The 55,087-nt window shown below is 67.1% G+C and carries 55 protein-coding genes and 1 pseudogene (1 of these 56 running past the window's edge); 22 read left to right on the top strand and 34 right to left on the bottom strand.

The annotated features are described in order from the left end of the window. The 4 genes in view from resB to BLP88_RS03665 are tightly spaced (at most 13 nt apart) and all read right to left on the bottom strand, a layout consistent with a single transcriptional unit that may run on beyond the window. Positions 1 to 1,162, bottom strand: partial view of a cytochrome c biogenesis protein ResB gene (gene resB / locus BLP88_RS03680; RefSeq protein WP_074586986.1) — the 5' portion only. It extends 515 nt beyond the left edge of the window; only the first 1,162 of its 1,677 coding nucleotides appear in the window; the start codon lies at positions 1,160 to 1,162; the stop codon falls past the left edge of the window. Further along, on the bottom strand, positions 1,162 to 1,917 hold the full coding sequence (locus tag BLP88_RS03675) for a cytochrome c biogenesis CcdA family protein (protein WP_074586984.1): 756 nt from the start codon (positions 1,915 to 1,917) through the stop codon (positions 1,162 to 1,164). Before BLP88_RS03675 ends, resB begins: the two co-directional genes overlap by 1 nt. Before the next feature lie 13 nt (positions 1,918 to 1,930). Continuing rightward, complete coding sequence (locus BLP88_RS03670) at positions 1,931 to 2,551, bottom strand: TlpA family protein disulfide reductase (RefSeq protein WP_074586983.1); 621 nt, start codon at positions 2,549 to 2,551, stop codon at positions 1,931 to 1,933. Further along, a complete protein-coding gene (locus tag BLP88_RS03665; protein WP_074586981.1) occupies positions 2,548 to 3,213 on the bottom strand; it encodes a histidine phosphatase family protein in 666 nt (221 codons plus the stop codon). The genes BLP88_RS03670 and BLP88_RS03665 overlap by 4 nt, the downstream gene beginning before the upstream one ends. A 199-nt stretch (positions 3,214 to 3,412) precedes the next feature. Here BLP88_RS03665 and BLP88_RS03660 point away from each other — a divergent pair, with 199 nt between their 5' ends. The 3 genes from BLP88_RS03660 to BLP88_RS03650 all read left to right on the top strand — a co-directional run bounded on the left by BLP88_RS03660 (position 3,413) and on the right by BLP88_RS03650 (position 5,987). Next, entirely contained in the window at positions 3,413 to 3,961 is a 549-nt protein-coding gene (locus BLP88_RS03660; protein WP_074586980.1) for a YceI family protein, read from the top strand. A 236-nt stretch (positions 3,962 to 4,197) separates the two neighbouring features. Beyond that, the gene (locus tag BLP88_RS19210) at positions 4,198 to 4,920 is read left to right on the top strand and encodes a hypothetical protein (protein ID WP_281186784.1); all 723 of its coding nucleotides are present in this window, start codon (positions 4,198 to 4,200) and stop codon (positions 4,918 to 4,920) included. 191 nt (positions 4,921 to 5,111) lie between these two features. Further along, the gene (locus BLP88_RS03650) at positions 5,112 to 5,987 is read left to right on the top strand and encodes a COX15/CtaA family protein (protein ID WP_074586978.1); all 876 of its coding nucleotides are present in this window, start codon (positions 5,112 to 5,114) and stop codon (positions 5,985 to 5,987) included. A 64-nt stretch (positions 5,988 to 6,051) separates the two neighbouring features. On the opposite strand, the gene BLP88_RS03645 is transcribed toward BLP88_RS03650, so the two are convergent. Both BLP88_RS03645 and BLP88_RS03640 read right to left on the bottom strand, forming a co-directional pair. Next, positions 6,052 to 6,759: a redox-sensing transcriptional repressor Rex gene (locus BLP88_RS03645; RefSeq protein WP_074586977.1), complete on the bottom strand. Its 708-nt coding sequence runs from the start codon at positions 6,757 to 6,759 to the stop codon at positions 6,052 to 6,054. Positions 6,760 to 6,825: 66 nt separating this feature from the next. Then, positions 6,826 to 7,080: a glutaredoxin family protein gene (locus BLP88_RS03640; protein ID WP_074586976.1), complete on the bottom strand. Its 255-nt coding sequence runs from the start codon at positions 7,078 to 7,080 to the stop codon at positions 6,826 to 6,828. Positions 7,081 to 7,190: 110 nt separating this feature from the next. Here BLP88_RS03640 and BLP88_RS03635 point away from each other — a divergent pair, with 110 nt between their 5' ends. Then, positions 7,191 to 8,009 (top strand): HAD family hydrolase, encoded by an 819-nt coding sequence (locus BLP88_RS03635; RefSeq protein WP_074586974.1) that lies wholly within the window; start codon positions 7,191 to 7,193, stop codon positions 8,007 to 8,009. 132 nt (positions 8,010 to 8,141) lie between these two features. Here the strand turns inward: BLP88_RS03635 and BLP88_RS03630 are convergent, their stop codons facing one another. The 4 genes from BLP88_RS03630 to BLP88_RS03615 all read right to left on the bottom strand — a co-directional run bounded on the left by BLP88_RS03630 (position 8,142) and on the right by BLP88_RS03615 (position 11,154). Further along, positions 8,142 to 8,240 (bottom strand): 30S ribosomal protein bS22, encoded by a 99-nt coding sequence (locus tag BLP88_RS03630; RefSeq protein ID WP_003792170.1) that lies wholly within the window; start codon positions 8,238 to 8,240, stop codon positions 8,142 to 8,144. Between the two features lie 156 nt (positions 8,241 to 8,396). Further along, entirely contained in the window at positions 8,397 to 8,609 is a 213-nt protein-coding gene (locus BLP88_RS03625) for a helix-turn-helix domain-containing protein (RefSeq protein WP_074586973.1), read from the bottom strand. A 146-nt stretch (positions 8,610 to 8,755) separates the two neighbouring features. Beyond that, positions 8,756 to 9,898 carry a 3-deoxy-7-phosphoheptulonate synthase gene (locus BLP88_RS03620; protein WP_074586972.1) on the bottom strand — a complete coding sequence of 381 codons (1,143 nt, stop codon included), beginning with the start codon at positions 9,896 to 9,898 and terminating at the stop codon, positions 8,756 to 8,758. 224 nt (positions 9,899 to 10,122) lie between these two features. Beyond that, positions 10,123 to 11,154 carry an Ig-like domain-containing protein gene (locus tag BLP88_RS03615; protein WP_074586971.1) on the bottom strand — a complete coding sequence of 344 codons (1,032 nt, stop codon included), beginning with the start codon at positions 11,152 to 11,154 and terminating at the stop codon, positions 10,123 to 10,125. 263 nt (positions 11,155 to 11,417) lie between these two features. Here BLP88_RS03615 and BLP88_RS03610 point away from each other — a divergent pair, with 263 nt between their 5' ends. Next, entirely contained in the window at positions 11,418 to 12,431 is a 1,014-nt protein-coding gene (locus BLP88_RS03610) for a LacI family DNA-binding transcriptional regulator (protein WP_074586969.1), read from the top strand. Positions 12,432 to 12,469: 38 nt separating this feature from the next. Here BLP88_RS03610 and BLP88_RS03605 read toward each other — a convergent pair whose 3' ends face one another. Next, complete coding sequence (locus tag BLP88_RS03605; RefSeq protein ID WP_074586968.1) at positions 12,470 to 13,159, bottom strand: FadR/GntR family transcriptional regulator; 690 nt, start codon at positions 13,157 to 13,159, stop codon at positions 12,470 to 12,472. Positions 13,160 to 13,237: 78 nt separating this feature from the next. Here BLP88_RS03605 and BLP88_RS03600 point away from each other — a divergent pair, with 78 nt between their 5' ends. Continuing rightward, complete coding sequence (locus tag BLP88_RS03600; RefSeq protein WP_074586966.1) at positions 13,238 to 14,578, top strand: alpha-hydroxy acid oxidase; 1,341 nt, start codon at positions 13,238 to 13,240, stop codon at positions 14,576 to 14,578. A gap of 60 nt (positions 14,579 to 14,638) precedes the next feature. Here BLP88_RS03600 and BLP88_RS03595 read toward each other — a convergent pair whose 3' ends face one another. The 3 genes from BLP88_RS03595 to BLP88_RS18675 form a co-directional block, all read right to left on the bottom strand. Continuing rightward, positions 14,639 to 15,199 carry an ArsR/SmtB family transcription factor gene (locus BLP88_RS03595; protein WP_074586964.1) on the bottom strand — a complete coding sequence of 187 codons (561 nt, stop codon included), beginning with the start codon at positions 15,197 to 15,199 and terminating at the stop codon, positions 14,639 to 14,641. An 80-nt stretch (positions 15,200 to 15,279) separates the two neighbouring features. After that, entirely contained in the window at positions 15,280 to 15,603 is a 324-nt protein-coding gene (locus BLP88_RS03590) for a hypothetical protein (RefSeq protein ID WP_074586962.1), read from the bottom strand. A 251-nt stretch (positions 15,604 to 15,854) separates the two neighbouring features. Next, positions 15,855 to 16,328: a hypothetical protein gene (locus tag BLP88_RS18675; protein WP_139163288.1), complete on the bottom strand. Its 474-nt coding sequence runs from the start codon at positions 16,326 to 16,328 to the stop codon at positions 15,855 to 15,857. A gap of 363 nt (positions 16,329 to 16,691) precedes the next feature. Between BLP88_RS18675 and BLP88_RS03585 the strand changes: the two genes are divergently transcribed. Further along, positions 16,692 to 17,168 carry a hypothetical protein gene (locus BLP88_RS03585; RefSeq protein WP_074587211.1) on the top strand — a complete coding sequence of 159 codons (477 nt, stop codon included), beginning with the start codon at positions 16,692 to 16,694 and terminating at the stop codon, positions 17,166 to 17,168. 36 nt (positions 17,169 to 17,204) lie between these two features. Here BLP88_RS03585 and BLP88_RS03580 read toward each other — a convergent pair whose 3' ends face one another. Beyond that, positions 17,205 to 18,416: an acetoin utilization protein AcuC gene (locus BLP88_RS03580; RefSeq protein ID WP_074586960.1), complete on the bottom strand. Its 1,212-nt coding sequence runs from the start codon at positions 18,414 to 18,416 to the stop codon at positions 17,205 to 17,207. Between the two features lie 109 nt (positions 18,417 to 18,525). On the opposite strand from BLP88_RS03580, the gene BLP88_RS03575 reads away from it, so the two are divergent. Together BLP88_RS03575 and BLP88_RS03570 are read left to right on the top strand one after the other, a co-directional pair. Beyond that, positions 18,526 to 19,959, top strand: coding sequence for a TrkH family potassium uptake protein (locus BLP88_RS03575; protein ID WP_074586958.1), 1,434 nt, complete (start codon positions 18,526 to 18,528; stop codon positions 19,957 to 19,959). Between the two features lie 40 nt (positions 19,960 to 19,999). Further along, positions 20,000 to 20,638: a potassium channel family protein gene (locus tag BLP88_RS03570; RefSeq protein WP_373366905.1), complete on the top strand. Its 639-nt coding sequence runs from the start codon at positions 20,000 to 20,002 to the stop codon at positions 20,636 to 20,638. A gap of 14 nt (positions 20,639 to 20,652) precedes the next feature. On the opposite strand, the gene proC is transcribed toward BLP88_RS03570, so the two are convergent. From proC to BLP88_RS03535, 7 genes are all read right to left on the bottom strand, one after another. Then, positions 20,653 to 21,480, bottom strand: coding sequence for a pyrroline-5-carboxylate reductase (gene proC / locus BLP88_RS03565; RefSeq protein ID WP_074586954.1), 828 nt, complete (start codon positions 21,478 to 21,480; stop codon positions 20,653 to 20,655). A 304-nt stretch (positions 21,481 to 21,784) separates the two neighbouring features. Next, positions 21,785 to 22,633: a sugar phosphate isomerase/epimerase family protein gene (locus tag BLP88_RS03560; protein ID WP_074586952.1), complete on the bottom strand. Its 849-nt coding sequence runs from the start codon at positions 22,631 to 22,633 to the stop codon at positions 21,785 to 21,787. A gap of 1 nt (position 22,634) precedes the next feature. Continuing rightward, a complete protein-coding gene (locus tag BLP88_RS03555) occupies positions 22,635 to 23,687 on the bottom strand; it encodes a Ppx/GppA phosphatase family protein (protein WP_084110754.1) in 1,053 nt (350 codons plus the stop codon). 53 nt (positions 23,688 to 23,740) lie between these two features. Further along, complete coding sequence (locus BLP88_RS03550) at positions 23,741 to 24,157, bottom strand: SseB family protein (RefSeq protein WP_074586950.1); 417 nt, start codon at positions 24,155 to 24,157, stop codon at positions 23,741 to 23,743. A 176-nt stretch (positions 24,158 to 24,333) separates the two neighbouring features. After that, a complete protein-coding gene (gene topA, locus BLP88_RS03545; RefSeq protein ID WP_074586948.1) occupies positions 24,334 to 27,057 on the bottom strand; it encodes a type I DNA topoisomerase in 2,724 nt (907 codons plus the stop codon). Between the two features lie 79 nt (positions 27,058 to 27,136). Further along, positions 27,137 to 27,781 carry an ArsR/SmtB family transcription factor gene (locus BLP88_RS03540; RefSeq protein WP_245679752.1) on the bottom strand — a complete coding sequence of 215 codons (645 nt, stop codon included), beginning with the start codon at positions 27,779 to 27,781 and terminating at the stop codon, positions 27,137 to 27,139. A 38-nt stretch (positions 27,782 to 27,819) separates the two neighbouring features. Then, a complete protein-coding gene (locus tag BLP88_RS03535; protein ID WP_074586944.1) occupies positions 27,820 to 29,523 on the bottom strand; it encodes a DUF7059 domain-containing protein in 1,704 nt (567 codons plus the stop codon). A 91-nt stretch (positions 29,524 to 29,614) separates the two neighbouring features. On the opposite strand from BLP88_RS03535, the gene BLP88_RS03530 reads away from it, so the two are divergent. The 3 genes from BLP88_RS03530 (at position 29,615) to BLP88_RS03520 (ending at position 31,213) form a co-directional block, all read left to right on the top strand. After that, on the top strand, positions 29,615 to 30,055 hold the full coding sequence (locus BLP88_RS03530) for a hypothetical protein (RefSeq protein ID WP_074586943.1): 441 nt from the start codon (positions 29,615 to 29,617) through the stop codon (positions 30,053 to 30,055). Positions 30,056 to 30,253: 198 nt separating this feature from the next. Further along, positions 30,254 to 30,610 carry a hypothetical protein gene (locus tag BLP88_RS03525; protein ID WP_074586941.1) on the top strand — a complete coding sequence of 119 codons (357 nt, stop codon included), beginning with the start codon at positions 30,254 to 30,256 and terminating at the stop codon, positions 30,608 to 30,610. 66 nt (positions 30,611 to 30,676) lie between these two features. Further along, the gene (locus BLP88_RS03520; RefSeq protein ID WP_074586939.1) at positions 30,677 to 31,213 is read left to right on the top strand and encodes a hypothetical protein; all 537 of its coding nucleotides are present in this window, start codon (positions 30,677 to 30,679) and stop codon (positions 31,211 to 31,213) included. A 27-nt stretch (positions 31,214 to 31,240) separates the two neighbouring features. Here the strand turns inward: BLP88_RS03520 and trhO are convergent, their stop codons facing one another. Continuing rightward, positions 31,241 to 32,134 (bottom strand): oxygen-dependent tRNA uridine(34) hydroxylase TrhO, encoded by an 894-nt coding sequence (trhO, locus tag BLP88_RS03515; RefSeq protein WP_074586937.1) that lies wholly within the window; start codon positions 32,132 to 32,134, stop codon positions 31,241 to 31,243. A gap of 137 nt (positions 32,135 to 32,271) precedes the next feature. On the opposite strand from trhO, the gene BLP88_RS03510 reads away from it, so the two are divergent. Beyond that, positions 32,272 to 32,967, top strand: coding sequence for a GNAT family N-acetyltransferase (locus BLP88_RS03510; RefSeq protein WP_074586935.1), 696 nt, complete (start codon positions 32,272 to 32,274; stop codon positions 32,965 to 32,967). 63 nt (positions 32,968 to 33,030) lie between these two features. Then, complete coding sequence (locus tag BLP88_RS03505; RefSeq protein ID WP_074586933.1) at positions 33,031 to 35,373, top strand: DEAD/DEAH box helicase; 2,343 nt, start codon at positions 33,031 to 33,033, stop codon at positions 35,371 to 35,373. Between the two features lie 76 nt (positions 35,374 to 35,449). On the opposite strand, the gene BLP88_RS03500 is transcribed toward BLP88_RS03505, so the two are convergent. The 7 genes from BLP88_RS03500 to ssd form a co-directional block, all read right to left on the bottom strand. Then, positions 35,450 to 35,878 (bottom strand): Rv3654c family TadE-like protein, encoded by a 429-nt coding sequence (locus BLP88_RS03500; protein WP_257028155.1) that lies wholly within the window; start codon positions 35,876 to 35,878, stop codon positions 35,450 to 35,452. Continuing rightward, a complete protein-coding gene (locus tag BLP88_RS18575; protein WP_084110752.1) occupies positions 35,875 to 36,459 on the bottom strand; it encodes a TadE family type IV pilus minor pilin in 585 nt (194 codons plus the stop codon). The genes BLP88_RS03500 and BLP88_RS18575 overlap by 4 nt, the downstream gene beginning before the upstream one ends. Continuing rightward, positions 36,456 to 36,824, bottom strand: a complete 369-nt coding sequence (locus BLP88_RS03490; protein WP_139163287.1) for a DUF4244 domain-containing protein — start codon at positions 36,822 to 36,824, stop codon at positions 36,456 to 36,458. Before BLP88_RS03490 ends, BLP88_RS18575 begins: the two co-directional genes overlap by 4 nt. A 142-nt stretch (positions 36,825 to 36,966) precedes the next feature. Beyond that, entirely contained in the window at positions 36,967 to 37,629 is a 663-nt protein-coding gene (locus BLP88_RS03485; RefSeq protein WP_084110789.1) for a type II secretion system F family protein, read from the bottom strand. 8 nt (positions 37,630 to 37,637) lie between these two features. Next, positions 37,638 to 38,417 (bottom strand): type II secretion system F family protein, encoded by a 780-nt coding sequence (locus BLP88_RS03480; RefSeq protein WP_074586930.1) that lies wholly within the window; start codon positions 38,415 to 38,417, stop codon positions 37,638 to 37,640. Continuing rightward, a complete protein-coding gene (locus BLP88_RS03475; RefSeq protein ID WP_074586928.1) occupies positions 38,414 to 39,718 on the bottom strand; it encodes a TadA family conjugal transfer-associated ATPase in 1,305 nt (434 codons plus the stop codon). The genes BLP88_RS03480 and BLP88_RS03475 overlap by 4 nt, the downstream gene beginning before the upstream one ends. Beyond that, positions 39,715 to 40,926 (bottom strand): septum site-determining protein Ssd, encoded by a 1,212-nt coding sequence (ssd, locus tag BLP88_RS03470; RefSeq protein ID WP_084110750.1) that lies wholly within the window; start codon positions 40,924 to 40,926, stop codon positions 39,715 to 39,717. Before ssd ends, BLP88_RS03475 begins: the two co-directional genes overlap by 4 nt. 174 nt (positions 40,927 to 41,100) lie before the next feature. Between ssd and BLP88_RS03465 the strand changes: the two genes are divergently transcribed. Then, entirely contained in the window at positions 41,101 to 42,786 is a 1,686-nt protein-coding gene (locus tag BLP88_RS03465) for a bifunctional 3'-5' exonuclease/DNA polymerase (protein ID WP_074586926.1), read from the top strand. A 266-nt stretch (positions 42,787 to 43,052) separates the two neighbouring features. Further along, positions 43,053 to 43,235 carry a YegP family protein gene (locus BLP88_RS19075; RefSeq protein ID WP_074586924.1) on the top strand — a complete coding sequence of 61 codons (183 nt, stop codon included), beginning with the start codon at positions 43,053 to 43,055 and terminating at the stop codon, positions 43,233 to 43,235. A 3-nt stretch (positions 43,236 to 43,238) separates the two neighbouring features. On the opposite strand, the gene BLP88_RS03455 is transcribed toward BLP88_RS19075, so the two are convergent. Genes BLP88_RS03455 through BLP88_RS03445 form a run of 3 tightly spaced genes read right to left on the bottom strand, consistent with a single transcriptional unit; the run spans position 43,239 to position 45,966 of the window. After that, on the bottom strand, positions 43,239 to 43,919 hold the full coding sequence (locus BLP88_RS03455) for an NUDIX hydrolase (protein ID WP_074586922.1): 681 nt from the start codon (positions 43,917 to 43,919) through the stop codon (positions 43,239 to 43,241). Beyond that, on the bottom strand, positions 43,916 to 44,719 hold the full coding sequence (nth, locus tag BLP88_RS03450; RefSeq protein WP_074586921.1) for an endonuclease III: 804 nt from the start codon (positions 44,717 to 44,719) through the stop codon (positions 43,916 to 43,918). Before nth ends, BLP88_RS03455 begins: the two co-directional genes overlap by 4 nt. A gap of 11 nt (positions 44,720 to 44,730) precedes the next feature. Continuing rightward, complete coding sequence (locus tag BLP88_RS03445) at positions 44,731 to 45,966, bottom strand: hypothetical protein (protein ID WP_074586920.1); 1,236 nt, start codon at positions 45,964 to 45,966, stop codon at positions 44,731 to 44,733. A gap of 477 nt (positions 45,967 to 46,443) precedes the next feature. Here BLP88_RS03445 and acs point away from each other — a divergent pair, with 477 nt between their 5' ends. The 6 genes from acs to BLP88_RS03415 all read left to right on the top strand — a co-directional run bounded on the left by acs (position 46,444) and on the right by BLP88_RS03415 (position 54,813). Next, positions 46,444 to 48,465, top strand: a complete 2,022-nt coding sequence (acs, locus tag BLP88_RS03440) for an acetate--CoA ligase (RefSeq protein WP_074587205.1) — start codon at positions 46,444 to 46,446, stop codon at positions 48,463 to 48,465. 188 nt (positions 48,466 to 48,653) lie between these two features. Next, a complete protein-coding gene (locus tag BLP88_RS03435; RefSeq protein WP_074587203.1) occupies positions 48,654 to 49,970 on the top strand; it encodes an ABC transporter substrate-binding protein in 1,317 nt (438 codons plus the stop codon). A 27-nt stretch (positions 49,971 to 49,997) separates the two neighbouring features. After that, complete coding sequence (locus tag BLP88_RS03430) at positions 49,998 to 51,002, top strand: carbohydrate ABC transporter permease (RefSeq protein WP_139163286.1); 1,005 nt, start codon at positions 49,998 to 50,000, stop codon at positions 51,000 to 51,002. Further along, on the top strand, positions 50,999 to 51,910 hold the full coding sequence (locus BLP88_RS03425; RefSeq protein ID WP_074586918.1) for a carbohydrate ABC transporter permease: 912 nt from the start codon (positions 50,999 to 51,001) through the stop codon (positions 51,908 to 51,910). Before BLP88_RS03430 ends, BLP88_RS03425 begins: the two co-directional genes overlap by 4 nt. Before the next feature lie 6 nt (positions 51,911 to 51,916). Continuing rightward, positions 51,917 to 54,001, top strand: a complete 2,085-nt coding sequence (locus BLP88_RS03420; RefSeq protein ID WP_139163285.1) for a beta-galactosidase — start codon at positions 51,917 to 51,919, stop codon at positions 53,999 to 54,001. A 29-nt stretch (positions 54,002 to 54,030) separates the two neighbouring features. Continuing rightward, complete coding sequence (locus tag BLP88_RS03415; protein ID WP_074586917.1) at positions 54,031 to 54,813, top strand: DeoR/GlpR family DNA-binding transcription regulator; 783 nt, start codon at positions 54,031 to 54,033, stop codon at positions 54,811 to 54,813. A gap of 150 nt (positions 54,814 to 54,963) precedes the next feature. Here the strand turns inward: BLP88_RS03415 and BLP88_RS19070 are convergent. Then, positions 54,964 to 55,087, bottom strand: a pseudogene (locus BLP88_RS19070) (UDP-glucose 4-epimerase GalE); the annotation flags it as partial.

The raw sequence follows: 55,087 nt of genomic DNA, 5'->3' as shown, positions 1-55,087 counted from the left end.
CCGGATCACCGCTGAAGGACACGCCCTGTTCGGTAACAAACGCGGTGGGCAGGAAGAAGCCTGCGAAGCCAAGCTGCTCGGGCTTCGCGTCGGGGACCTTGATGACCACCGAGGAGTAGTAGTTGTCGCCCTGCAGCTTGGCTACCACGGGCCCCTGCAGCGCGACGTTGCCCTTGCCGTCGCGGACGGTGACCACCGGCGCGTAGCCGTTGCCGGTGAGGTAGATGCTGGTGCCGCCCAGCGTGACGGGGTCGTTGACCTTCAGGACCTGCTTTTCGGCAGGTGCACCGGGGTTCTCCTTGGTGGTGACCTGCGCGGTGAAGTCGATCGGCTGGCCGAAGTGGGCCGGCGATTCACGGTCGAACTTCACGTCGAACTTGTCCAGCTGGATCGAGTAGGGCTGCAGCCAGCCGCTCTGGAAGTTGGTGCCCGGGCTGAACTGGTCGTAGCCCACCAGGGTGTTCACGAAGGTGTCGCCTTCCACCAGGATGCGCTGGCCGCTGTAGCCGAACAGCCCGCCGATGGCCACGGACACCAGCACGCCGATCAGCGAGGTGTGGAAGACCAGGTTGCCCACTTCCTTGAGGAAGCCCCGTTCGGCACCCAATGACGGCCGTTCGCCGTCGGCGTCCCTGACCTCCACCCGGTAGCCGCGTTTCCTGAGCAGCGCGGCGGCATCGGTGATGGCGCGCGACGCCGGGATCCCGGCGTCGGCGGGCACCACCAGGGTGCCGTACTCGGGAAGGCGGGACAGCCGCTTCGGGGTCCGCGGCGGCTGGGAGCGCATGGCCTTGTAGTGCGCGATGGCACGCGGCGTCACGCAGCCGATCAGCGAGATGAAGAGGAGCAGGTAGATGGCCGAGAACCAGGCCGAGGAGTACACGTCGTACAGCTGGAGGGCATCGAGGATCTTGCCGTAGTCCGGGTGGTCCTTGATGTACTGCGTGACGACGGCCGGGTTGGCCGGGCGCTGCGGGAAAAGCGAGCCCGGGACGGCGGCCACGGCCAGCAGGAGCAGCAGGAAGAGCGCGGTGCGCATGCTGGTCAGCTGGGTCCAGGCCCAGCGGAGCATGCCTTTGAGCCCGAGTGCGGGCAGCGCGGCCTCCGTCTTGGCGTCCTCGATGGTTTTTGGTTTGTTCTTGGATTCCACGGGCTCGCTCATCAGATTGGCAACTTCACATCGGTCTGGAACCAGTACTGCAGCCCGGTGACCCAGGCACCCCACACTCCGCTGGCCATCAGGATTCCCAGGAGGATCAGGATGGCTCCGCCGGTCCGCTGGATGGCCAGGCGGTGCTTGCGGAAGAAGGACATAACCCCGGCGCCCCGGCGCACAGCGAGGGCGATCAGCAGGAACGGCACGCCCAGGCCCAGGCTGTACACGAAGGCGAGCAGGGCGCCCTTCGCCGCGGATGATCCGCCGGACAGGCTCAGCAACTGGACGGCCGAGTAGGTGGGTCCAATGCACGGGGCCCAACCCAGGCCGAAGGTGATCCCCAGCAGCGGCGCACCCCAGAGGCCGGCGGGAGGCTTCGCGTGGATCTTGGCGTCGCGCTGCAGCCAGCTGAAGCCGCCCATGAAGACGACACCCATAATGATCACCAGAACCCCCAGCAGCTGCGTGATCCAGGCGTTCTGCGGGCCGGACAGCAGGGTGCCCAGCTGGCCGAAGGCGCCGCCGAGGAGGACGAAGATCACGGAAAAGCCGAGCACGAACAGCCCGATGCCGGCCAGCATGCGGCCGCGCCGCTGCTTCTGGAGGTCGACGCCGGTCAGCCCGGTGACGTAGCCCAGGTAGCCGGGCACGAGGGGCAGCACGCAGGGCGACAGGAAGGAGACGAGCCCGGCCAGCAGAGCCACGGGAATGGCCAGCAGCAGGGAACCGTTGAGGATGGTCTCCGCGAAGGGGCTGTTCACGTTCGCAGGCCGCCTATTCCGCTGCCGCGGCGGTGATGAGGGCTTTCAGCGTGCCCTTCTCGACTTCACCCAGGACGCGGGAGGCAACCCGGCCCTCCTTGTCCAGGACGAGCGTGGTGGGTACCGCGTTCGGCGGAACCAGGCCGGAGACGGACAACAGCACTGCGCCGTCCTTGTCGTTGAAGCTCGGGTATGTCAGGTTGAAGGACTTCTCGAAGGCTTCCGCGGTGGCCTTCTCGTCGCGCAGGTTGACGCCAAAGAATTGCACGCCCTTGGCCTTGAAGTCCTGGTGGAGGGCTTCGAGGATCGGGGCTTCGACCCGGCAGGGGGCACAGGCGGCGAACCAGAAGTTCAGCACCGTTACCTTGCCGAGGAGGTCCGCCTGCTTCACCGCGGTGCCGTCGAACAGCACCCCGTCAATCTTCACGGGAGCCGAACGCTCGGACTTGGCGAACTCGGTGACGGAGCCGTCACCGGCAATGTAGTTCTTGTTGTCCCCGACGTTCGCCTGCTTGGCGAGCGTGTCTTCCTGGGGGGCGCACGCCGAGAGGCCCACGGCCAGTGCCGCGAGGGCCGCTCCCCCGGTGGCGAGGAAGCGCCTGCGGGAGGTGTTGCTGTGTTTTTCCAATGTCATGCTCCGGGAGTGCTTGCGGCACCGGGCAGCAAAGCTGCTGCGGGCTCGCTGTAGTCGACCCGCACGAGGGCGCCGTCGGCGTCGAACACCAACGACGTCAGGGACGTCAGGGTGCATTCGCGCTTGCGCGGGTCATGCCACAGCCGGCGCCCTTCGGCGCTGCGGCGGGTGGCGTAAATGGGCAACTGGTGGCTCACCAGGATCGCTTCGGCACCGTCGCCGCCGAGTTCGACGGCGCGCTGCCGGGCGTCCTCGATCGCCGCACGCATGCGCGCAACCTGCTCGGTGTAGGGCTCGCCCCACGACGGACGCAGGGGGTTCCGGAACTGGAACCAGTGCTTCGGCTTCAGGAACTCCGACGGCCGCGCGTGGAGCCCTTCGAAGTGGTTTTCCGCCTCGATGATCCGGGGATCCGTATGGATCTCAAGGCCAAGCGCCTCCGCGCTGGGCTGGGCGGTTTCCTGGGCCCGCGTGAGCGGTGATGCCACCAGGTGGACAATCTTCGCCCCGGCCGCCACGCGTGCCTCGAAGTGCGCGGCGAGGACGCGCGCCATCTCCCGTCCGCGATCGGACAGGTGGAATTCGGGCAGTCTGCCATACAGGACGCCGTCGGGGTTGTGTACCTCGCCATGGCGGAGCAGATGGACAGTTGCGTGGGGCATGTTTACCAGTTTCTCAAAGAGGGTGGGCAATCAGAAAATCTTCTACGCCATGTAGAACTTGGCTCCCGGAAAAAATGTTCCCCGGAAGTGGAATAAAAGATGCATTTGCATGTTTATACTGGATGCAGGATCGGTTGATGGTTCAAGTAACTATCGCCGATCGGAGATTTCCACCCATACCTACCCCAAGGAGCACGCCATGACCCTCCCCGCCAACGTCACCACCGGTACCTGGACCCTCGACAACTCGCACAGCGAAATCGGCTTCACCGTCCGCCACGCAGGAATCAGCAAGGTCCGCGGCCAGTTCACCGAGGCCGCGGCAACCCTGGAGCTGGCGGACCACCTGGCCGACTCCAAGGTCAACGCCACCATCCAGACCGCCAGCTTCGACTCCGGCGACGTCAACCGTGACGGCCACGTCAAGGGCGAGGACTTCTTCGACGTCGAGAAGTTCCCGGAGATCAACTTCGTGTCCCGCCACATCAAGGCCAACGGCGACAGCTTCGACCTGGTGGGCGACCTCACCATCAAGGGCGTCACCAAGGAGGTCGCCATCGAGACCGAATTCAACGGCGTCGCAGTGGATCCCTTCGGCAACACCCGCGCCGGCCTCTCCGGTGAAACCACCATCAGCCGCAAAGAGTTCGGTCTGACCTGGAACGCCGTCCTGGAAGCCGGCGGCGTGCTGGTCAGCGACAAGGTTGTCATCAACCTCGAGCTGGCCTTCATCGCCCCTGCCGCCTGAGTCCCTGCCGCCTGATCCCTTGCCGCTTGAGGCGGCTGCGGTTCCGGAAGCGGCGCTTCCCGGAAGGTCTGCGGATTTCCGCAGCCGCCGGGCGGCGCCGCTTTTTCGTGCCCACACTCCGGGCGCTGGTCGCCGTGAATCCACCCGCTGGAGTCTTCCCCATAAGGCCGCGCGGAGCCCGGGAATTAGCCGAAAATTTCCTAGGAAACCTTCAACCTCAGGTCTACAGTGATGCCATGAGTAACCCAAACGAAGTTCCTCAACAGCCAGGCTCACAGCCCACACCTTCCGGCGACGTTCCTCCCCCCGGCTACCAGCCCCCGCAGGGCGCGCCGCAACCACCCAGCTACCAGACCCCCGCCCCCTCCTACCAGGAACCGGCGCCCGGATACCAGGCACCCGGAAACCAGGCCCCGCCGCCGGGTTACCAGCAACCGGCCTACCAGCAACCGGCCCCGGGCCAGCAGGGCCAGGGCTTCCATTTCGAAATGCCCACCGACGGCCCCAAGTCTTTCAACGACGTCCTGCCCCGGGGCGGCTTCTCCGGCATGTTCAACGTGACCGGCATGCCGACCGAGCTCAAGGTGTCCTACTGGATCTGGCTGATCGGCGGCTTCCTGGGCCTCCTGGGTGGCTTGATCGGCATCTTCGGGACCCTCGTCCTGTTCAGTGTCATCCCCGCACTCGCCGCCGTCGTCCTCCTCCTGGTCATCGTCTCCCTGGTCCTCGCCGCCGCGCAGGTGGTCCTGGCCATGAAGATGAAGGAAGGCAAGGAATGGGCACGGCTCGCCCTCACCGTGCTGGTGGGCGTCGGCCTGCTGCTCTCAGTCATCGGCTCCGCGAGCACCGACGGGCGAAGCAACGGCTGGTTCGGCTTCATTGTCGGCCTCGCAGCCGCGGTCCTGATGTGGCTGCCCAATTCCCAGGCGTGGTTCAAGTCCGTCAAGAGAACCGCCTGACAGGGCCCGGCGCACGGCATTGAGGGCCGCGGAACCCGCCCAGGGTTCCGCGGCTTTCCTTCGCCCGAATTCCAAAGGAAATCGGGTTCCGCGGCCCGCGGCCGAGGTACGGTGGACATAAGCCAAGCTGGGGGCAGGTGTATTTGCTGGCCCGGCAGCCGAACCCGCAGTCGAACATGCAAAGGAATGCCATGAGCAACCCTCCATACCCGCCCACCAACTCCGGTGAGAACGCCGGTTCAGAGCAGGCCAAGTCCGAACAGCCCCAGTACGGCCAGCCGGCACAGCCCCAATACGGGCAGGACGCCCCGCAATACGGGCAGACCCCGGCGCCGCAGTACGGCCAGCCGGCACAGCCCCAGTACGGGCAGGACGCACCGCAATACGGGCAGACCCCGCCCGCATACGGCCAGCAGCCGTCCGCACCCCAGTACGGCCAGGGCGCCCCGCAGTACGGCCAGGGAACGCCGCAGTATGGCCAGAGTGCCCCGCAGGGCGGCCAGTTCGGCCAATCCCAGTATGGTCAGTCGCCCTACGGGCAGTCCCCGTATGGCCAGTCACCCTACGGACAGTCCGCGTGGCCCAGCCAGCAGCCTGCCACCACCTCCGGGGTGCCGCAGCTGGTCAACGTCTCGTTCTGGCTCATCCTTGCCGCAGGCGTACTGACCCTGATCGGCATCCCGCTTTCGCTTGCCATGATCAACTCGCCCGAGTTCGGCGACCTCATGGAAGAGACCATGCGGAACCAGCCCAACAGCCCAGGGATCGATCTGGACAGCTTCCGTGGGATGGTGTCCACGATGTTCGTGGTCTTCAGCGTGATCATCGCAGGCCTCTATGCCCTCGTTGCCTTCAACGTCCGCAAGGGGAAGAACTGGGCCCGGATCCTCGGCACGGTCTTTGCCGTCATCTCGCTGCTGGGCCTGGGCCAGATCAGCATCGGCATCATCACCATCCTGCTCGGCGTCGCCGCGATCGTGCTGCTCTATCTGCCGGCATCGGCACCGTACTTCCGCAAGGCCCAGCCGTTCGCGAACCCCTACGGCCAGTCCCCGTACGGCCGCTAGCCTTCGCTGCGGACAACACACCGCAACAACGAACGGGCGCAGTCCCGGCCGCCGTCGGGCAGTATCAGACGGCCTGGCCCGGGGTCTGCGCCCGTTGTGCGTGGTAGGCGAGTATCTGCAGTTCGGTGGCCATGTCCACCTTGCGCAGGTTGACGTGCGGCGGAACCTGCAGCAGCACGGGGGCGAAGCTGAGGATGCTGCGGATGCCGGCGTTGATCACGCGGTTGCACACGTCCTGGGCCACGGCCGCAGGCAGCGCCAGGACCACCATGTTGGTGCCCGTCCGCTGCAGGACCTGCTCAAGGTTCGCCGCGTCGCTGACCCGCAGCCAGCCGACTTCATTGCCGACCACCATGGGGTCGGCGTCGAGGATGGCCACCACGTCGAACCCGCGGGACTGGAACCCGCCGTACCTGGCCAGGGCCTTGCCGAGGTTTCCGGCGCCCACGATGGCCACCTTCCAGTCGTGGGTGAGGCCCAGGGCTGCCGCGATGTGACGGCTCAGGTACTGGACCTCGTACCCCACGCCCCTCGTGCCGTAGGACCCCACATAGGACAAGTCCTTGCGGAGCGTGGAAGAACTGACTCCCGAGGCCTCGGCCAACGCTTCGGAGGAAACCCGTTCCACGCCTTCGCCCAGGAGGGAATTGAGCGCACGAAGGTAGAGGGTCATCCGGGCCACTGCTGCAGGCGGGATCTGCTTGGCAGCAGAATCCTGCTCGCCCGGGGCGGGCTCGGCGGATGGTTCCAGCGCAGTCACGGTCGTCTCCATTGCGTTGCTTTGTTGTCCCACTCTATTGCGGGGTTCCCGCACTCAACAAAGCCGTCCGGTTCGCCGTCAGGTCGCCAGGGCCTTCTGGAGCACCCGGGTGAGCCGCGCTTCGTCGATCTTCCAGAAGTCGCGCTGGATGCCGTCCACCAGGACCACGGGGATCTCCTCGGCGTAACGTTCACGCAGTTCGGGATCGCCTTCGATGGAGGTCTCGCGCCACGGCAGCCCCAGCCCCGAGGCGACGCGTTCGACGGCGTCCCGCGCCGCGGCGCAAAGGTGGCAGTCGGGTTTGGTGAGGAGAACGACGTCGGGAATCGGCATGCTTCAACGGTAGCCCGGGGCACGGGGCGGCGTCGAAAGCGCGGGCGGCGCGGAATTCATGCGCAGGGCCCGGCACCGCGTCCGGCGGGGCAATTGATTAGACTCATGGCATGCCCGACGAGAAGAACGCCGCTGTGGCCACCGCGCCGGCTGTGAAGCAGCAACACGGCGAAGCCGCATTCTTCGACGTCGACAACACCCTGATGCGCGGCGCCAGCCTCTTCCACGTGGCGCGGAAAATGTACGAACGCAAGGCCTTCACGCTGTCCCAGGCCGCGGGTTTCGCGTGGAAGCAGTTCAAGTTCGTGCTCCGCGGCGAAAACATGGACGACGTTCACGCGGTCCGCGATTCCGCCCTCACGCTCGCTGCAGGCATCAAGGTCTCCGAAGTCCACGAGCTGGGTGAAGAAGTCTACGACGAGATGATCGAGTCCCGGATCTGGCCCGGCACGAAGGCGCTGGCCGAACAGCACCTGCGGGTTGGCCGCAAGGTGTGGCTGGTCACCGCAACGCCCATCGAGGTCGCGAAGGTGATCTCCACCCGGCTTGGCCTCACCGGCGCCCTCGGCACCGTAGGCGAAATCGAAGACGGCGTCTACACGGGCAGGCTCGTGGGCGACATCCTGCACGGCCCGGCGAAGGCCGTGGCGGTCCAGCGGGTCGCCGACGAGGAAGACCTGGACCTGAAACGCTGCTGGGCGTACAGCGATTCACACAATGACATCCCGCTGCTCACTCTCGTGGGCCATCCGGTGTGCATCAACCCCGACGCCGCGCTGCGCCGCCACGCCCGCGAGAACAACTGGCCGGTCTACGACTTCCGCTCGGGCCGACGCGCCGCCACCCTGGGGCTGAAGGCCGCCACGGTGGGCGGGGCCATCTACGGCCTGTGGCGCGGCTTCAGCAAGTTCCGCGGCCCGCGGGTCTGAAAGCAGCCGGCCTGACGCTTCGGGGTCTGACGGCGCCGGGTCTGCGCGATGGGCCATTCCGCAGCCAAGTCAGGACGCAAAAATGCCCGCCGCCTCGGGAGGCAACGGGCATTCACGCACTGCGAAGTATTCCTACTTCTTGTTGCGGCGCTGGTGGCGGGTCTTACGAAGCAACTTGCGGTGCTTCTTCTTGGCCATACGCTTGCGGCGCTTCTTAATAACTGAACCCACGAAAGTTCCTTAACAAATAAGTGAAGTTCCCGCCTGCCGGACGGGGCCGGCGAAGGCCCCGCAACAGACGGATTCTTACAGTGACGTAAAACGTTCCTTAACAGGGTACCGCCTCGCGGAGGCACCCAATGACCGTGAACCGGAGCCCCTTGGGCGTCAGGCGCTCTCCGAGCGGCCGTCCACCACGGCACCCTTGAGGTACTGGGCAACGGCTTCCTCGGGAACCCGGAATGACCGGCCGAACCGGACGGCCGGCATTTCGCCGGAGTGGACCAGACGGTACACGGTCATTTTGGAAACCCGGAGAACCTCGGCCACTTCGGCCACGGTCATGAATCGCGCATTCGAGAAGTTGGTCTCTGCGGACATTCTCCATATTCCTTTGCTCTCAGCTGACAAGGACAACCCCAGCGCCCATGACTGCGGCGTTCCGATGCTGAGCCATCACAACCATGTGCTAGATACTTTAGAGGCTGCTGAGACCAATGTGAAAGTCCCGGAGGCCACTTTGACGCCTACGCCGCGGCAGCCTCGCGCCGCTTGCGGGACGAGGCCGCAAGCTGTTCGAGCACGGACGCGGTAACCTCCCATTCCATGCAGGCATCAGTAACGCTCTGGCCGTAGACCAACTCCTGCGTCCCCGCCAGTTGCAGCTCGACGTCCAGGTTCTGGGCACCGCCCACCAGGAAGCTTTCCAGCATGATGCCGGCCACCGGGGAGGCCGGATCGGCTTCGAGCTGCGCGCCGACCTCCAGGGCGACCTCGGCCTGCCGGTGGTGGTTCTTTCCGCTGTTCGCGTGGCTGGCATCGACGATCAGGCGCGGGTTCAGGCCCTTAGCGGACAGCTTCCCGGAGGCCGCGGCGACGTCGTCTGCGGAGTAGTTGGGGCCCTTGCGTCCGCCGCGCAGGATCACGTGCGTGTCCGGGTTGCCGGCGGTCGCCACGAGGGCTGCACGGCCGTCGCCGTCGATCCCGAGGAACGCCTGCTGGGCGGCGGCCGCACCGCAGGCGTCGATGGCCACTTGGAGGTCGCCGTCGGTGCCGTTCTTGAAGCCGATCGGCATGGACAGGCCGGAGGCGAGTTGGCGGTGGATCTGGCTTTCGGTGGTGCGGGCGCCGATGGCTCCCCAGGCAACGAGGTCCGCCATGTACTGCGGGCTGATCGGCTCCAGGAATTCCGTGGCCGTGGGCAGCCCGAGCTCGGTGACCTGCTGCAGGAAACCGCGGGCGGCGCGCAGGCCCGCAGCGATGTCGTGGCTGCCGTCCAGGTGCGGATCGTTGATGAGGCCCTTCCAGCCCACCGTGGTGCGCGGCTTTTCGAAGTAGGCCCGCATGACCACCAGGAGGTCTTCCTTGTGCTTTTCGGCCTGGCTGACCAGCCGGCGGGCGTATTCCAGCCCGGCCTTGGGGTCGTGGATCGAGCAGGGGCCGACGATCACGAGCAGGCGGTCATCGACGCCGTCCATGATGGCCCGGATCTCGTCACGCCCGCGTTCGACGACAGCTGCGGCCTTCGCGCCGAGCGGCAGTTCGGCGATCACTTCCTGCGGGGCCGGCAGCGGTTCGAAGCGGCTGACCCGCAGGTTCGACGTGGAGCGGCCGGCTGCTGCGTCCTGGCTGGCGTCGAGTGTTGCGGGGTTTTCGGCGATGCTGGTCATTTTTGGGGTCCTGTTCCGGAGGCGGAGCGGGCCCTCATCAGAACCCGCCGGATATGGCGAAGGGCAGAGAAATCATCTCTGCCCTGTTGGCTCTGAAGGTTAGTTGGATGCGTGTCAGTTAGACGCGGGCCCCTCCAGAGCCAACGAAAAATACGCATACCAACGCTTAGTCATGGACACACCATAGCCATGAAGGCACCCCGGCCGCAAAACCGGTTCCTGTCTCATCCCGTAACAGTCACCGTCCGCGACGGCGTGAATGCCGGGAGATACAGGCTTGAGCCGAGGTACTTTGCCTTGAGCACATGCTTGCCCGGACCCAACTGCTGATAGACAAATGCGGCGGTTCCGGCAGCCAGTTCCGCGGGCTCCCCCACCGGTGTGCTCCCGTCGTAGAACTGCACCAGGCCTGTGGGAGTCGGGCCGTGCACGAGCCGCGGTTCGATCACGGCACGGGCGGTCACGGGCTCACCTGCCTGTACGGTGCCGTGGGGACTGACCCGGAATTGCGCACGGACCTCAGCCGTGGGCGGCGCCGAAACCGTATAGGAGAGGACCGGCGACGCTGAGGCGAAGTAGTCCCCTGCCTGGTGCTGGTACGCCGCCGAAACCGAGTGGGTCCCGACGGTCAACGCGGACGTACTGAAAACGGCCACCCAGCCGGTGCTGACGGCCACTGTGGCGACGTCGACGCCGTCGACCGTGAACGTGACCTCGCCGAGAGGCTCACCGGTGAGCGGACCGTCCAGCGCTGAGACCTGGGCCGTCATCACGACCGTCTCGCCTGCAACGGAACCGCCGGCCGGACTCAGCGCCAGCGAGGTTGCGGTTTCCGGTCCGCTGATCACCACGATGGGAAAGCGGATGGTTTTCGGGGCAAAGTTCGCATCGCCCGAATACGCGGCACGGAAATAGTGCGTGCCAAGGTCCAGGGGCGGCGCGATGAGGACGAACAGTCCGGGCAGGATGTCGTTGCTGAGCCCGGAAACGTCAAGCGGGGTGTCCGCGTCGTCCGGCAGGAGGGTGACTGTTCCCGTGGGCACCAGCGATGTGGGATACACCGGCAGCACCTGGCCCACCACCTGTGCCGGCTGGCCGGGGAAGACCAGCTGGAAATTGCCGTTGGCGGTCACATCGACGGCGGCCAGGGTATCCGCTGCGTGCACCGGCGCCGCGGCGAACGAGGGCATCAGCAGCAATGCAGCCACAAGGATCAGGGCGCGGCGGAAGGCGCTTCCGGACTGGGTAGTGAACACAGCTTCCTTCTTCCCGACAGGATTGTCAGGGAAAGCCCCAGCATCTTCGTGACAGTGAACGGCCGACGGCACAAGGATAGACCCGTTTCCCGTTGCCGGATACCCGGTTTTCGGCAACCGCCCTGGAGAGCGGGCGCAATGGAAGGACATCCTGAGAAAACGTTTCCCAAAAGTCGCTAGACTCGGCGCCAGGAGAACTGACCGGCCGCCGGTTGCGGTGTGGACAGTCAGGAGCTAGGACAGGCAGCGTCAAGAAGGAAGCCATGGCAGATCGGAGCACACGGCGCCGCGTCGGAATCGGAGACGTGGCGGCACGGGCCGGAGTTTCGCACGCCACCGTTTCACGGGTGATGAATGGCAACACCACCGTGAATTCCGCCATCGCCGCGCGGGTCCAGGCTGCCGCCGCCGAGCTGAAGTACAAACCGAATCCGGTGGGACGCAGCCTGGCCCTGGGCAAAACGGAAACCATCGGCATCGTTGTGCCGGACCTGTCGAACCCCACCTTCCAGTCGATCCTCCGGGACGTCAGCATCGCCGCCGCGCGAGACGGCTACCGGGTGCTGATCGCGGACTCCTCCGAGGTCTCCAGCGAGGAAGCGATCCTGGCCGGCGAGGCACGCCGGCGCTGCGACGGCGTCGTGCTTTGCGCCCCCCGCATGAGCCAGGACGACCTCGAAGAACTCGCACCCACACTGCATCCGCTGGTGCTGATCAACCGCACCACCGAGCATTCCTCCACCCCCAGCCTGGTGGTGGACTACGGGCACGGCATCCAGCAGCTCGGTGCGCACCTGGTGGAACTGGGACACCGCAGGATCGCCTACCTGACCGGCCCGGAGCGCAGCGCCTCGAACGTTCAGCGCCTGCGCGGGCTGGAGAAGTTCGTCCAGGACTACCCGGAGGTCGAGCTGCAGTTCATCCCCGGGGGAAACACCTACGACGCCGGCAACGAGGCAAGCGACGCCGTCGCCTCCTGCGGGGCCACGGGCATCCTGGTGTTCAACGACGTGGCGGCCATGGGCCTGCTGCACGGATTGAGCGAACGCGGAATCCGTGTGCCGGAAGACCTCTCGATCACGGGGTACGACGACATGCCCTTCGCCCGCTACACCATGCCGGGCCTGACCACCGCTGCCGTGCCGATCACCCAGCTGGGCAGCCTTGCCTGGCGCCGGATGCGCGAACACATTAAGCAGGCCGACGCCGAGTCCCCCACCGACCATTTCGAGCCGCACCTGGAAATCCGCGGCAGCACCGCTCCCCCGAAGGCCTGATTCACCCGGAACGCGGCGAACTGCCGGGGAGGGAGATCTCAGGCGGAGGCGCCGAGCCCGGCTTCGCGGTAGTAGCCCTCGATGTGTGCGCCCACCAGCGCGGCCGCTTTGCCGCCGTCGCCCGCGTTCACCGCCGTCAGGATGGCACGGTGCTCGGCCCGGAGCCGCCGGGCGGTGGCATCCCAGTCCGGCAGGTTCTTCGTCAGCTCGGCGGCGTACCCTTCGATGGCTTCGCGCAGGGAGGCCATCATGGCGCTCACCACCACGTTGCCCGCCGCCTCGGCCAGGGCGAGGTGGAAACGGACGTCCAGGGCCAGGAAGTCTTCGGCTCCCGGGGCGGCGTCCATTTCGTCGAGGAGGACGGCAGCCTCTGCAAGGGCCGGCGACCCCGGCCGGGCCCTTGAAACTGCCCATGATTCCAGCAGCACGCGGGTCTCCACGATGTCGGCCACCGGTAGGTGCCGGGTGGCCGCGTGCAGGCGCAGCGCGGATCCGAGGGCCGCGGCCGGGTCCGCGATGACCACGGTTCCGGCGTCCTTGCCCGAGCCCACCCCCGCGCGGACCACACCCATGGCTTCGAGGATCCGGATCGCCTCGCGCACGGACGTCCGGGACACCCGGAGCTGCTCCGCGAGGGCGCGCTCAGCCGGCAGCCGGCCCCCGAGCAGGAGCTTGCCGTCGGAGAACTGCTTTTCGATCCACTCCAGGACGAGTTCGTGGGTTCGCATGCCGGAATTCTACTTGATGTGGTCAGACCACATGGAATAAAGTGTGGTCCAACCACACCAGCGAGTCCGGAGACCACCATGACGCAGACCGTCCAGCCCACCAGCGGCACAGCCGCTGCGAACAACAGCGCCGCCGCGGCACCCAACGGCAGCTCCGCCGTCGTTAACCCGCCGGCCCTCAAGCGCCGGATACCCAAATACGCGGACCTGGCCCCGCTGATGCAGTTCAAGAAGCCGGAGTTCAGCAACGCCGCCCGGCTCAAGCGCGCCTCCACCATCTGGGAGTTGCGGGACATCGCCAAGCGTCGCACCCCGCAGGCGCCCTTCGACTACACGGACGGTGCCGCCGAAGCCGAAATCAGCCTGCGCCGCGCACGCCAGGCCTTCCAGGACATCGAGTTCCGCCCTGGGATCCTCCGCAATGTGTCCAGCATCGATCTCAGCACGGACATCCTCGGCAGGGCCGCCCGCCTCCCCTTCGGCATCGCCCCCACCGGCTTCACCCGGATGATGCAGTCCGAGGGCGAATACGCCGGCTCCCAGGCCGCCGAGGCCGCAGGCATCCCCTACACCCTGTCCACGATGGGCACGGCCTCGATCGAGGACGTGGCCGCCGCGGCGCCGCACGGACGCAATTGGTTCCAGCTGTACCTGTGGACGGACCGCGAGCGTTCACTCGAGCTGATCGAACGCGCCGCCGCGGCCGGCAACGATACCCTCATGGTCACCGTGGACACCGCCGTGGCCGGGGCACGGCTGCGGGACGTCCGCAACGGCATGACCATTCCCCCGGCCCTGACCCTGAGGACCGTCGTCGATGCGTCCTACAGGCCGGCCTGGTGGTTCAATTTCCTCACCCACGAGCCGCTGACTTTCGCCTCCTTGTCCCGGTACACGGGCACGGTGGCCGAGCTGATCAACTCGATGTTCGACCCCACTCTGACCTTCGACGACCTCGACTGGCTGCGCGAAACCTGGAAGGGCAAGCTCGTGGTCAAGGGCATCCAGACCGTGGAGGACGCCGTGAAGGTGGTGGACCACGGGGCCGACGGCGTGGTGGTCTCCAACCACGGCGGCCGCCAGCTGGATCGGGCCCCGATTCCGCTGCACTTGCTGCCAGGGGTTTCCGCCGCCGTCAAGGAACGGAACTCCGGGGCCGCAGTCATGCTGGACACAGGCATTATGAGCGGCGCCGACATCGTTGCGGCGCTGGCGCTCGGCGCCGACTTTGCCCTGATCGGCCGCGCCTACCTCTACGGGCTAATGGCCGGCGGCCGTGCCGGCGTGGACCGGACCATCCAGATCCTGGAGAAGGACATGGCCCGCACCATGGCCCTGCTGGGCGTCACGAAGATCTCCGAACTGAACCCGGAGCACGTGCGGCTGCTGCAGGGCGGACGGTCCTCCCAAACTGACTAGCAGTTAATGCCGTTTTGAGCGCTCAAAACGGCATTAACTGCTAGCTAGTTGAGGGAAGCGCTACTTCTTCCGGCCAAACTTGGGCAGGTTGGGCAGGTCCGGCAGCTTGGCGAGCAGGTCCGCGGCCCTCGTGGCGGCGCGGCCCACCGTGCGGCCGATCTGCTGAGGAACGGTGTCATCCACCGCAGCCGGTGCAGGAACACCTTCCTGTGCCGGCTGTGCTGCGTCAAGGGGCTGGCCCGCTACTGCCGGTGCCTGTCGGGTCCCGACGGCGGCCGGCTGGGCCGCCTGTCCGGCACCGGCGCGCTGATCCGGCGTGGCTGCCGCTGAAGCGGCGTCGGAAGCAGCGGATGCGGAAGGGCCGACGTCGAACGTTTCCAGCCAGCTGGCAATCCCGGCGAGGGGCTTCGGGTTCAGCGCGTAGTAGCGCTTCTGCCCCTGGGCGCGCATGCTGACGAGGTCTGCCTCGCGGAGCACTTTCAAGTGCTTGGAAATGGTGGGCTGGCTGGCTTCGAGCTCCTGGACCAGTTCCCCCACAGCCTTGTCCCCAGAGCGGAGGGAAACCAGGATGTCACGCCGGGTCGCCTCAGCAATGACGGCAAATACGTCGTCAGTCACCATGCCTCCCACCCTAGCGACATATACGTCAAAAGGCATCAACTATTTCGCCGTGCAGGAGCGCGTCGGAACGGAGGGGAGCCTCAGACAGCGACGACTCCGAAGTCCCGCACTTCAAAGAAGCGTGCGTCATCCGCGGCGGTCTCCACTGCTTCCCACACATGGACCGAGAACAACCTCAGCTGCGCTTCCAGGGGCGACGAATCCTCGGCGCGGGAGAGTATTTCGCTGTCGTTTAGCTCGACGAGTCTGTAAATCTCGTCCAAACTTGCCCTGAAGTCGAAACGCCGACCGTCCCGAGTGGTGAATGCCACCGTAGCTTGACCATCCGCGCCCTCGACATCGACCCGGCCGTCATTTGAAAGCACATACTTCAGCTGGGAAATGAACCGGGCATAATCCTTCATCGTCTACCTCGTGCTACTAGGGAATGCGGTGATGATCCGATAGTCTCCCGCCGAAACTGCAACACGGGGATAGAAAGTGTGCATCGTTTTCCCGTCATATCGCCTAAGCTCAACAACACCGCGGTAGGAATAGGTCTGATTGATCGGGTTATATGTGCCACTGTAGACATGTTGAAGTGCATCGGTGATCGCAAAGTCGGCCATCTCACGCCAGTTCGCTCCAACATATATAGCCTTATTTTGCCAGTCCGTCATATGCCTGGACAGAATATGGCGATACCCCACCCGCTTGTTCCGCATTTCAGATAGACAGGGCGATACGTATACGGAATGGTATTCAAATAGAAAGTCCGCACATTCTTGTATTCGGGATCAAACGCTCCACAGGCCGCCCAGGTCTGAGGGACAAAGATAGCCATAGGATTGAGCTCTGCGCGAGAAGACGCGCCCTGTACCTGCCTCGTTCTTCCCGGCTGAACCTGCCGACCGTTTGCCCATACGGTCAATTCGCCGCTAGCAAGCTGAGAATCAAGCTTCTTCAGCTCGGAGACAGACAGCTTCTGCTCTGCAGAGTATTCCTGAGCAAACGCCTCAGCGATCTCTTCCATCTCGTCGTCGGTGAGAGGATCCGCTACGGCTATCCGATCTGCTTCAGCAATTACATCGGGAGTGATTGGAATTTCGTCAACAGCGGATGCTTGCGTCGCCGAAACAAGCCCAAGCAAACTGGCAAGAGCGATCGCAACAAAACTCGCGCCGATTTTCCTTCAAACGATGGCATTTCCTCCACATATCAATGATGCGCCCCCACAAGGCGTGTCCAGTCTTGCAGAACGACTCCGAAAGTCAAGCTCGTGCCCGTGGATGTTTAGGAAACAAGCGCAGGCATTCTGCTAACCCATAAAAATTCCTTCCGTGGCTTTGCATCACATGAGGATCTTCTTCCTGATTTATCAGACTGCACCAACGAGCGCGCCTGCGCGGGTGCCTGGCCACACCCCTTTTCGTCCAGGGACGTCAGTGGTAGAACGATCACACGGTCCAGGCGGCCATCAGGCCGCGGCCAGAGCGGGGCGGGGTGCGTGGCCATGGCTGACTTCTTCCGGCGGCAGATGTTCAACATCATCGCCGCGGTGTTCCTGATCCTCTTCGTCGCCGTATGGCTCGCCGTCCTCCTGCGCGTGGGCACGTGGGTTCCCACAGGTACCGCAACCGCCCCTGCGCTGAACGGTGCCTTGGTGACCGCCGCCGGAGTGATGGCGACATCGCTGGGTTCCCTGACGGCGTCGGCCCTGGGCTTCACGATCGCCGAGGTCAAGCGCGGACAGGACGAAGCGCCGCCGGGCGAGCCCGGAGTGTCCTTCCCGGCGGAAGTCGCCGCGAAGCTATCCGGCAGGATCATCGCGGCGATCATGGTCTACATGGCCGTGGGCCTGCTGGTCCTCATTGTCTGGCTGGTCAAGGGGACTGCGTCCACGGACCTCATCGGTGCCTTCGCGCTGTCCCTGCTGGGCTGGCTGGTCGGGGCCGCGGGCGTGGTGTTCCAGACGGAGAAGGCTGCCTAGCTCAGTCGACCCCGGCAGCTCAGGCGAAATCGGAACTCAGTCGAACCAGGGGTCCAGCCCGTGCAGCGGGAAGACTTCCTTGCGGGTGGCGATGATGCTGCGGTCCACGGGGTCCGCGGGGTCGTAGCCGACCTCCCAGGAACGCCACCAGATGTCCACGTCGTCCCCCATGCGTTCGGGTGCGTTGCGGCCAAACTTTTCCCGGACGTATTCAAGCCATTCCTCCGGCACGCGCGTGCCCACGGGAACCGGGTTCTGCGCCACGATGCCGATCAGGTGGGACCAGGTCCTGGGAACCACGCCGGTGATGTCGTACCCGCCTCCCCCGGTGGCGATCCACCGGTTGCCGCAATAGCGGCCGGCCAGGCCGGCGACGGCGGTGGCGGCCTCGCGCTGGCCGTCCACGCTGAGGTTGAGGTTCGTGAGGGGGTCGTTGGCGTGCGAGTCGCAGCCGTGCTGGCTGACGATGACCTCCGGCTCGAACGCCCCCACCAGCTGCGGAACCACGGCGTGGAACGCCCGCAACCAGCCGGCGTCGCCCGTTCCGGCCGGCAGGGCGACGTTCACGGCGGTCCCCGGCGCGCGCGGCCCGCCGGTCTCGTTGGCGAAACCAGTGCCCGGGAACAAGGTCAGCCCCGATTCGTGCAGGGAAATGGTGAGCACCCTGGGGTCGTCCCAGAAGATGCTCTGGGTGCCGTCGCCGTGATGTGCGTCGACGTCGATGTACGCGACCTTGCCGACGCCGCCGTCCAGCAGCCGTTGCACGGCCAGGGCGGCGTCGTTGTAGATGCAGAATCCGCTGGCGCGTTCCCGCGAAGCGTGGTGCAGGCCGCCGCCGAAATTCACGGCACGCACCGAGGCGCCCGAAAGCAGAACCTCGGCGCAGAGCAGGGAGGCTCCGGCCAGCCGGGCGCTGGCCTCGTGCATTCCGGCGAAGGCGGGGTCGTCCTCGGTTCCCAGCCCGCGTTCCGGGTCCGACGCCGTCGGGTCTTCGCCCGCACGCCGCACCGCGGCAATGTAGTCCGCGCTGTGCACCCGCTGGAGTTCGGCGTCGGACGCGGTGTCCGGTTCCCGGAGCGAAACGTGCGGCAGGTCAAAGAGGCCGAGGGCATCGGCCAGCCGCGCCGTCAGTTCAAGGCGAGCCGGCGCCATGGGATGGCCCGGGCCGAAATCGTAGGCGGCCATGGCGGGGCTCCACGCCACCGTCGTGGGCAGCGCGGACGGACGGAGGCCGGGCCGGGAAGTCATCAAGGACAGGCTACCCGAGGCAGAAGGCCGTCAGCCCGGCTCCCGGGGGCGATTAGTGGTTTACTACTCAAGACAGCCGATCCATACAACCGAAGCGAAAAGCACTGCCATGACCCAGAGCCAGTCGAGGTCTCCGCGCCCGGCCAGCTGGCATCCCGACCAGCCTGAGCGGGAAGGCCTGTGGATCTTCACCGGCCTCCGGGACTTCATCGACAACATCGCCAACACCTCGCCGGCCCGGCTCGCCCTGACCGCGTTCTCCCTGGTCATCCTGCTTTTCACCGGTTTGCTCTCCCTCCCCGCCGCATCAGCCGCCGGTGTGGTCACCCCCCTCCATGAGGCGATGTTCACGGCCGCCTCGGCGGTGTGCGTCACCGGGCTTACGGTGGTCTCGACGGCGACCCACTGGACGTTCTTCGGGCAGCTGGTGATCCTTGTGGGCATCTTCGTGGGCGGCTTGGGAACCTTGACCCTCGCCTCGCTGCTCGCCCTCATGGTGAGCAAGCGGCTGGGCGTGCGCGGCAAGCTCATTGCGCAGGAAGCCATGAACAACGCCGGCCGCCTCGGCGAAGTCGGTACCCTGCTGCGGATCGTCATCACCACCTCCGTGGTGATCGAAGGCGCCCTGGCATTGGCTCTGATCCCCCGCTTCATGATCCTGGGGGAAAACTTCTGGCAATCCGTCTGGCACGGCGTCTTCTACTCGATTTCGGCCTTCAACAACGCCGGTTTCACCCCGCACTCGGACGGCATCGTCCCGTATGAGACGGACCTCTGGATCCTCATCCCGCTGATGTTGGGGGTCTTCCTGGGCAGCCTCGGCTTCCCCGTGGTGATGGTGCTGCAGCAGAACGGGCTCAACTGGAGGAAATGGAACCTGCATACGAAGCTGACCATCCAGGTCTCCTTCATCCTGCTGGCTGCCGGAACCTTCCTGTGGGCCCTGATGGAATGGGACAACGCCCGGACCATCGCCCACATGAACCTGGCCGACAAGATCATCCATTCGCTCTTCGCCTCCGTGATGACCCGGTCCGGCGGCTTCAACCTGGTGGACCAGAACCACATGGAATCCACCACCATGCTGCTCACGGACGCGCTGATGTTCGCAGGGGGCGGTTCGGCGTCGACGGCGGGCGGCATCAAGGTGACCACCATCGCCGTCATGTTCCTCGCCATCACGGCCGAGGCCCGCGGCGACGCGGACGTGAAGGTGTACGGCCGCACCATCCCGCAGGGCACCATGCGGGTTGCCATCTCGGTGATCGTCGCCGGCGCCACCCTCGTGTCAGTGTCTTCGTTCCTGCTCCTGCAGATCAGCGGCGCGACCCTGGACCGGGTGCTTTTCGAAACGATCTCCGCCTTCGCCACGGTGGGGCTCAGCACGAACCTCAGTGCCGAACTGCCGCCGTCAGGCGTTTATGTCCTGACCGCGCTCATGTTCATGGGGCGCGTCGGCACTGTCACCCTCGCCGCCGCACTGGCCCTGCGCCAGCGCAGCCAGCTCTACCACTACCCCGAAGAAAGGCCGATCATTGGCTAACACCTCAGGCGCCCCCAACCGTCCGGCGCACAATGCCCCCGTGCTGGTCATCGGCCTGGGCCGCTTCGGCTCCGCCACCGCCGAGCAACTGGTCAAGCAAGGCCGTGAAGTCCTGGCCATCGAACGGGACCGCTCCCTGGTGCAGAAGTGGGCCCCCGTCCTCACCCACGTGGTGGAGGCCGACGCCACGAACATCGACGCCCTCCGCCAACTCGGTGCCCAGGAGTTCAGCTCAGCCGTGGTGGGTGTGGGCACCTCGATCGAATCCTCGGTGCTCATCACCGTGAACCTGGTGGACCTGGGGATCGAGCACCTGTGGGTCAAGGCGATCACGCCCTCGCACGGCAAGATCCTGAGCCGCATCGGCGCCAACCACGTCATCTATCCCGAGGCTGACGCCGGCGTTCGTGCGGCGCACCTGGTGTCGGGGCGCATGCTGGACTTCATCGAGTTCGACGACGATTTCGCAATCGTGAAAATGTACCCGCCGAAGGAAACCGTGGGCTTCACCCTGGACGAATCCAAGGTCCGTTCCAAGTACGGCGTGACTATTGTGGGCGTGAAGTCGCCGGGCGAGGACTTCACCTACGCCCGCCCGGAGACGAAGGTGTCCGGTCGGGACATGCTCATCGTTTCCGGACACGTGGACCTGCTGGAACGTTTCGCGGCCCGGCCGTAGGTTTTTCCGGGGTTTCAGCCGAGCTGCTTCGTGATTTCCGCGGCACGGGCAGCTGCCGCGCGGGCGCCGTCGGCGATGATCGCAGGGATGCCGCCCTCATTGAACGCCGCAATGGCGCGTTCGGTGGTGCCGTTGGGGCTGGTCACGGCCACGCGCAATGCGGTGGGGTCCGCGCCGGGCTCGGCGAGCATGTAGCCGGCACCGGCCACGGTTTCGCGGGAGATCCGCACGGAGAGTTCCGGATCCAGTCCAAGCTCGACGCCGGCGGCGGCCATGGCTTCGGCGAGATAGAAGGCGTACGCCGGGCCCGAGCCGCTGATGGCCGAGAGCGCGTCCACCTGATCCTCCGGGATTTCCACCACGGTGCCCGCGGCGGAGAGCAACTCGGTGACAAGCTGCTGCTGTTCGGGAGTGACGTTGCTGCCGGCCGACACGGAAATCACGCCGCGGCCGAGCCTTGCCGGAGTGTTAGGCATGGTGCGGATGACGGGCTGGCCCGGGGGAAGGGCGGCTTCCAGCTGGGCGATGGAGACGGCGGCGGCCACGCTGACCACGATGGTGCTCGGGGCCAGGACCGGCGAAATCTCGCGGGCGAGGTCGGTAATGCCCACCGGCTTCACGCCCAGGATGACCACCCCGGCGCCCTTGGCGGCGAGTTTGTTGTTGTCAGGATCTTCGGCTCCGGCGATCGCCATGATTCCGTGGCGGTGGGCCAGTTCATCGGCCCGTTCGGCCCGGCGCACGGTGGCGACGACATCGGAGGGGTCGGTCCCGGCGGCAAGCAGGCCGCCCAGGATGGCCTCGTTCATGGATCCACAGCCAAGGAATGCGATTCGAGTCATGGCTCCATCATGCCAGTTCGCCGTTGCGCTGCTGAAGCCGCCGGAAGTCCGGCTCCGGCCAACCCGGGCGCGCGCCGGGATTCCCAGCCAACTCCCAAGGTTATTGCAGCTTGCACCCAACGTTGCTTCGTAACGTAGTAACTACCTCATTGAGGGTGCGAGTGATGAGGCGGGCATGGGGATGTCCGCCAAAGCACCGGCGGTTTGAACGGGTTTCCCCCCATTTTCCCGATCAGCCGCCGGTGCTTTCTCGTTTAACCCTGTGCTCCGGGACCGCGCCGCTTCAGCAGGCTTCCGGCGCTGGTCAGACTTCGAAGGCCCCCACGAGGGGCGCGCCCAGGTGCTGGCGGGCAAACCGCAGGGTCTCGGCGAGCCATTCCTCGCGCTCCCCCGCAGCCTTGGCCCTGCGCGTGGAAATCTCGGCCACGATGCTTCCGGTGAAGCCGTTGCCCGCCAGGTGCTGCAGGACCTCGGCGCACTGCTGGGTTCCGCGGCCCGGGATAAGGTGCTCGTCCCGCCCCGAACCGGAGCCATCGGTCAGGTGCACATGCCGCAGCTTGCTTCCCAGCGCCTGCACCGCCTCGAGGCTGCTGGCCCCCGCCGTGGCGGCGTGCGAGAAGTCCCAGGTGACGGCGTCGTAATCCTGTCCCACCGGGTCCCAGTGCGGCAGGTAGGCAAGGGCTTCCCTGCCGCGGACGCGCCACGGGTACATGTTCTCCACGGCGATGTGCACTTGGTAGAGCGCTGCCATTTCCCGGACGCCCGCGGCGAAGTTCTCGGCGTAGTTCGACTGCCAGCGGAACGGCGGGTGGACCACCACAGTGCTGCAGCCCAGGTCCCGGGCCATCCTGCAGGACATTTCGATCTTGTTCCATGCTGTCCCCCAGACCTGCTGGGTCAGCAGCAGGGTGGGGGCGTGGATGGAGACGACCGGCTGGCCGTAGCGCTGGCTGAGCTGATCGAGCGCGGCCGGGTTCTGGCTGGTGGCGTTGTTGGTCACCATCACCTCGACGCCGTCGTAGCCCAGGTCCTGCGCCACCGCGAAGGCGTCGTGCACGCTCAGGGGGTACACGGAGGCGCTCGAAAGTGCCACCGGGATTTTCGGGTCCCCGGCCTGGCCCCCTTCCCTTAACTGCCCGACGCCGCTACGCATGTCAGCTGGCCTGCCCGGCTGTGGCGGCGGCCGGGAGCGGGACTGCCGGGCCGCCGTCGTCCGTTGCTTTTTTCTTCTTGGAAACGGAGGCGGCACCGACGTGCGGTGCCGGCTGCAGCGGGCCGTCGAAGACCAACTGGTCCAGCCTGCGCAGGATCAGGCCTTCGCGCAGGGCCCAGGGGCAGATCTCCATGCTGGGGAATTCGAAGAGCTCCAGCGCGGTTTCGGCCACCAGCGCGCCGGCGAGGATCTGCCGGGCCCGGGCTTCGGACACCCCGGGCAGGTAGAGCCGGTCCGCGACGGTCATGGCGGAGATCCGTTGCGCCCACAGGCCGAGGTCCGTGGCGTGCAGTTCGCGCTTGACGTACGGGCCGGCACCGCTGGGGGCGGCCCCGGCAACGCGGGCCAGGGAGCGGAACGTCTTTGACGTTCCGGCCACGAGGTTGGCCCGGCCCAGATCCTTGAACTCCCGCACCACCGGCTTCAGCGTGGCACGGATGTAGCGCCGCAGCTCCTTGACGCTCTTGGCGGTGGGCGGATCCTCGTGCAGCCAGTCCCGGGTGAGGCGGCTGGCGCCCAGGGGCACGGACATGGCCAACTCCGGGAGCTCGTCCTGGCCGAAGGCCATTTCGAAGGAGCCGCCGCCGATGTCCAGGTCCAGGATGGGGCCGGCGCCCCAGCCGTACCAGCGGCGGACGGCGAAGAAGGTCATGGAGGCCTCTTCGTCGCCGGTAAGTTCCTGCAGGGTGACAGTGGTTTCGTGCTTGACCCTGGCCAGCACTTCGGGGCCGTTCGTGGCTTCACGGATGGCCGAGGTACAGAACGCCAGCAGGTCCTCGGCCTTGTGCTTGGCCGCGAACTCCCAGGCTTCGAGCACGAACTCGATCAGCTCATGCTGCCCGGCCTCGTTGATGTTCCCTTCAGCGTCCAGGAACTGCACCAGGGACAGCGGCCGCTTGTGTGACGCGAACGCCACGGGCCGTGCGCCCGGATGGGCATCCACCAGAAGCAAATGGACGGTGTTCGAACCGATGTCTAGGACGCCAAGACGCATGCTGACATTATTCCGCGTTTGGAACTGTGTGAAGCAAGTGCGACGGCCGCGGGCTACTCGCCTGCCCGCTTGAAGTCGCGGCGCACGTTGGCGATGCCTTCCGGGCCCATTTCGAATCCGTGCTCGCTGCCCGGGTTGATGACCAGGCCGATTTCGTCGCCGATGCTGTCGAGGATGGCCGAACCGTGGGTAGCCAGCACGTTCGGTGCGGCCTCCAGGAAATGGGAGTCCGCGCGGCTGGGGTGGCTGAAGACCGCCAGCACGGGCTGGCCCTCAACGTTGGCCAGGACGAGGGGCTCCACGGTGGCGTCGGGGGTGTCCAGGGCGTCGGTGCTGAGGATATAGACCTCGTTGTTGAGGAAGGACAGGATGACCTCGACGGGGTTGGCATCGGGGTTTCCCGCTTTCGCGAGGTTCTCCTCAAGCTCGTTCAGGGGGCTGTTGTCAGTGGTTTCCGGCTGATCGCTCATGTACCTAGCCGATCACATCCGGGGGGCCGCTGTCGAAATTCGTGGCCGGGCCGGGATGGGCTTGTGGGTTCCTGCCGGGCTCGCGAGCGCGAAATCGCCGGAACGCTGTCAGCTCGCCGGAAATTTCCAGCGAGTCCGCAGCGTTCCGGCGACTTCGGCGCTTGGTCCGGCCCCGGTTACTTCTTGGCGGCAGCCTTCTTGGCAGGCGCCTTGCGGGTGGTGGTCCGCTTGACCGGGCCCTTGGCGCGCTTCTCGGCGAGCAGTTCGATGGCCTTCTCGCGCGTCAGTTCCTCGAGCGGGGTGGCGCGCGGCACGGTGATGTTGGTGACGCCGTCGGTGATGTACGGGCCGAAGCGGCCTTCCTTCACCACGATGTTCTTCTCCGAAACGGGGTCCGGACCGAACTCGGCCAGTGGCGGCACGGCGGCGCGTGCGCCGCGCTGCTTGGGCTGAGAATAGATCTCCAGGGCCTGATCCAGCGTGATGGTGAAGATTTCCTCTTCGCTGCCGATGGAACGGGAGTCCGTGCCCTTCTTCAGGTACGGGCCAAAGCGGCCGTTCTGCACCGTGATCGGGGTGCCCTCGGCGTCCTCGCCCAGCACCCGGGGCAGGCTCATGAGGGCCAGCGCCTCGTCGAGCGTGACGCTTTCCACGGTCATGGACTTGAAGAGCGAGCCCGTACGCGGCTTGGCCTTGACGGGCTTCTTCGGCGGTTTCGGCTTGCCGTTCTTGTAGTACTCGACCGGAAGCGCGGCAAGCTGTTCCTCGGTCATTTCCGGGATGATCTCGGTGACGTAGGCGCCGTAGCGGCCGTTCTTGGCGACCACGGTGTGGCCGGTGTGCGGGTCGGTGCCGAGCACGCGTTCCTCCGGCGCGGAGGTCTCCATGAGTTCGATGGCCTTGGCGGGGGTGAGTTCGTCCGGGGCAAGATCTTCAGGGACGTTGGCCCGCGCCGCTTCCACGATCTCGCCGGTCTTGGCGTCCACGGTGGGCACGGAGCTTTCCAGGTACGGGCCGAACTTGCCCACGCGCAGGGTGATGCCCTCGGCGATCGGTACCGAGTTGATGTCCCGCGCGTCGATCTCGCCCAGGTTGTTCACGATGCTCAGCAGGCCGGGATCGCTGTCTTCGCCGTAGTAGAAGTGCTTGAGCCAGGCGGCACCAACGGCCTGGCCGTTGGCGATCTTGTCCAGGTCGCCTTCCATGTCCGCGGTGAATTCGTAGTCCACGTAGTCCGTGAAGTGCCGTTCGAGCAGGCGGATCACCGAGAAAGCGATCCAGCTCGGGACCAGGGCGGAGCCCTGCTTCCGCACGTAGCCGCGGTCCTGGATGGTGGAAATCGTGGAGGCGTAGGTGGACGGGCGGCCGATGCCGCGCTTTTCCAATTCGGCGGTGAGCGAGGCTTCCGTGTACCGCGGCGGCGGCGACGTTTCATGCCCGACGGCGACAATTTCCGAAGCTTTCAGGGCGTCACCCTTGGCGACGTTCGGCAGGCGGCGGCCTTCGTCCGAATCGTCGTCGCCGCGGCTTTCGTCCTTGCCTTCTTCGTAGGCGGCCAGGAAGCCGGGGAAGGTGATGACGGTGCCGGACGCCGAGAACTCGGCGTCGCGCCCGTCAGCGGAAACCGCGCCGAGGCGGATGGTGGCGGTGGAACCCTTGGCGTCGGCCATCTGGGACGCGACGGTGCGCTTCCAGATCAACTCGTAGAGGCGGAACTCGTCGCCGCTGAGCTGGCCGGCCACCTGGGCCGGGGTGCGGAAGGAGTCACCGGCGGGGCGGATGGCCTCGTGGGCTTCCTGGGCGTTGGCGGCCTTGTTCGCGTAGACCCGGGCGCCCTGCGGGACATACTCGGGCCCGTACAGTTCGGAGGCCTGGCGGCGGGCGGCGGTGACGGCTTCGTCGCTCAGCGCCGAGGAGTCGGTACGCATATAGGTGATGTAGCCGTTTTCATACAGGCGCTGGGCGATCTGCATGGTGCTCTTCGACGAGAAGCGCAGCTTGCGGCCGGCTTCCTGCTGCAGCGTGGAGGTGGTGAAGGGCGCAGCGGGGCGGCGGGTGTACGGCTTGGTGTCGACGGAGCGGACCTGGAAGTCCGCCTTTTCCAGCCCGGCGGCCAAGGACGAAGCGAGCTGTTCGTCAAGGTGCACGGCGTTCGCGGAGGTGAGGACGCCGTCGTCGTTGAAGTCACGGCCGCTGGCAACCTTGGCACCGTCCACCGCTGCGAGCTTGGCCTTGAAGGACCCGCTGTCCGCGCCGAACTGGCCGGTCAGGTCCCAGTAGGAGGCGGCCTTGAAGGCCATGCGTTCGCGTTCGCGGTCCACCACCATGCGGGTCACCACGGACTGCACGCGGCCGGCGGAGAGGCCGCGGGCCACCTTGCGCCACAGCACCGGGGAGATTTCGTAACCGTAGAGGCGGTCCAGGATGCGGCGGGTTTCCTGGGCGTCCACCAGTGCGCTGTCCACGTCGCGCAGGTTGTCCATGGCGCGGTGGATGGCTTCCTTGGTGATTTCGCCGAAGGTCATGCGGTAAACCGGGACCTTGGGCTTGAGCACTTCCAGCAGGTGCCACGCGATGGCTTCGCCTTCGCGGTCCCCATCGGTTGCGAGGTAGAGCGCGTCGGCGTCTTTCAGCTGGGCCTTGAGCTCGGCAACCTTCTTCTTCTTGTCCGGGGACACCACGTAGTACGGCTTGAAGTCGTTTTCGATGTCCACGGCGAACTTGCCCACCGAGGTTTTCTTCAGTTCAGCAGGCAGGTCCGATGGCTGCGGGAGGTCCCGGATGTGGCCGATCGAGGCCTCGACAACAAAGCCTTCGCCAAGGTACTTGGCAATGGTCTTGCTTTTGGCCGGAGACTCCACGATCACGAGTTTCTTGCCGGTTTTTGCCTTGCTGGGCACGGTTCTCCTACGAAAAAAATGGCTGGGGCTGGTGCCCATCTTGGCCTAGTTCACCACAAATTGCAGAATCCTGCCTTTGCTAGGTGGATAAGCCCGGGCTCCGGTCGTCCGGGATCAGGGACCACATGGTGGCCATCCGCTCGGCGCCGTTCGGAATGCTGGCGGGATCTTCCAGTTCGTAGTCGCGCAGGACTTCGGAAATCCGGTGGTTGAGCTCAACGCGCTGTTCCATGGTCAGGTACAGCAGTTTGCTGGCCAGGATCATCGCCGCCGACGAGTCCAGTACCTCTCCCCTGGCCCGCTGTTCGTTCCTGGCGCGCGAGTAGGACAGCGCCCGGCGCCGGAAGACGTCGAGTTCGAGGTCGACGACGGCGAGCTCCGGGTTGGCGACGCTGCCGCCGGAGACGATGTTGAACTCGGTTCCCGCCGCCTTCCAGCGGCGCTCCCGTGCGTCGCCGGTGGTTTCGGCCGGCACGACGATCCCCCACTTCTGGAGGGCACGGAGGTGATAGCTCATGGCACTCGGGGTGAGTCCGGTCTGGGCCGCGAGTTCGGTGGCCGTCCGGCTGAGCTGGGATTCGTACAGCTCGGAAATCACTTCGAGCCGGGCCGCGTGCGCGAGGGCACGGATGGCCTTGGGATCGGTAATTTCAACCGTCTTCTCGACCCGACGCCGGCGTTTCGTGGGGACCTGTTCCGCGTTGGCCCCATTGTCTTCATTCACCGGATCAGTGTAGCCGTAGCCGCTTTGGGTCCCATCCCTCACCCGTGAGCGTCCTCCCCGGCACTCCCCGCCGGCACGGGGTCGGCGGGCAGCAGGAAACCGTCCCGGACCAGGTTGCCGACCTCTGACAGCAGCCCGGACCGGAATGCGTCGGGATCGAAGTCATCCCCGCCGCCAAGCAGCGCCGCGAGGGCGCCGATCAGTTGCCGGACCGTGAGCTCGCCGTCGCAGGCCGAGACGAACCCGGCGAGTTCGGTGCTCAACAGGTTGGTCCGGCGCAGGCCCGCGCCCTGGCGCAGCAGGATGACGCCGGGATGTTCGGCCCCGGGCCGCTGGTGGCGTTCCTCCGTGACGTCCTCGGCGACCAGCAGGTGCGCGTCCTCCAGGGCGTGCCTGGCGAGCCAGTCGGAGCGTTCGACGGCGAAGCCCAGGTGGGGCCCGACCGGCTGCTCGATGGGGTAGGTGATTTCCTCGAAACGGCGCGTGCTGTCCGGTGCTGCTCCGCCCGGCGCCGCACCGTCCGGCGCCGCACCGTCCGCGGGGCGGCGCAGCCAGATCATGCCGAAGCCGACAGCCCCGACGTCCCGGGAGGCAAAGTCTGCCAGGTAGGCGGCGTATGTGCCGCGGTAGAGGGCCTTGTCCCGGCCTTCGGAGGCATCCTGCAGCCAGGTCTCCGCGTAGACCTCCGGCCCGACCTGTTCGCGCTGGATGAACCAGGCTTCGGTGTCCGTCCCGTCCAGCCAGGAGGAGGGCCGTTCGCTCCAGCCCGTGCCGGCGGTGATCTCCCAGTTGCCGAGCATCTGCACCGTCCCGCCGGGAACGAGCACGTCCGGAAGGGCACGGACCAGGCGGGAGACAATCTCGTCCCCCGGCAGGCCGCCGTCGCGGTAGGTGAACTGCGCCGAGGCATCCTCGCCGCCGCTGCGGGGAGTAATGACAAAGGGCGGGTTGGACACCACAAGATCGAACTGTTCGCCGGCCACAGGGTCCAGCAGGGAGCCAAGCCGCAGGCTGACCCGGTCCTCCAGCCGGCCCGGGTCCAGGCCGAGGGCGTCCGCATTCAGAAGCAGGTTGAAGCGGGTGAACGCGAGCGCCCGTTCCGAAATGTCCGTGGCGGTGACATGGCCGCAGTGCTCGAGGAGGTGGAAGGTTTGGATGCCGCAGCCCGTGCCGAGGTCCAGGGCGCGGGCCGCGGGGCGGCGGATGGTGCTCTGGACGAGCGTGGTGGAGGCCTGCCCGATGCCCAGCACATGGTCGTGGCGCAGGACTCCGGGCCGCTGGTGCGCCGCGAGGTCGCTGGAGACCCACAGTTCGACAGTGCGGCCGTCCCCGGCCTCCCAGCCGTAGGGGCGCAGGTCCACCTTGGCGGCGACAGCGCCGCCGTCGTTCTCCACCAGTCCCAGCCGGAGCAGCCCGGCGGTGCCGGTTCCCGGCAGGGCGGCGTCGAGGTGTTCCGCGGACTGCGGAACAGCGAGCAGCCACAGCCGCACGACGACGGCGAGCGCGGCAGCACCATCCGGCTTGCCTTCCAGGGCGGCCGGCTCGGTGGCGAGCAGCGCCGGGACGAGCTGGTCCCGGCCAAGGGCGTCGTGGGCGGAGGCTCCGAGGAGCTCCGCCACGCCGTCGAGGGTGAACCCCACCGCACGCAGATCCCCGGCGAGGGTGGTGAGCAGCTCCGGAAGGTCGCTCCGGGGCGCGTCAGGAGTATTGCCGGCGGTGAAATGCGTTGCGGAATCGGTCACCTTGAAAGTCTAGGGGGACGTTTCCCGCGCCCGCTCCCGGTATCGCGGCTATGTGGAAAATCGCACGTCCCGGAACGGGTAGCGTGGAAACATGGCTTTCCTTCCCTCCACAGCACGGGCCGTTCTGCGTTGCGCGGCGCTGGGCTCCATGGCCGCACTGGCGCTGGCTTCCTGCTCGGCCGCACCCTCAGTGGAGGACGCCGACGTCCCGGCGTGGAAGGCGAAGGTGCTGCCGGCGGCCACCGGTATTGCCCTGGAGGACTCGGGCAAACTCCTCAAGCGTGAGCCGCTGGTCAAGGCAGCGGAGGTCCCCGCGGGCGACTACACCCTGACCGTTGCCTGCGACGGCGGCGGCAAGGCCTTCTTCGCGGTGTCCTCCGGCGGGCGGGAAATCACCGAGGCCGGAGCCGCCTGCAACGGCAGCTACGAGACCGCGCGGGTGGCACTGCCGGCCGGCGGAACCGTGAAGGTCACCACGAACAGCGTGGACGTGCCTCTTCTTTATGCCTATCAGCTGGTCCCGGCCAGATAGCAGTCCTTCGGCTAGGCTCACCCCATGGCTGTGTGGGGACGGGCAATAGCGGTGGTGGCTTTACTGGGTGCCTTGACGGCGTGCGAATATGCGGAGGAAGGCGAACCGCGGCCAGGCGCTTTGCCAAGTTCCTCGCCGGCGGCCCAGCCGGGCCCGGTTCCGGCGCCGACCACCCCTGATGCGGCCTGGCTGGCGAGGATGGACCAAAACACCAAGCGGGTGAACGCCTTGCTGGGATCCTCGGATGGCGCCGTGTTGGGAATGGTCGGCGGTCTCGGCGACGGCCGATCGGCCGCAGGGGCACAGGGATCCACGGGCACCCTCCCGGCAGGCGACTACGTCTTCAAGATCGTCTGCGCCGGCGACAAGGACAAGCAGTTCCAACGGTTCCGCAGCGGCGCCGCTCCGGAAACTTTCACCATTCCTTGCGGCGAGGTGAGGGAAATACACCGGACGCTGCCGGGTGGAACGCTCACGGTCGAACTCGCCGGGCTGAGGAAAGGAACCGAAGCCGTCGGCGGCATCCGGGTCGACAAGGCCCATCCGAAGCCGTAGCGCACGCCCTCAACTCCCCGACGGATTCCCCTGACGGCGCCGCGCGGGCGGGCGTAGAGTCGGAACATGGGCCGTTTCGGAGCCCTCAAGGTGCGCCGGAAACGGCGGCCGTTTGCCGCCGTCGTGCTTTCCTGCGCGGTGGCCGTCGGCGGGCTCGCCGCCTGCGAATACACCTACGACGACGGGCGCGCACCGCTGCCGGAACGCCCGGCTCCGGTGATCACCGACCCCGTGATTCCGAGGGATCCAGGCCTGGACCATACCGTGACGGGCGAGGCGTTGAACGCGTGGGTGCTGGCGGTCCTGCCGGGCATCAACGGCCAGACCTTCTTCACCAGCTACGGTTTCCTGGGTTCAGGGGAATCCCGGATGGAACGGACCGTCCCGTTGCCGGCCGGAACGTACTCCATTACCCTCGCCTGCCGGGGCGCCCGCCAGGCGTCCTACGCGGTGCGGGACGGCACGGTAGCGCTCATCGAACTCAAGATCGATTGCGGCCGGACCCGCGTGAACGTGGTCGAACTGCCGAAATCCACGGTGCTCGCCGTCACCATCCAAGCCAGCAGGCGGGCGAACTTCGCCTACCGGGTGACCAGGATCTGAGCCGCCTGGCTGTCCAGGGCAGGCCGGTCAGGCCGCGCAGCCCTGGGGGCAGCGCAGCGTTTCCGGGCTGGCGGCGCATTCGGCGCAATAGAGCGTGAGGTTGCGGCAACTGAGGTTGGAACAGTTTTCGAACTTGTTAGTGGGGGCTTCGCAGCGGACGCACGCTCCGATCGTCTTGGCGTCCTCGCTGAACTCCACGTGCATCCGCTTGTCGAAGACGTAGAGCGACCCCTCCCAGAGGCCGTGGTCCTTGAATGTTTCGCCGTAGCGGACGATTCCGCCGTCCAACTGGTACACCTCTTTGAAGCCGCGGTTCACCATGAGGCTGGAGAGGACCTCGCAGCGGATGCCTCCGGTGCAATAGGTGACGACGGGCTGGTCCTTGAGCTCGTCGTACTTGCCGGACTCGAGTTCCTTGATGAAATCGTGGGTGGTCGCCACATCGGGGACGATCGCGTCCTTGAACTTGCCGATCTGTGCTTCAAAGGCGTTGCGGCCATCGAAGAACTTCACGTCCTGGCCGGCGGCCTTCTTCTCCTCCAGCATGGCGTGCAGTTCTTCGGGCTTGAGGTGGACGCCTCCCCCAATGACGCCGTTCTCATCGACCTTCAGCTCGCCGGGCGCGCCAAAGGACACGATTTCGTCGCGGACTTTGACGCTGAGGCGCGGGAAGTCCTCCGCGCCACCGTCAGACCATTTGAAGTCGATGTTCCGGAAGCCTTTGTACTCCCGGGTGGTCTTCACGTACTGCTTGACGTTGCCGATTTCGCCGCCGACGGTGGCGTTGATTCCGTCCTTTGAAATCAGGATGCGCCCCGTCAGCCCGAGCTTCTCGCAAAGGGCACGCTGCCACAGGCGCACGGCCTCCGGGTCCGCGATCGGGGTAAATCCGTAGAAGAGCACAATTCTGTTTAAAGCCACGGATTTAAGGGTACCGGGCCGCGGCAAACCGGGGTCCGGCGGGCGTGCGGTCCGGCGGCCCCGAGGCCCGGAGTGTTAATGCAGCTGTTACTGCATTCCCCTATTGCTTCCCCGCCTGCTGGGAATAGTCTCTCTACATGAGTCCAGACGCTTTGGTTGAAGACATCACGCATCTGCTTGAGGTCTGGGTGGCCGGTTGGGCCGGCTGCCGGGGCTATGAGACACGCAAGGAGGGCCGCTTCCCTGCCGCGTTGCGGGCCGACAAAACCGGGGACTGGGAATACTTCGCCCACGACCCCTCAGACGCTGAATTCGCCGAACTGGCGGCCAGGACCTCCGAGACTCCGGCACGCATCCTGACCATCCTCAGCAACGATCTCGCCCGCTACACCTTCCTGGCCAACGAGCACCGGCTGAACATCACCTCCGCATCCCAGACCATGATGATCGTGGACATGGAGACCCAGGACGCCGAGGACCCCTGGCTCTCCGACGATTCTTTGAAACTTTCGACATCCCAAAGCGCGGGCGTCCATTACGCGGAAGTCCGCTCCGGCGAAGAACTCGCCGCCAGCGGGCGTGTGTGCGTGGTGGGCACCACTGCGGTCTTCGACAGGATCGTCACCGAGCCGGCATTCCAGCGCCGCGGCCTGGGCAGCTTCATCATGAAGGCGCTTGCCGCGCAGGCGTTTGAGCACGACGTCGAAAACGGCCTCCTCCTGGCCTCCCTGGATGGCCAGAAGCTGTATTCGCACCTCGGATGGCGGAGCGTCAGCGGAGTCCTGATGCTTTCCACCTCGTCCGACCAGGACGGCGACCTCTCGGTGGACTAGCCCTGGCCCGTTCCGCTTCCGGCGTTTGGGCTTGCTTTCTTCCGCCGGTGACAGAATGTTCTGGTGGACAACGCCGAATCGCTGATCTCTTTGCTGGGCCGACGCCCGGATCCGGAGCAGCTCCGCCATGTCCGCACAATTCCGGCCCGCAAAGCCGTGCACGAACCGTGGCCCGGCTGGGTCCATCCGGACATCGTGGAGGCCTACGGTTCGCTGGGCATCCAGGAGCCGTACCGGCACCAGATTGAGGCCGCCGGCCTCGCCCACGCGGGTGAACACGTGGTGATCGCCACCGGCACGGCGTCCGGAAAGTCCCTCGCCTACCAACTCCCTGCGCTGGACGCGATCCACCGTTCGGAGCTGCGCGTACTCTCCGAGCCCGGACGGATCCATGACGACGGCGCCGTGGCCCTCTACCTCGCGCCCACCAAGGCCCTGGCCGCCGACCAGCTTTCGGCCCTGCGCGCCCTGGGCCTGCCGACAGTCCGGGCCGAAAGCTACGATGGCGACACCGACGTTTCGGCCCGGCGCTGGATCCGCGACCACGCGAATTTCATTCTCGCCAACCCCGACATGCTGCATTTCGGCATCCTGCCGAACCATCAATGGTGGGCGCGCTTTTTCCGCCGCCTGCGCTATGTGATTGTGGATGAGGCGCACAGCTACCGCGGCGTGTTCGGTTCACATGTGGCCAACCTGATGCGTCGGCTGCGCCGCATCTGTGCGTACTACGGGGCGGGCACCTCCTTCCCTGAACCCGTTTTCATCGCCGCGTCCGCCACGGCTTCTGACCCGGGGACGTCCTTCTCCCGCCTCATCGGAGCTCCGGTCCGCGAAGTATCCCGGGACAGTTCCCCACACGGCGCCACCACGGTGGCCCTCTGGGAGCCTGCCCTGACCGAACTCAAAGGCGAAAACGGCGCCCGGACCCGCCGAACCGCCGTGGCGGAAACCGCGGACATCATGGCCAATCTGGTGTCCTCGAGGGTCCGGACCATTGCCTTCATCAAGTCCCGGCGCGGTGCCGAAAGCATCTCGTCCATCACCAGGAGGCTGCTGGACGAAGTGGACCCCGGCCTTCCCCGCAGGGTGGCGGCCTACCGTTCCGGCTACCTTCCGGAGGAACGCCGGGCCATCGAGAAGGCATTGCGCAGTGGAGAACTCCTCGGCGTTTCCAGCACCTCCGCCCTGGAACTCGGCATCGACATCTCCGGGCTTGACGCCGTCCTGGTAGCTGGCTGGCCCGGCACCAGGGCATCCCTGTTCCAACAGATCGGACGTGCGGGCCGCGCGGGCCAGGATGCCATAGCGGCGTTCGTGGCCAGCGACGACCCCCTGGACACCTACCTGGTCAACCACCCCGAGGCGATCTTCGACGTCTCGGTGGAAGCCACCGTTTTCGACCCTGGGAACCCCTACGTTCTGGGACCCCACCTTTGCGCCGCCGCGGCCGAGTTGCCTATCGGGAGCACCGAGCACGGCCTCTTCGGCCCCACCGCCGAGACCCTGCTTGGCCAGCTCGTGGCGCAGGGCTACCTGCGGAGGCGCCCTGCCGGCTGGTTCTGGACGCATCCCGAAAGCGCTGCGGGGATGGTGAACCTGCGCAGCGACGGCGGCGGGCCTGTGAGCATCGTGGACGCGGACTCCGGGACACTTTTGGGGACGATGGACTCGCCGCAGACCCACTACCAGGCCCATACCGGAGCAATCTATGTGCACCAAGGCGACAGCTACCTGGTGGAGGAACTGAACGAGCGGGACCATTGCGTGGTGGTGCGCCGGACCAACCCGGACTACTACACCACCGCCAGGGACGTGACCCAGATTGAAGTCCTGCAGACGCAGCGGACCATGGAATGGGGCGACATCGCGGTCCACTTCGGCGAAGTGAAAGTGACAACCCAAGTGGTCTCCTTCCAACGAAAGGCCCTGGTTTCCAACGAAGTGCTGGGCGAGGAACCGCTCGACCTGGGGGCCCGGGACCTCTTCACCAAGGCGGTCTGGTTCGTAGTGGACGGCCGTTCCCTCCGGGACGCCGGCCTGATTGAGGCCCAGTTCCCCGGAGCTCTGCATGCCGCGGAACATGCCGCGATCGGCTTGCTGCCCCTGGTGGCGTCCAGCGACCGCTGGGACATCGGCGGTGTCTCCACCGCGCTCCATGCCGATACGGGTGTGCCCACGATCTTCGTTTACGACGGCCACCCGGGCGGGGCCGGTTTCGCCGAGCGCGGCTACGAGAAGGCTCGGATCTGGCTGACCGCCACACGGGATGCGATCAAGGCCTGCGAATGCGAAAGCGGCTGCCCTTCGTGCGTCCAGTCCCCCAAATGCGGAAACAAGAACAATCCCCTGGACAAGGACGCCGCCGTGATCCTCCTCGACGTGCTGCTCAAGGACGCGGTCTAGGAACCGGGGGCAGCCGGGCGGCTGGCGGACGCCGCGACCGGCAAAGCCGCTCCCGACGGCGGCGCTGCTGAGGCGTCTAGGGCGGCGGCCCCGCTCTCGAATGCCCCGTGGCGGTTCCGGCCACCGAGCCCTGAAGCAGCCGGGTGCGGACCTCCGCGATTCCTCCGCCAGGAAGCTGGCACGAGGTCAACGTTGCATTGTTCTGCGCGGCTGTCTCTGCCGCCACGGTGCAGGGATCGCCTGGGGTGAGGCCCCGCGCTGCATCCGCGGCGGCCAGCGCAGCAAGGTCCGCGGCCGCCGCGGCCCGTTGCGCCTGCACGGCCGCCTGGGCGAGCAGAAGCGCGGCCGACAGCAGACCGATGACCAGCAGACCCAGGCCGGCGGCGAGAATGGTCCCGGACCCCCGCTCCGAGAGGCGCCCGCGGGCGGGCATCTGCCCCCGTTCCTGCCCTTGCCCCTGCTCCTCCCCTTCCCCCTGCTCCATGTTCGAAGCACGCCGCGTCATGCCACTGCCCCGCCGGATCCGGGCAGCCGGGCACTGCTCTCCTTCCGCCAGGTACCGCCTTCCCCGCTTTCCACAAACCCGCCAAGGGCCAGGAAATCCACGCTTCCTCCCAGCCCGGGACTACGGGGGTTCGGGGCGGCTGACCCGTCCGGCGCTTCGGTCCGCGCGGAGGCCTTCGCCGTGAGGGTCCATGGAATGACAGCCCCGAACGGGCCGCCGACCTTGGCCGATACGGTGACATCCAGCCACTCCCCTTGCCCCGAAACCGCAGCCGTGGCGGTCTCCCCGGCAAGGCGCCGGGCGATCCCCTCCACGGTTGCGGACCCTTCGCCGCGGGCCAGGGCCCGTGCACCCGCCCTCGCGGCTTCTTCCACCCGGAGCTGGGTGATCCCTGCCGCAGCCCCGGCCAGCAGCATGGCCAGAAGGAGGAGCACCGCGGGCAGGGCTACCGCGAACTCGGCCGTCACCGCGCCCTGGTCCTTCCCCGGACCATGGTGCGGGCGTTTCCTTGAACGACGGGCCTTTGCCGCCGCGGTCCCGAACAGCAGGCCACCGTGCGCATGGCCGGGGCGCGGGCTCATGGCAGGGCGAGTGCCGTGCGGATGAGGTTCAGCAGGAAGCTTCTGACTTCCTCGCTCCGGAGGAGCACCACCAGGACTCCGGCAAAGCCGACGGCGGCGAGCGTGGCGATCGCGTATTCCGCAGTAGCCATGCCCAGTTCCGAGGCCGTGAGCCGGCCACGGCGTTTGCCCTGCGGGGCACCCCCGGCAGTGTCCGTGGCGACCGGATACAACTCCACAACGTCGGCAAGGGCCCGCCCTTCGGCAATTGGCCCGGACGTGCCGGGCTGTGCGGACGTGCCAGGCGTCGCGACCTTGCCGGGGTTGGCGCCGTCATGTTGACGGACCGGGTTCGGGGCGGTGCGGGTGATGGTTTGGACTCTCATTTTCGCTTTCCTTTCTCTGTGCCGGGCGGTGTTGCCGGCTGGTTCCGACTCTTCCCTGTGTGACTTTCTGCGGTAAGAAGGGGGTTTCCGTAAGTGGAAAACTCTCCGGGCTTCTCCGTGTGGAGGAGAACTGGTGGCGGCTTCAGGGGCCGGACGGGAGCATGGCAAGCAGCACGGGGACCACCCCGAGGCAAAGGAAGGCCGGCAGGGAACACAGGCCAAGCGGAACCACGAGCTTCACGCCCAGTGCCGCGGCCCGGCGTTCCGCGGCCCGGAACTCCTCCCGTCGCAACCGGGCAGCCTGGGCATAGAGGACCGCGGACGAGGGTGCACCGGTGAGGGCGGCAAAGGCCAGCGAGTCCCTCAGACGAAGGGCCACGGGATTCCGGACGGCGGAACTTCGCCAGGCTGTTTCCCAATCGGCCCCGATGGCCAGTGCAGCCACCACCGGCCGCAGGGAATCGCGGACGGCAGGTGCGGAGCAGGACGTAAGCAGTTCCAGGACGCGGCCGAGGCTGGCTCCGGATTCGAGGGCCGCAGCAACAAGTTCGATCATGATCGCGGTGCTTTCCAAACCCCGGTAACCGCTGCCGGCCGCGGCTCCGCCCCTGCCACTCCCGTCCCGTCCTTCATGCGCGGTGGCGCCTTCATGTGCGGTGGCGCCGCCACGGCGGCCCGGGTCCTGTTCTGCCGTTGAGTTTCGCAGCCGATGGACGACGGCCCGACGGCGGACTCCGTCTGAGCCCGGGAAGGCCAGGACAGCTGCGATAAACAAGGACGCCGCGACTAGGCCGGCCGGCAGCATTTCACCCATCAGCGTCTCCCCGGCGATTCGACGTAGTCGCCGGTGGCCGCCCGCACCAGCCGCATCGACCACCCCCGCCCGGCCACAGTCAGGACGATTCCTGCACCGAGCGCGGCGAGGCCGAACGGGTTGCCGAGCAGGATACCGAGCGGATCCACGCCCAGCACCGTACCCAGCGCGAGTCCGAACAAGGGCAACCAACTCAGCAGCCGGACGGTCGCTTTCGGCCCGGCCAGGGCAGTCTGCCTGGCGGCCTCGGCGTCGTCTTCCGCTTCAAGGTGCGCCGCATAGCGGCCGAGGACATCGGCAAGGGGGCACCCGCTCGCTTGGGCGAGGTCCAGGCAATCCGCAAGTTCGCCCCAGATCCGCCGTTCCCTCGGGCGGATCCGCGGTGATGCAGAGGCCGTCCGGATGGCCGCGGCAGCGGGGACGCCCAGCATCGAGGCCGAGCGGGCGGCGGCGAGCACTGCGACGGATTCGTTCGAGAGGCCTTGCCTAAGCTGGCGGTTTCCGCTGCCCCCGGCTCCGGATGTTTCATCGGGGTGGCCGTGCACGATCCAGGCTTCTTCCCACAACCGGGATGCGGACCGCCCGCCCCGCAACAGGGCCGCCAGCTGCTGGACCAGGACCGCAAGCGGCAGGTCTGCTTCCTTGCGGGACCGGCGGCGCCCCGGGCCTGCCGGCTTGTTACTGCCCGCGGTACGTTCCATCCCGCGGCCCGGCCCGGGGAGACAGCCGATGGCCAGCCAGGCCGAGGCCGCGAGGGCGAGAACCAGCAGGACGGTCATGCCGTCATCTCCAGGCGGGCCGCCGGCGGCGGGGCCTCTCCCGCCACCCCCTCAGGAACGGCCGGTTCTCCCGCCACCTCCTCAGGAACCGCCGGTTCTCCCGCCACCTCCTCCAAGACAGCGAGCCCGAGCCTTCCGGCCAGTTCCGGCCACGCCGGTCCGGCGGCCATCGACCTGCCGCGCAGTTCCAGCGCCGGAACCACGGCCTGGCCGGACGGCGTTTCCAGGAGCAAGCCGATGCAGCGGATGCTTCTGCCCGCCGGAGTACGTTCCACGTGGATGACGACGTCCAGGGCGCTCGCGACCTGGAGCCGGACCGCTTCCTGGCTGAGACCGGCGAGCGCGCCAAGAGCGACGATGCGGGCGGGAACGGCGGACGCCGTGTTGGCATGGATGGTGCCACCTCCCCCGGTGTGCCCGGTGTTGAGCGCCGTCAACAACTCCCGGACCTCACTGCCCCGGCATTCACCGACGATGAGCCGGTCGGGCCGCATGCGGAGGGCCTGCCGGACCAGTTCGCCGAGGTCCAGCACGCCGCCGCCTTCAAGGTTCCCGTGCCGGGATTCAAGGGAAACCACATGCGGATGGACAGGGTTCAGTTCGGCGGCGTCTTCGATGAGGACGAGCCGTTCGAAAGGGGCGCACAGGCCCAGCAGGCTGGAAAGCAGGGTGGTCTTGCCGGACCCTGTGGCGCCGCTGATCAGGAAGCTCAGGCGGCGCTCCACGATCGCTTCGAGGACGCGCTGCGTGCCGGCGTCGAACATGCCGCCTGCCCGCAGTTCGTCGAGGGTGAAGACTTCCTCCCGCCGGATCCGCACGGAGAGCAGGGTGCCGGCGGTGGAAATCGGCGGCAGCACGGCGTGCACGCGGTACCCGCCCGTAAGCCGGACGTCCACGCAGGGTGAGCCGTCGTCGAGCCGCCGCCCGCCGGCAGCCACGAGCCGTGCCGCCAAGGCACGGACCTGGTCTTCGCTGTCGAAACGGACCTCTGTCCGTTCCAATCCCCTTCCGCGGTCGGACCAGACGGAATCCGGGCCGTTCACGAAGATGTCCGTAACCGCGGGGTCACGGACCAGTTGTTGCAGCGGGCCCAGCCCGTTCAGTTCCGCGCTGATGGTGTCGACGGCGGCCAGCGCTCCCGCGGTGCCCAGCAGCCGCCCGGTGGCGTGCACGGCCGCGGCCACGCGTGACGGGGTGACGGGGCCGGCGTCGGACATCACTGTTTCCCGCACACTCTCCAGAAGGGCGGCATCGAGGCGTCTGTCGCGGCGGGTGCGTTCGCTGCGGCGCTCCTGGCTCATGCCGGACCATCCTCAAGGAGATCGAGTACCGGGGCGGCGAAGCGCCGTACGGCGCGGCGTTTCCCGTGGTCCAGCAGCCGGCCGGATTCCGCCGCGGCTACGGTGCCCCGCAGTTCGGGCAGCACCGCCTGCAGACGGAGACCCAGGGACTCGGCGATGAAGCTCCCGTCCAGGGCGCTGCCCTTGCCGCCTCGCACCACAAGGGCTGCTTCGACCGGCGGCAGGTCCTCGAGAAGCCGGGCAGCGGCCACGGCTGCCCGCAACTGGGCGGGGGCCAGCACGAGGATCCGGTCGCAATCCCAGGCAAAGGCCCGCAGGGATTCCGTGCCGCGGCCGATATCCACGATGACGAGTTCGAAGGCCCGCCGTGCGGCATCCATGACGGCGGCCACGGCCATGGCATCGGGCTGGCCGGCCGCGTCCCGTTTTCCCGGCCAGGAGAGAAAGGCGAAGCCGCCGGCCGACGGGAGGGACCCGGCGAGCTGCTCGGGATCGATGCTGCCTTTTGCGTCGGCAAGGTCCGGCCAGCGCAGGCCCGGAGTTTCCTCGGCCGCCAGGCTGAGTTCCAGCCCGCCGCCGCGGGGATCACCGTCGATGAGGATTGTCCGGACCCCCTGCGTTGACGCTTCCTGGGCCAGCCAGACGGCGGCCGTCGACGCGCCTGCGCCGCCGCACGCTCCCGTGAGGCCGAGGACCAGCCCTCCGGGCTCCGGCGACTGCGACCTGCTGAGATGTTCGGCCAGCCACGCAGCTCCGTCCGGCAGCACGGCGACCCGCTCGGCCCCCAGGACGGCGGCAAGCTGCCACAGCCCGTCCCCCTCGCCCGCCAATCCCAGCAGGATGGCAGGAGCCCGACGGCGGGGCGGTAGTTCGCGGATGTCGCTGCCGAGCAGGAGCGTCCCGGCGGAGTCCCAAGACGGCACTGCTTCTTCCGCGCTGCCCGCAATCCGCAGTCCGGCACCGAGTGCGGCAACGACCCTTTCGGTTTCGGCCCGGAGCCTGGGATTTGCACTCACCAGCAGCACGTCCACGCCCTCGGCGGGCACCCAGGGCGTTTCGGAGGAACTGCCCGGTGCCCGCGGGGGCTCCCGCCGCTTTTCCCGACGGGGAACCGTCGCCGTCCCCGCCAGCATTCCGGGCCCCGCCCGCGGGGTTTCCAGCGGGTACGCACCCGCGCCGTCTTCGTCCTGGATGTGGTGCCTGCTCATGAAGCCACTGTCCGCAGGGCGGGCGCCGGCCGGAAGGACCGCGCGCGGCTATGTGGACAAGCCGGCGGAAGCCGGCCCTGTGGAGGAACAGTGCAACAGTCCCCGCCGCATCCAGGACACCCCCCTGTCCTGAATGCGCAGGCCAGCCCCACCACGCAGGGCAAAATTGTCATCATGTATCTGCTGCTCGCCGCCCACCCGCAGGGGGCAGCCATCCAGGAAACCAGCGCCGAGGGAACGGCCCTTTCCGAACCGCAGCCCACCGGCCTCACGGAACTTCCCGCCGTCGTGCGCGGCCTGGAAAGCAGGCGGCCGCGCTGGATCTGGAACCGTACCCAGGACTGGTACCCGGCGCTGCTCGACGCCGGGGTGCGGCTGGAGCGGTGCCATGACCTCAGCCTGTGCCGCACCATCCTGGCGTTCTCCGAGTTCACCGCGCATACCGACTACGCCCGGAACGCCTCCCAGCCCGCCGTCGATGAGGAAAGCGGCATGGTGAAGGCGTTCGCTCCGCCGCCACCGCCCGCGGACCAGGGAGCCCTTTTCGAGGCGCCCGCAGCTCACAACCGGGCGCCCGGCCCGGAGGAACTCCGCACGGAGTTCGCCGCGCAGCAGCAGGCCGTGAAGGAAGCCGCAGACGGACACCGCCAGCGCCTCCAGCTGCTCCTCGCCGCCGAATCCGCCGGCGCCATGATCGCCGCGGAAATGCAGCACAGCGGTGTGCCCTGGCGGGAATCCCTGCACGAGGAGATCCTGCGCAGGCACCTGGGCCTGCGGCCGGCTCCCGGCCACCGCCCCGCCGCCCTGGAATCGCTGTGCATCGAGCTCCGAGCGCTCCTCAACTCCCCGAAGCTCAACCCGGACTCCCCGCAGGACCTGATCCGCGCCCTGCACCGCAACGGCATCGAGGTCAGCTCGACCAGGCAATGGGAACTCAAGGAGTCCACGCATCCGGCGATCGGGCCGCTGCTGGAGTACAAGAAACTCTCCCGCTTGTTCACGGCGAACGGCTGGGCCTGGCTGGATGCCTGGGTCAGCGGCGGCCGTTTCCGGCCCGAGTACGTGGTGGGCGGGGTCGTTTCCGGCCGCTGGGCCTCCCGGGGCGGCGGGGCCCTGCAGATACCGAAGCAAATCCGCGGGGCCGTGCACGCGGATCCGGGCCACAAACTGATCGTCGCCGACGCCGCACAGCTCGAGCCCCGGGTCCTCGCCGCCCTCGCCCAGGACCCGCGCCTGGCCGAAGCCGCGCGCGGCAAGGACCTGTACGCCGGCATCGCTGCCCAGGGGTTCGGCGGCGACCGGTCGAAGGCCAAGATCGCGATGCTCGGGGCGATGTACGGCGCCACCACCGGCGAATCCGGTCGCCTCATGCCGCAGCTCGCCCGCACCTATCCGCGCGCGGTGGGCTATGTGGAGCAGGCGGCGCGAGACGGCGAAGCCGGCCGCACCGTCACGTCCCGCCTCGGGCGCAGCAGCCCGCCGCCGTCGGAACGGTGGTTGCGGAGCCAGCGTTCGACAACGGCGGAAGAGCAGCGCCGCGCCGACAACCTGGCCCGTTCGCGAGGCCGCTTCACCCGGAATTTTGTGGTCCAGGGTTCCGCCGCGGACTGGGCGTCCTGCTGGCTCGCCGAACTGCGACGGCGGCTTTGGGCCTTGGGAGCGGCCGGTTCGCCGACGGGTGAACTCGTTTTCTTCCTGCACGACGAGGTCATGGTCCACGCCCCGGAGGCGGCCGTCCAGGCCTGTGTCCGGGCGGTCGAGGAGGCGGCGGCCGCCGCGACGGACCTGCTGTTCGGGACGGTTCCGCTGGAATTTCCGGTGACGGTCGCCGTCGTAGATTCCTACGACCAGGCCAAGTAGCGGCCTCCGGCTGGCGATCCGCCGGCTCCGTTCCACCCGCTCCTGCTACCGCGGGCTTCCGAAACCGCCGCTCGACAGCCCGGTCGATAACCACGCCACGCCAGCCAATGCCAGTCAAGAGACGCATCAAGACCCCGGCACCGACGCCCGCTGTAACCTACCTCACAGTAGCTTTCGGCGCCGCCTGCGACTCGTTAGCCTCGAAGGACGCGGACCGAAGCAACCGGCCGCGGGGGGATTCATGGATATGCAAGGGGGACAGCACCGTGGCTGGACGATTCGAAATTCTTAGGGGCAACGACGGCGCGTACCGTTTCAGGCTCACTGCGGCAGACGGCACCCTGGTGGCCGAGTCGCCCCAGTTCAAGCAGCTCAGCGCGGCCGTGGCGGGAATCAACGCGGTCCGGGAAAACGCCGCCACCGGCTTCGTCGTGGACTGCACCAAGTAGGGGTCACAGCCGGATCTGGTGCAGCCGTTCCTCGTCCCAGGGAATGGTCCAGCCCAGGGCATCGAACAAGCCATTGAGCACCATGGCTGTGAAGCCCCAGACCACCACGCCGTTCACCAGGAACACCGGGCTGGTGAAGGTCCTTCCGCCGCGGCTGAGGGTACCCGTGTAACGGTTGACCGGATCCAGCAGGTCCCGCACCGGGACCCGGAACACCTGGGCGGACTCGGCATAATCGACCACGCGAACCGGCGACGGCGACGCCCACCACGCCAGCACGGGCGTCACGACGAAATTGCTGCGGCTCAGCCCGACGTCCGGCATCGCGCCCAGCACCTGCACGCCGGCGATGTCCAGCCCGGTTTCCTCGACGGCTTCGCGGAGCGCCGCCGCCACCGCCGACCCGTCCCCCGGGTCGATGCTCCCGCCGGGAAACGCCACCTGTCCCGGATGGTCACCCAGGGTGTGGGCGCGTTCCAGGAGCAGGACGTCCAGGTCCGCCGGCACCACGTCCTTGGAAGATTTGGCCGGAACGTCGTCGAGCACCCCGAAAAGCATCAGCACGGCGGCTCTCCGGGCCGCGTCGGCGTCGACCTCGTCCACCGCGATCCGCGGATCGGACGCCGGGTGGTCACCGGTTTCGATCCGGGACACCAGGTACAGCAGGTCCCCGAGAGCCGTCATCGGCGGGACCGCTTCAGTTCCAGCTGGGATTCCATGCGGATCTCGGCGGCGCGGGAGGTCTCGGCCAGCAGCTTGTCGAGCAGGGCCTCCTGCCCGGGCGCCAGCTCGTACTTGAGCAGCTTGGCGGCCTTGGCCGGGTCCGTTTCGCCGGTGCCGTAGCTGGGACACCAGTTGGCGACCGGGCAGGCCCCGCAGGCGGGCCGCCGGGCGTGGCAGATCCTTCGCCCGTGGAAGACCACGCGGTGGGACAACATGGTCCAGTCCCGCGGCTCGAACAGTTCCGCGACGTCGAATTCGATCTTCACGGGATCCTCGGAGTCCGTCCAGCCAAACCTGCGGGCGAGCCTGCCGAAATGGGTGTCCACCGTGATCCCGGGAACGCCGAACGCATTCCCCAGCACCACGTTCGCCGTCTTGCGCCCGACGCCGGGAAGTGTCACCAGGTCTTCCAACCGGCCGGGCACCTCGCCGTCGAACTCGTCCACCAGCCTCGTGCTGAGCGCCAGCACGTTCTTCGCCTTGGCCCGGAAAAAACCCGTGGGCTGCAGGATGGCCTCCAGCTCGGCCGGATCCGCCTCGGCCATCGCCCGCGCGTCGGGATACTTAGCGAAGAGGATCTTAGTGACCTGGTTGACCAGGACATCGGTGGTCTGTGCGGAAAGCACCGTGGCAATGACCAGTTCGAAGGGGTTGCGGAAATCGAGTTCCGCATGGGCATACGGGTACTTCTCCGCAAGTTCCTTGTTGATCCTGCGGGCTCGGCGCTTGAGCGCCAGCGGTGTCTCGACGACGGCGGGCACGGTGATCCTGTTCAGCCGCGTTCGATGTGGCTGAGGTCGCGCAGGACGCCGAGCCTTCCGTCGGTGTTCTGGACGAGGAACTCCTCACCCCTGTCTTCGAGGGCGAGCACCCAGCCGCCCGGCTCGACCGTAAAAGCCGGGGCGCCGGTGTGCTCATTGACCGCGACACGCGGCTGGGGTACTGCGAACCAGAAGGCCTCATAGCCAGGTTCCTCGGATTCCTCGGGACGGCTGGCCGGATCCACCGTGGCACCGATCGGTTCCGCGGAGCGGGCGCGGTCGACGACGGGGTGGGCCATGGTTGCCGGGATCTCCCGGGCAGCCGCGGGCGCTTCCGGGGTCCCGGCCGCGCCCGCGGCGGGCGTGCCACCCTCGGAGTCTTCCGTCCTGCTTTCACCGGTCGCAGTGGAAGGTTCGGACACAGCGGACGGCGTGCTCGCGGCAGCAGCGGAAGGCGCGGGCGCGGCAGTACGCTCCGGCGCTGCGGCAGGACCGGGCGCAACGGCAGGACCGGGCGCAACGGGAGCAGCCGGCGTCGGGACCACTGCGAACGGGCCGCCCGAGGCGGGCGCCCCGGCAACAGGTCCGGCTGCGGCCGGGACGGCGGCGGGGCGCGCCGCCTTCTTGGCCGGCCTTGGCGCGGCCGGCTTGCGGACGGGCTCGACGGCGTCACGCGCCACGAGGTGGGCGGCGGACTCGGCGCGGCCCTTGAAGTCGTCGCGCAGGATCGGGACGTGGGGGGCCAGCACGGTCGCGGCCAGCAAGGCAAGCGCCCCGAAGAGGCCGAGCAGAAGCGACGCACTGAAGTCGACGACGATGGTCAGGAAGTAGAGGGCAACGGAGAACGACCCCACCACGGAGGCGAACTGGTCAACCGACAACGACCCGATCCGCAACGGACTCTGCGGCTGCAGGCGGCGGGTCACGAACAATCCGGCCACGGTCACCGGCAGGATGATGCCCAGGCCCAGGAAGAAGAGGTTGCTGATGCTCCAGAGGTTGTAGGGGCCGAACATCGGAAGCAGGGAGGCCACGAACAGCAGCAGGACGGCGGCGAAAACCACGATGTCGCGGACCGTGAACGGGCCGGCAACGGCCTGCGCCCGGCTTGCCTGAGCCTGGGCGGCCGACGCCCCGCCGCTCTGGGCCCCGCCGGTCTGGGCCGCGGTACCTGCCGCCGGGGAGGACTGCCCGGACGTCGGAGTCCCTTGCTTTTCGTTTTCGGGGGCTGGGTTCATCTGGGTCATGGCACGTTCTCCTTTTGCACTGCAGCGCCGGTACGGCAGCGCCCCGTGGCGGCCCACGGCGCCGGCAGCCCGATGGACGCGCAGCCGGCACCGGAGATCCTCGCTCCGGGACTTCTTCAGCCTATGCCACAGCCCTGACAGCCCCTAGCCCGGCTCCCGGATTCAGCCCTCGGGAAAACCTGGTCAGTCCGAGGACGTTGCCTCCGGGCGCGCGAGTCCCCTGAAGGGTTCCAACGCCCGGACGAAGGCCTCTTTGTTCGCTCCCCGGATGCTGGCTCCCTCAGCCGCTCGGCGCTAAATCCGCACCGCTCACGGCCACAATGTGACGGGGCACACTACCGGCGCGGCCGAGGCGATAGTGTGTATGGCGGAAAGCATTCTGCGGTCATTCCGCGGGAACACACAGCGTCGTGATCGGCCGCCGTGCGTTCCGGCGGCAGCCTCCCCGCAGCGAAGATCGACGAAGATGAGGTCCACATGTCCCAGGACGCCAAGGAATCAACGGCCACCGCTGCCCCCGCCACCGACGACGGGAACGGCGACGCCCTGGAAAACCTGCTGCACGAGAACCGGAAGTTCGCCCCTTCCGCGGAATTCGCCGCCAACGCCATCGTGGACGCCGGAGACTATGCCGACGCCGCGCAGGACCGCCCCGCGTTTTGGGCTAATCAGGCCCGCACCCTGCTGAGCTGGTCCAAGGACTTCGACCAGGCGCTGGACTGGTCCAACCCGCCGTTCGCGAAGTGGTTCACCGGAGGCGAAGTCAACGCCGCCTACAACGCCCTGGACCGGCACGTGGAGAACGGGCTCGGGGACCGGGTGGCCATCCATTTCGAGGGTGAGCCGGGCGACTCCCGCAGCTACACCTACGCGGAACTGACCGAGGAGGTCAAGAAGGCCGCCAACGCCTTCGAAGCCCTCGGCGTCACCAAGGGCGACCGGGTGGCCGTCTACCTGCCGATGATCCCCGAGGCCGTGATCACCCTGCTGGCCTGCGCCCGGATCGGTGCCGTGCATTCTGTGGTGTTCGGCGGCTTCTCCGCCGACGCCCTGCGCTCCCGCATCGATGACGCCGAGGCCAAGCTCGTGGTCACCGCGGACGGCACGTACCGGCGCGGCAAGCCCTCGCCGCTCAAGCCCGCCGTGGACGAGGCCCTGGCCAAGGAAGGCCACACCGTGGAAAACGTTGTGGTGGTCAAGCGCAACGGCGAACCCGTGAACTGGGTCGAAGGCCGGGACAAGTGGTGGGCGGACACCGTGGACACGGCCCCGGCCGAGCACACCGCCGTCGGGCACGACTCCGAACACCCGCTGTTCATCCTCTACACCTCCGGCACCACCGGAAAGCCCAAGGGCATCCTGCACACCACCGGCGGCTACCTTACCCAGACCGCCTACACCCACAAGGCCGTGTTCGACCTGCACCCGGAGACGGACGTGTTCTGGTGCACCGCCGACGTCGGCTGGATCACCGGGCACTCCTACGTCGCCTACGCGCCGCTCGTCAACGGAGCCACCCAGGTCATGTACGAAGGCACCCCGGACTCCCCGCACCAGGGCCGCTGGTGGGAAATCGTGGAAAAGTACAAGGTCTCCATCCTCTATACCGCCCCCACGGCGATCCGCACCTTCATGAAGTGGGGCAAGGACATCCCGGCCAAGTACGACCTGTCCTCCATCCGCGTGCTCGGCTCGGTGGGCGAACCCATCAACCCCGAGGCCTGGATGTGGTACCGGGACGTCATCGGCGCCAACGGCGGCACCAAGGACAACCCGGCCCCGATCGTGGACACCTGGTGGCAGACCGAAACCGGCGCCCAGATGATCGCGCCGCTGCCCGGCGTCACCGCCACCAAGCCCGGCTCCGCCCAGGTTCCCCTGCCCGGCATCGCCGTGGACGTGGTGGACGAACTCGGCGAATCCGTGCCCGACGGGCACGGCGGCTACCTTGTGGTCCGCGAACCGTGGCCCTCCATGCTCCGCGGCATCTGGGGCGACCCGGAACGTTTCAAGGACACCTACTGGTCCCGCTTCGAGGCGATGTACTTCGCCGGCGACGGCGCCAAGAAGGACGAAGACGGGGACATCTGGCTGCTCGGCCGCGTGGACGACGTCATGAACGTCTCCGGCCACCGGCTCTCGACGACGGAAATCGAGTCCGCGCTCGTCTCCCACCCCTCGGTGGCGGAAGCCGCCGTCGTTGGAGCCGCGGACGAAACCACCGGACAGGCCGTCGTCGCGTTCGTCATCCTCCGCGGCGACGCCGTCAACAACGGCGAGGCAACCGTCCAGGAACTGCGCAACCACGTGGGCAAGGAAATCGGCCCCATCGCCAAACCCAAGCACGTGCTCGTGGTCCCCGAACTGCCCAAGACCCGCTCCGGCAAGATCATGCGCCGCCTTCTCAAGGACGTCGCCGAAGGACGCGAAGTCGGCGACGCCACCACCCTCTCCGACCCGACAATCATGCAGCAGATCGCCGAATCCCTCCGGAAATAGGGTCCGGCAAGCACCCGCCAAGCGGCGCTCGAAAGGCGGCGGTTCCCCGACGGGGTACCGCCGCCTTTGCCATAAACAGGCCCGCGACCCGGAATGTTATTTTTAGTTCTTTCCTGTTCCCTTTTGGGCGTATATAGTCAAAGCCTAGTGAGATAACTCACATGCACCACGCTTTCAAGGGAGAGAACATGGCAGCGACAAATGACCCGTTCGAAGCGGCCCGCAACGCCGGCCCCGGACGCCGCACCATCCTGAAAACACTCGGCATCGGAGCTGCCGGACTGGCCGGAATTCCTTTGCTCGCTGCCTGCACCGGCGGTTCCGGACCCGCCCCCGGAGCCACCTCGAACAGCCTGACTTTCGGCTCCGGCTCTTCGGATGACGTCCCCAAGGCCGCCTATAAGGCCGTCACCGACGCCTTCACCAAGAAGTCCGGCATCACGGTCGCTACCAACGTGGTCCCGCACAACGATTTCCAGAACAAGATCAACTCCTACCTGCAGGGCAGCCCCGACGACGCTTTCACCTGGTTCGCGGGGTACCGCATGCAGTACTACGCGGGCAAAGGCCTGCTGGCTCCCGTGGACGACGTGTGGGAAAAGATCGGCGGCAACTTCTCGGACGCCATGAAGAAAGCCTCCACCGGACCCGACGGCAAGATGTACCTGGTCCCCAACTACAACTACCCGTGGGGCTTCTTCTACCGGAAGAGCTTCTGGGCCGAGAAGGGCTACGCGGTCCCCACCACCTTCGACGAGCTGAAGACCCTCGCAACGAAGATGAAGGCCGACGGCCTCATCCCGATCGGCTTCGCGGACAAGGACGGCTGGCCGGCCATGGGCACGTTCGACTACATCAACATGCGCCTGAACGGCTACCAGTTCCACGTCGACCTCACTGCCCACAAGGAGAGCTGGGACCAGAAAAAGGTCAGCGACGTGTTCGACACCTGGAAGGCCCTCCTGCCGTTCCAGGACCCTGCGGCCCTCGGCCAGACCTGGCAGGACGCGGCCAAGGCCCTCGGCGCCAAGAAGACCGGCATGTACCTCTTGGGCTCCTTCGTGACCCAACAGTTCACCGATCCCGCGGTGCTGGCCGACATCGACTTCTTCCCGTTCCCCGAAATCGCCGTCGAAGGCACCGATGCCGTGGAGGCCCCCATCGATGGCCTGCTCCTGTCCAAGAAGGGCGGCGACAACCAGGCAGCCCACAACTTCCTCGAATTCATCGGCACCGCCGAGGGCCAGAACGCCTACTCGGCGGTGGACGCCTCCAACATCGCCACCGTCAAGGACGCCGACACCTCAAAGTTCACTGCGCTGAACAAGAAATGCGCGGACACGATCGCCAACGCCAAGTACATCAGCCAGTTCCTCGACCGCGATGCCCTCCCTGCCATGGCGAACAACGTGATGATCCCGGCGCTGCAGTCCTTCATCAAGGACGGCACGGTTGACGTCAAGAACCTCGAAGCGCAGGCCAAGACCCTCTACGCCGCCCAGTAACCGGTGGTGCACACCGAAGGAATTCCCATGAGTACTACCGCCGAAAAGCCGGCCGCACCGGACAGCGAACCCGGCGCGGCCGGCCAGACCCTGGCCGCATCAGTACGCCGCGGCGTCGGGAAGCGGCCCATCCGGACTGGCAGGGTCCGCAGGCTCACGCGGCGGGACAAGCTGGTCCTCACGGTCATGGTGGGCCTGCCCACCCTGATCCAGCTGCTGCTCGTCTGGCTGCCCACGCTGTTCTCCGTCGCCTTGAGCTTCACCCGCTGGAACGGCCTGGACCTGAAGGACATCAAACCCGCCGGGACCGAGAACTACCGCTTCGTAGTGGAGGACTACCCGCCGTTCTGGCCCGCCATGCAGCACAACATCCTGTGGCTGGTCTTCCTGGCTTTGGTCGCCACCCCGCTGGGACTGCTGCTGGCCGTGCTCCTGGACCAGAAAATCCGGGGCAGCAAGATCTACCAGAGCATCTTCTTCACCCCGGTGATGCTGTCGCTGGCGTTGATCGGCATCATCTGGCAGCTGTTCTACAACCGGGACAGCGGGCTGCTGAACTACCTCCTGGGCACCGCCGGCACCCCGGCGGCCGTGGACTGGTTCGGCGACTCCAACGTCAACATCTGGGCGGCCATGGTGGCGGCCACCTGGCGGCACGCAGGCTACGTCATGATCCTGTACCTGGCCGGACTCAAGGGCGTGGACCCGTCGCTGCGCGAAGCCGCATCGATCGACGGCGCGAACGCTGTGCAGACGTTCTTCCGCGTAGTGTTCCCCGCGATGCGGCCGGTAAATATCGTGATCGTGGTCATCACCATCATCGAGTCGCTGCGGGCCTTCGACATCGTCTACATCATCAACCGCGGCACCAACGGCCTCGAGCTGATCAGCGCCCTGGTGATCCAGAACCTCGTGGGCGAAGGCCAGGTGATCGGCGTCGGCTCCGCCCTCGCCGTGATCCTGCTGGTCATCTCGCTGATCCCGATCGTCTTCTACCTCATCCGTACCTTCGGCAAGGAGAGCAAGGCATGAGCACCCTCGCCAACCCCGCTCCGCGCACTACCGCGCCCGGGGGCATCCCGCGCAGGACAGGCAGACGCCACTACGGCACCCACATCTTCCTTGCGGTGATGGCGGTCATGTGGCTGGTCCCCCTCGTCTGGGCCCTGTTCACGGCCCTGCGGCCCAAGGCGGACACGGACAAGTACGGATATTTCAGCGTCGGCGGCGCCTTCAACTTCGACAACTTCGTGCAGGCCTGGACGCAGGGCGGGTTCTCGAAGTACTTCATGAACTCCGTGCTCATCACCGTCCCCTCGGTGCTGCTGACGCTGCTGTTTGCCTCCATGATGGCCTTCGCCGTATCCCGGGTGAGCTGGAAATTCAACATCACCCTGCTGATCATGTTCACGGCGGGCAACCTCCTGCCTCCGCAGGTCCTCGCCGCTCCCCTGTTCGAAATGTTCAAGCACCTCACGCTGCCGTACTCCTTCAGCGACTCCGGCAACCTCCTGAACACCTACATTTCGGTGATCGCGGTGGACACGGCGTTCCAGATCGGCTTCTGCACCTTCGTGCTGTCCAACTACATGAAGGCCCTTTCCTCGGACCTCACCGAGGCCGCCCTGGTGGACGGTGCGGGGATCTGGCGGCAGTACTGGAACATCATCCTCCCGCTGTGCCGGCCCGCCCTCGCAGCCCTGGGCACCCTGGAAGTCATCTTCATCTACAACGACTTCTTCTGGCCCCTGCTCTTTATCCAAAGCGGCGACCGGCTGCCCGTCACCACGGCCATCAACAACCTCCAGGGCCAGTTCCTGAGCAACTACAACCTGCTCGCGGCCGGTGCCACCATCACCGTGATACCCACCCTGATCATCTACCTCGTGCTGCAGCGCCAATTCGTGGCCGGCCTCACGCTCGGATCCAGCAAAGGATAAGAACGCATGACCATGGACTACATCGTCGACAAACTGGGCGGCCGGATCGCCTTCGGCGGGGACTACAACCCCGAACAGTGGCCGGAGGAGGTCTGGAAGCATGACGTCGCCCTCATGAAGGAAGCCGGCGTGAACCTGGTGAGCGTCGGCATTTTCAGCTGGGCCCTGCTGGAGCCCGAGGAAGGCCGCTACGAGTTCGGCTGGCTGGACACCATCCTGGACCTGCTCCACGCCAACGGGATCAGCGTGGACCTCGCCAACGCGAGCGCCTCTCCCCCGCCGTGGTTCAGCCGGAAGTACCCCGACTCACTGCCGGTGGACGCCGACGGCGTGCGGCAGAGTTACGGTTCCCGGCAGGCCTTCGCTGCCTGCTCGCCCGACTACCGCCGGGCGGCAGCAGCCCTGACGACGGCGATCGTCGAGCGTTACGCGGGGCACCCCGCCGTCGTGATGTGGCATGTCCACAACGAGTACGGCTGCCACAACCAGCCGGATTTCGGCCCGCACGCCGAGCGCGGCTTCCAGGAATGGCTGCAGCGCAGGTACGGCAGCTTGGACGCCCTCAACGAGGCCTGGGGCACGGCCTTCTGGTCGCAGCACTACTACGACTGGGCGGAGATCCTGCCGCCGCGCCGCTCCGGGACCTGGGTGAACCCCACTCAGCAGCTGGACTTCGCGAGGTTCTCCTCCGATGCGCTGCTCGAGTGCTTCACTGCGGAGGCGGACATCATCCGGGCCCGTTCCGAGCACCCCGTCACCACCAACTTCATGGGCTTCAACATGGGCCTGCACGCCCCCGTGGACTACTGGCGCTGGTCCGGGCACATGGACGTGGTGTCCAACGACCACTACCTGATCGCCGACGACGCGCGGAACTTCCAGGACCTGGCCATGACCGCGGACCTCACCCGCGGCTGGGCGCAGGGGAAGCCGTGGCTGCTCATGGAGCACTCCACCTCGGCAGTCAACTGGCAGCCCCGGAACGTCGCGAAGGGGCCCGGGGAAATGCTGCGCAACTCCCTCCAGCACGTGGCCCGCGGAACCGACGGCGTGCTGTTCTTCCAGTGGCGGGCGTCCCGGGCGGGGGCCGAAAAGTACCATTCCGGACTCGTCCCGCATGCCGGCCGGGAGACCAAGGTGTGGCGCGAGGTGGTGGAGCTCGGCCGCGCCCTGGAGCGCATCTCGGCGGTGGCCGGCTCCACCGTCCAGGCCGAGGCCTGCATCATCCACGACACCGACGCCCGCTGGGGCAGCGAACTGGACTCGCACCCCAGCGAGGACGCCCGGAACCTCCCCGAAACCCGGCGCTGGCACGATGCCCTCTACCGGGCCGGCATCACCACGGACTTCCGGCAAAGCACCGACGATCTCTCCGGCTACAAGCTGGTGATCGCGCCGATGCTGTACCTGGTCACCGACGAAGGCGCCGCGAAGCTGCACGAGTACGTGGACGGCGGCGGCACCCTGGTGCTCACGTACTTCTCCGGCATCGTGGACGAAAACGACCACATCCGCCTCGACCCGGTCAACGGCGGCGGCTACCCCGGGGCGTTCTCCGAGCTCCTGGGCGTGAGCATGGAGGAATTCTTCCCCCTGCGCTCGGGCGACGCCGTGGGCCTGACCCGCTTCGGTTCCGGGACGTTGTGGAGCGAGCTGGGCACCGCCCGAGGCGCGGAAGTGCTGGCAACGTTCGACGCCGGCACCGGTCCCGGCGGTTCAGGCACCGGAGGTTCGGGCACCGGCAGTTCCGGCGTCGGGGGTTCGCCGGCGGTGACCCGCCGTGCGGCGTCCGCCGGCCGGGGCGCCGCCTATTACGTTGCCACAAGCCTGGGGCGCGAAGGGCTGGCCGAGCTGGTGGAACTCCTCTGCGAGGACGCCGATGTGAAGCCTGTGCTGGGCGTCCGGCCCCCGGAAGACGTGGAAATCGTCCGCCGGAGCAACGGCGACACGGACTGGACCTTCGTGATCAACCACGGCCCACAGGAGGCCACGGTGCCGCTCTACGGCGTCGATCTCCTGGCCGGGGCACCCACCGGAGGTACGCTAAACCTTACTGCCGGGGGCGTCGCCGTCGTCGAATCGTCCCGCTAGCCCGCCACCCACCGTCCAGAGAGGCTCCGATGCTCCAGGCCGCCCGCCATACCGCCATTGTCGACGCCGTCCAGCGCGAGCGCGTCGTCCGCGTCACGGACCTGGCGCAGTCCCTCGGCGTCTCCGCCATGACGGTGCGGCGGGACATCGAAAGCCTCGAAGAAGCCGGGCTCGTGGAGCGCATCCACGGCGGCGCCAAGCTGCCCGGGGATGCCCGCACCCACGAGCCCGGCTTCGAACAGAAATCCACGCAGGCCATCACGGAGAAGCAGGCCATCGCCGCAGAAGCGGCCAAGCTGGTCAAGGAGGGCTCGGCCATTGGCCTGAGCGCCGGCACCACCACCTATGAGCTTGCCAAGCTGCTGCTGGACGGGCCGCGGATCACCGTGGTCACCAACTCGATCAGGATTGCCGAGTTGTTCCACCATGACCCCGGCACCGGACGGCGCGGCACCTCGGTGATCGTCACAGGCGGGGAGCGCACGCCCTCCGATGCGCTGGTGGGGCCGATCGCGACGTCGGCCCTGAAGCAGCTGCACCTGGACACCCTGTTCCTCGGTGTGCACGGCATGGACGCCCAGGCCGGCTTCACCACGCCGAACCTGCAGGAAGCCGAAACCAACAAGGCCTTCATGGCATCCGCGCGCAACGTGGTGGTCCTGGCCGACAACAGCAAGTGGGGCACCGTGGGCATCGCCTCGATCGCCGGCCTCGAGGACGCCGATGAGCTCATCACCGATCCCGGGCTGGGCGAGGAAGCACGGCGTGTGCTGGCCGACGGCGTGGGGAAGCTGCGGATCGCGGAAGCCTAGTTCCAGCACCGGACGACGGCGGCCGCCCACCCTTGTCCCCTGCAGCTCCCAAAACACGCTTCGCGTGCTTCGGGTCCCGCGCTGCTGTGGGCCCTGGTGGGCGGCCGCTTTTCGTGGTGGCCTGTGGTGCCGGGGCCGGGTTTGTGGGGGTCAGTTGGTGGTGTATCCGTGGGGGTTGTTTTTCTGCCAGCGCCAGTGGTCTTCGCACATTTGGTCGATGGTTTTGGTGGTGGACCAGCCCAGGTCGGCCAGGGCGGAGGACGCGTCGGCCCAG

Source organism: Arthrobacter cupressi (assembly GCF_900099975.1).
Lineage (GTDB): Bacteria > Actinomycetota > Actinomycetes > Actinomycetales > Micrococcaceae > Arthrobacter > Arthrobacter cupressi.
This window is presented reverse-complemented; position numbering and strand designations above follow the sequence as displayed.

Bases quoted from the DNA above. Each gene is read 5' to 3' on its own strand.
- BLP88_RS03670 (WP_074586983.1), bottom strand. From the start codon at position 2,551: ATGACATTGGAAAAACACAGCAACACCTCCCGCAGGCGCTTCCTCGCC.
- BLP88_RS03665 (WP_074586981.1), bottom strand. From the start codon at position 3,213: ATGCCCCACGCAACTGTCCATCTGCTCCGCCATGGCGAGGTACACAAC.
- BLP88_RS03660 (WP_074586980.1), top strand. From the start codon at position 3,413: ATGACCCTCCCCGCCAACGTCACCACCGGTACCTGGACCCTCGACAAC.
- BLP88_RS19210 (WP_281186784.1), top strand. From the start codon at position 4,198: ATGAGTAACCCAAACGAAGTTCCTCAACAGCCAGGCTCACAGCCCACA.
- BLP88_RS03650 (WP_074586978.1), top strand. From the start codon at position 5,112: ATGAGCAACCCTCCATACCCGCCCACCAACTCCGGTGAGAACGCCGGT.
- BLP88_RS03645 (WP_074586977.1), bottom strand. From the start codon at position 6,759: ATGGAGACGACCGTGACTGCGCTGGAACCATCCGCCGAGCCCGCCCCG.
- BLP88_RS03640 (WP_074586976.1), bottom strand. From the start codon at position 7,080: ATGCCGATTCCCGACGTCGTTCTCCTCACCAAACCCGACTGCCACCTT.
- BLP88_RS03635 (WP_074586974.1), top strand. From the start codon at position 7,191: ATGCCCGACGAGAAGAACGCCGCTGTGGCCACCGCGCCGGCTGTGAAG.
- BLP88_RS03625 (WP_074586973.1), bottom strand. From the start codon at position 8,609: ATGTCCGCAGAGACCAACTTCTCGAATGCGCGATTCATGACCGTGGCC.
- BLP88_RS03620 (WP_074586972.1), bottom strand. From the start codon at position 9,898: ATGACCAGCATCGCCGAAAACCCCGCAACACTCGACGCCAGCCAGGAC.
- BLP88_RS03610 (WP_074586969.1), top strand. From the start codon at position 11,418: ATGGCAGATCGGAGCACACGGCGCCGCGTCGGAATCGGAGACGTGGCG.
- BLP88_RS03605 (WP_074586968.1), bottom strand. From the start codon at position 13,159: ATGCGAACCCACGAACTCGTCCTGGAGTGGATCGAAAAGCAGTTCTCC.
- BLP88_RS03600 (WP_074586966.1), top strand. From the start codon at position 13,238: ATGACGCAGACCGTCCAGCCCACCAGCGGCACAGCCGCTGCGAACAAC.
- BLP88_RS03595 (WP_074586964.1), bottom strand. From the start codon at position 15,199: ATGGTGACTGACGACGTATTTGCCGTCATTGCTGAGGCGACCCGGCGT.
- BLP88_RS03590 (WP_074586962.1), bottom strand. From the start codon at position 15,603: ATGAAGGATTATGCCCGGTTCATTTCCCAGCTGAAGTATGTGCTTTCA.
- BLP88_RS03585 (WP_074587211.1), top strand. From the start codon at position 16,692: ATGGCTGACTTCTTCCGGCGGCAGATGTTCAACATCATCGCCGCGGTG.
- BLP88_RS03580 (WP_074586960.1), bottom strand. From the start codon at position 18,416: ATGACTTCCCGGCCCGGCCTCCGTCCGTCCGCGCTGCCCACGACGGTG.
- BLP88_RS03575 (WP_074586958.1), top strand. From the start codon at position 18,526: ATGACCCAGAGCCAGTCGAGGTCTCCGCGCCCGGCCAGCTGGCATCCC.
- proC (WP_074586954.1), bottom strand. From the start codon at position 21,480: ATGACTCGAATCGCATTCCTTGGCTGTGGATCCATGAACGAGGCCATC.
- BLP88_RS03560 (WP_074586952.1), bottom strand. From the start codon at position 22,633: ATGCGTAGCGGCGTCGGGCAGTTAAGGGAAGGGGGCCAGGCCGGGGAC.
- BLP88_RS03555 (WP_084110754.1), bottom strand. From the start codon at position 23,687: ATGCGTCTTGGCGTCCTAGACATCGGTTCGAACACCGTCCATTTGCTT.
- BLP88_RS03550 (WP_074586950.1), bottom strand. From the start codon at position 24,157: ATGAGCGATCAGCCGGAAACCACTGACAACAGCCCCCTGAACGAGCTT.
- BLP88_RS03530 (WP_074586943.1), top strand. From the start codon at position 29,615: ATGGCTTTCCTTCCCTCCACAGCACGGGCCGTTCTGCGTTGCGCGGCG.
- BLP88_RS03525 (WP_074586941.1), top strand. From the start codon at position 30,254: ATGGACCAAAACACCAAGCGGGTGAACGCCTTGCTGGGATCCTCGGAT.
- BLP88_RS03520 (WP_074586939.1), top strand. From the start codon at position 30,677: ATGGGCCGTTTCGGAGCCCTCAAGGTGCGCCGGAAACGGCGGCCGTTT.
- BLP88_RS03510 (WP_074586935.1), top strand. From the start codon at position 32,272: ATGAGTCCAGACGCTTTGGTTGAAGACATCACGCATCTGCTTGAGGTC.
- BLP88_RS03500 (WP_257028155.1), bottom strand. From the start codon at position 35,878: ATGACGCGGCGTGCTTCGAACATGGAGCAGGGGGAAGGGGAGGAGCAG.
- BLP88_RS18575 (WP_084110752.1), bottom strand. From the start codon at position 36,459: ATGAGCCCGCGCCCCGGCCATGCGCACGGTGGCCTGCTGTTCGGGACC.
- BLP88_RS03490 (WP_139163287.1), bottom strand. From the start codon at position 36,824: ATGAGAGTCCAAACCATCACCCGCACCGCCCCGAACCCGGTCCGTCAA.
- BLP88_RS03485 (WP_084110789.1), bottom strand. From the start codon at position 37,629: ATGCTGCCGGCCGGCCTAGTCGCGGCGTCCTTGTTTATCGCAGCTGTC.
- BLP88_RS03480 (WP_074586930.1), bottom strand. From the start codon at position 38,417: ATGACCGTCCTGCTGGTTCTCGCCCTCGCGGCCTCGGCCTGGCTGGCC.
- BLP88_RS03475 (WP_074586928.1), bottom strand. From the start codon at position 39,718: ATGAGCCAGGAGCGCCGCAGCGAACGCACCCGCCGCGACAGACGCCTC.
- ssd (WP_084110750.1), bottom strand. From the start codon at position 40,926: ATGAGCAGGCACCACATCCAGGACGAAGACGGCGCGGGTGCGTACCCG.
- BLP88_RS03465 (WP_074586926.1), top strand. From the start codon at position 41,101: ATGTATCTGCTGCTCGCCGCCCACCCGCAGGGGGCAGCCATCCAGGAA.
- BLP88_RS03455 (WP_074586922.1), bottom strand. From the start codon at position 43,919: ATGACGGCTCTCGGGGACCTGCTGTACCTGGTGTCCCGGATCGAAACC.
- BLP88_RS03445 (WP_074586920.1), bottom strand. From the start codon at position 45,966: ATGACCCAGATGAACCCAGCCCCCGAAAACGAAAAGCAAGGGACTCCG.
- acs (WP_074587205.1), top strand. From the start codon at position 46,444: ATGTCCCAGGACGCCAAGGAATCAACGGCCACCGCTGCCCCCGCCACC.
- BLP88_RS03435 (WP_074587203.1), top strand. From the start codon at position 48,654: ATGGCAGCGACAAATGACCCGTTCGAAGCGGCCCGCAACGCCGGCCCC.
- BLP88_RS03430 (WP_139163286.1), top strand. From the start codon at position 49,998: ATGAGTACTACCGCCGAAAAGCCGGCCGCACCGGACAGCGAACCCGGC.
- BLP88_RS03425 (WP_074586918.1), top strand. From the start codon at position 50,999: ATGAGCACCCTCGCCAACCCCGCTCCGCGCACTACCGCGCCCGGGGGC.
- BLP88_RS03420 (WP_139163285.1), top strand. From the start codon at position 51,917: ATGACCATGGACTACATCGTCGACAAACTGGGCGGCCGGATCGCCTTC.
- BLP88_RS03415 (WP_074586917.1), top strand. From the start codon at position 54,031: ATGCTCCAGGCCGCCCGCCATACCGCCATTGTCGACGCCGTCCAGCGC.